The sequence below is a fragment of the Streptomyces sp. MMG1533 genome, assembly GCF_001279775.1.
GTDB lineage: Bacteria > Actinomycetota > Actinomycetes > Streptomycetales > Streptomycetaceae > Streptomyces.
Genome location: NZ_LGDG01000256.1, coordinates 1 through 56,078, shown reverse-complemented (window position 1 = coordinate 56,078; position 56,078 = coordinate 1). Strand labels below are relative to the sequence as shown.

Here is a 56,078-nt window from a genome sequence, read left to right as displayed (position 1 = left end):
TTCTTCGTCCGACAGCGTCAACTCGGCCTTCGGCCGCCCCGTCCGTGCCATGGAGCAAGCCTACACATCTGAATGGAATTCTTGACTCAGAAGACTAGGAGTACGGCGATGAGTCACCCCCTGTTCGACATCAGCGGCCGGACCGCCCTGGTCACCGGCTCCAGCCGGGGCATCGGACTCGCGCTGGCCCGCGGGCTCGCGGAGGCGGGCTGCCGGGTCGTCCTCAACGGGCGCGACGGCGACCGGCTCACCAAGGCCGCCGCGGAGCTGCCCGGTGACGTCCACACGGCCGTGTTCGACGTGACCGACGGCGCCTCGGTGGCGGGCGGCATAGCGGATGTCGAACAGCGGGTGGGCCCGCTCGACATCCTCGTCAACAACGCGGGCATGCAACTGCGCGCCCCGCTTCTGGAGTTCACCGACTCGGACTGGCACCGGATCCTGGACACCAACCTGACCAGCGCGTTCCTGGTCGGCAGGGAAGCGGCCCGCCGGATGACGGAACGCGGCCATGGCAAGATCATCAACATCTGCTCGCTGCAGAGCGAGGTGGTCCGGCCCGGCATCGCGCCCTACGCGGCCACCAAGGGCGCGCTGAAGATGCTCACCAAGGGCATGTGCGCGGACTGGGGGCCGTACGGCGTGCAGGTGAACGGCCTGGGCCCCGGCTACATCGAGACGGAACTGACCAGGCCTCTCGTCGAGGACGAGGAGTTCAGCGCGTGGGTGCGGCGGCGCACCCCGGCCGGGCGCTGGGGCCGTACGGAGGACCTGGTCGGCGCGGTGCTGTTCCTCGCCTCGCCCGCCGCGGACTTCGTCGGCGGGCAGGTGCTGTACGTCGACGGCGGCATGACGAGCGTGCTGTGACCCTCGGGGAGGCTGTGATGCTGGGTTGTGTGATCCACGCTCAGGGGGACCTGCGGGTCGACGAGCTGAAGGCGCCCGCGCCCGGTCCGGGGCAGGCGCTGGTCGCCGTCCGCTATGGCGGGGTCTGCGGTTCCGACCTCCACTACTGGCGGCACGGCGGGGTCGGTGACTTCCGGCTGCGGGAGCCGATGCTGCTGGGCCACGAGGTGGTCGGGACGGTCGTGGCGTACGGCGACGGCACGTCAGGTCCCGTTGCGGGTACGGCCGTTGCCGTGCACCCGGCCAGTCCCTGCGGGGTGTGCCCGGAGTGTGCCGACGGACGGCGGAACGTCTGCCGGGACACCCGCTACCTCGGCAGCGCGGCGCGCTTCCCGCACGTCCAGGGCGGTTTCGCGGCCCAAGTGGTCGTCCCCGTCGAGCAGTTGAGGCCGCTTCCGGCCGGGCTGGGCCTGCGCCGCGCGGCGCTCGCCGAGCCGCTGTCGGTGGCGCTGCACGCGGTACGGCGGGCCGGGGACGTGCGCGACCGGCACGTTCTGGTCACGGGCGCGGGGCCCATCGGGTGCCTCGTGGTGGCGGCGGCGAAGGCGGCCGGCGCCGCGCACGTGACGGCGACGGACCTGCTTCCGGCGGCGCTGCGGTACGCCCGGGCGGCGGGCGCCGACACCGTCGTCCGGGCCGACGCTCCGTCCGATCCCGGCTGGCCGTCGGAGGTCGACGTCGCCGTGGAGGCCTCCGGGGCGGCCGCCGGGCTGAACGCGTGTCTGGGGCGCGTGCGGCGCGGCGGGGTCGTCGTCCAGCTCGGGATGCTGCCGCCGGGGCCGAGTCCGTTCGCGGGGAACCTGGTGGTGAGCCGGGAGATCGAGCTGCGGGGCGCGTTCCGCTTCGACGGCGAGTTCGACGAGGCGCTGGAACTGCTTGCCGCCGAGCCCGCGTTCGACGCCCTGGTCAGCTCGGTGGTGCCGGTGACGGAGGCGGAGACGGCGTTCGTACTGGCTGCGGACCGGGGCCGGTCGTGCAAGGTACTGCTGGACTTCGGCGGCGCCTGAGGACGCCCCCACGAGGCCGCCCCACGAGGCCGCCCCGCGAGGACGTCGGCCGGGAACCGCAGCCCAAGGCGTCGGCTGACGGTGCCTGCTTTCGGTCGGCGTCCAGTACTCCGGCAGCCGTTCGTGTCCTGAGTTGCCGGAGAACTAGGGCCGCCACAGCGGATGTTCGCGTTCCGCCCACTCCCGGCTCACCGAGCCGGTGCGCAGGCCGCGCCGGGCCTCCGGGTCGCCGAGGGCCATGCCGATGTGGCCCGCCAGGACGATGCCGATCGTCAGCGCCAGCCAGTCGTGGACGAAGGTCGCGCTGGTGCGCCACATCAGCGGGGTGAGGTGGGTGAACCACATGATCAGGCCCGTGCCGAGCATCACCAGCGTCGCGCCGGCGATCCAGGCGGCGTAGACCTTCTGCCCGGCGTTGAACTTGCCGGCCGGGCGGGAGGCGGGCCGCCGGTCGCGGTGCAGGGCGGCGCGCAGCCAGCGGCGGTCGTGCGGGCCGAAGCGGTTGAGGAAGCCGAGGTCGGCGCGGAACGCGCGGGAGGCGAGGCCCGCCAGGACCGGCACGGGCAGGGCGAGGCCGGCCCACTCGTGGACGCGGACGACCAGCTCGCGGCGCCCTACGAGTTCGGCGAGCTGGGGCACGTACAGGCAGGCCGCCGTGACCACGCAGACGCCCATCAGGGCGGCCGTCGTGCGGTGCACCCACCGTTCGGCCCGGCTGAAGCGCCGGACCCGCGTGGGCACCGGGGTGTCAGCTCGTAGGGTCATCGTCCCGCCCGTTCGAACGGCCCACCCAGGCGTCGACGTCGTAGCCCCGGTTCTCCCAGTAGCCCGGCCGCACGTCCTCGGTGACGGTGATGCCGGAGAGCCACTTGGCCGACTTGTAGAAGTACATGGGTGCCACGTAGAGACGGACCGGGCCGCCGTGGGAGTGGCCGAGGTCCTTGTCCTGCATGCGCAGGGCGACCAGGACGTCCGCGCGGCGGGCCTGGTCGAGGGTGAGGCTCTCGGTGTAGGTGCCGTCGAAGCAGCTGAAGCGCACCGCCCCGGCCGAGGGGCGCACTCCCGCGGCGTCCAGGAGCCGGGACAGGCGTACCCCCTCGAAGGGGGTGTCGGGGACCCGCCAGCCGGTGACGCACTGGACGTCCTTGACCATGCGGGTCTGCGGCAGCGCGCGCAGGTCGGCCAGGGTGTAGGTGTTCGGGCGGTCGACCAGGCCGTCGACGGTGAGGCGGTAGTTCTCGGCGTTCTTGCGGGGCACCGAGGAGGCGACCGAGTAGTAGCGGAAGCCGCCGCCGTTCGGGAGCAGGCCCGTCAGACCGGTGGGGTCCTTGTCGGCGGCGCTCCCGAGGAACGCCTCCAGGCCGCGTTGCAGCGTGGGCGCGGCGAAGACGCCGAGCGCGCCCAGACCGAGGGTGCCGAGGACGACGCGGCGGCCGACCGGGGTGCCCCGTGCCTCGGGCTGGTCCGTGCCCGATTCCTCGGGCTGTTCGGAGTTCACGGGTTCATTCGAACACCCGCGACCCGGGGGCGGCCAGGGTTCGCGGGTGCTCGTCAGGGTTCCGTAATGACTTCTTACGTGGATCCCGGGGGGTGAGGACGGTGGTTACGACGTCTTCTCGGCCGCTTTCTCCAGCTGGAAGGCCTCGTTGCCGAGCCCGATACGGGCGTGCGCCTCGGGTGCCCGGGAACGCAGGACCAGGCCCTGGGCCAGGCCGATCACCAGGGCGAGGCCGATGATGCCGGGCAGGGCCCAGCTCAGGGCGGAACCGGGGCCGGCGCCGACCAGGACGTCGAAGTCCTTCACGGTGTAGCCGGCGATCACCAACAGGGCGATGCCCGCGAGGACGGAGGTGACCAGGCGCCAGGCCTGGGCCGCCGCGGCACCGCGACGGGTGAAGAAGACGACGACCGAGAGGGAGGCCGCCGCCATCAGCACGATCACGCCGAGCGCGCCGATGTTGCCGCACCAGGTGAACAGGCGCAGGACGGGTGCGGTGGGGTCGCCGGCCGGCTTGCCGTCGGCGAGCGCGAAGGCTGCCACGACCAGCACGGACACGGCCGTCTGGAGCAGGGAGCCGGTGCCGGGGGCGCCGCTCGTGCCGGTGGTCCGGCCGAAGGCTGCGGGGAGCAGGCCCTCGCGGCCCATGGCGAAGGCGTACCGGGCGACGACGTTGTGGAAGCTGAGCAGGGCCGCGAACATGCCGGTCACGAAGAGGAAGTGCAGGACGTCGGTGAAGGTGCCGCCGAGCCGGGACTCGGTGAGGGAGAAGAGCAGTCCGGCGCTCTGCTGCCGTGCCTCGCCGACGATCGCCGAGGGACCGGCGGCGACGGTGTACGCCCAGGAACTGATGGCGAAGAAGACGGCGACGAAGCCGACCGCGAGGAACATCACGCGCGGGACGAGGACGTGCGGCCGGCTCGTCTCCTCGGCGTACACCGGGGCCTGCTCGAAGCCGGTGAAGGCGGCGATGCAGAAACACAGCGCGGTGCCGAGGCCGGCGCCGGTGAGCGTGTCCGGGTTGAAGGCGTGCAGCGAAAGGCCCTGGGGGCCGGGGTCCGCGACGGCCGCGATGTCGAAGACGACGACCAGGGCCACCTCGACGACCAGCAGAACACCGAGCACGCGCGCGTTGACGTCGATCTTCAGCCGGCCCAGCACACCGACGGCCAGGACGGCCGCCAGCGCCGGTATCCACCAGGCGACCTCCAGGTCGGCGTAGGTGGCGAACAGGCCTGAGACCTCGAAGCCGAAGATGCCGTAGATGCCGACCTGGAGCGCGCTGTAGGCGACGAGGGCGACCAGGGCGGCGCTCGCGCCGGCGGTGCCGCCGAGGCCGCGGGAGATGTACGCGTAGAAGGCGCCCGCGTTGTGGACGTGGCGGCTCATCTCCGCGTATCCGATGCCGAAGAGGACGAGGACGACGCCGAGGACCACGAAGAGGAGTGGTTGCCCGACGATGCCCATCACCGCGAATGTGGTGGGCATGACACCCGCGACGACCATGAGGGGGGCGGTCGCGGCGAGGACGGAGAGCAGCAGGCCGCCGGTGCCGAGGCGGTCGGAGCGCAGGGCGCGCTCCTGCCCCTTGAACGTACTGATGCCGGCCGGGGTGGTTCTGCTGGTGCTCGAACTGTCCGTTGTCACGGGGAGACCGTCCTTTTCCGGGAAATGGGGCGTTACGCAGTGCCGAGCGCGCCGGCGCGGGCGGCACGGAAGGCGGGGTAGGGGTCGCGGTCCGGGTACGACCACGGTGCCGGGGTCGCGTGTTCGCCGATGCGGTGGAAGAGGGCGGCGGCCTCGGCGCCCCGCCCCTCGCAGACCTTGGCGTGGGCGAGGAAGTTGAGATCGACCAGCCGGCGGGGGTGGCCCTCGTGCTCCCACTCCAGCCACCAGTCGAAGGCGGCCTTCATCACCTGCCGGGCCCGGCGGCCGGTCCAGTGCCCGGAGGCGGCCGGGTCGGGGGGCTCCTGCCCGGCGGCGGCCAGCACGCGGTAGCGCTCGGCGTGCGCGACGACCGGGAGGATCGCGAGCGGGGAGTCCGCGGGGGCCTGCTCGGCGGCCCAGTGGGCGAAGTCGTACACCGCGTGCAGGGGGTCGGGACCCCCCTCGGAGCGGCTCTCGGCGAGGTGGGCGACCATCAGGTGGTGGGCGTGGTGGTGATCGGCGTACCGCGCCCGGACCTCGCCGAAGAGCCCCACGACCTCCTCGCCTGCGCCGAGGTCCCGCTCCAGCATGAGCAGGCCCAGCCAGGGGGTGGGGTCGGCGGGCACGAGAGCGGTGGCGGCCCGGCAGGCCTCCCGGGCCGTGGCCCGTTTCTCCTTGCCCCGCAGGGCCCGCCGGACCTGGGCCAGGGCGAGCAGGACGGCCGCGTCGGCGGAGTCGGGCTCGGCGAGCAGCCAGTCACCGGCCCACGCGGCGCTGTAGGGCTCCAGGGCGAGAACCGTCACCCGGTGCCCCCGCCGGTCCCAGTCGTCCCCCGTCCGCGCGAGCAACGCACGGGCGGCCTGCCACCTCCCCTGCGCCAACGCGGCCCGCGCGGAGACGAGTTCGGCGTCGTCAAGGGCGCTGTCGAGGGCCTGAGCGGCGGCGCGCTTACGACTGCGCCCGAGGGGTGGCGGGGGTGGGGACACCGCGGGGACTTCCTCACGCGACGCGGCTCGTCGTCGGTATGCGGCCGACGTGGCGGCCGGCCTTCTGGTCTGGATGTTTCGGCTTGCCATGAACTGATCACTCACAGCCAATCCCCAGCCAATGCTTTCCGTCAAGGGGCGGACAGGTGTTACACGCGTCAACTTCCGTGACCTAAAAGGGACTTGTGAGGCGGGTGGGACAGGCCGAGCACGGATCGCCGATTCTGTCTGTGGCCCACGCCATGGCGCCGACCCACCACTGCCCCGCAGGATGGTGGGACGGTCACGCACCCGGCCCCGGCCGGCCGGGGCGGCGGGACCGAGTCAGCCGCCCGGTTCTCGGGTACTCGCCCGGGCACAAAAAGGCCCTGGAACGCTACAGTCGGCGCCTACGCACCCCCGTGGCCCCGTCGGATGATCGAGGTACGCAGCGTGTCGGTTCTGGTTCTTGTTCTCGCCGTGAGCGCAGCCTGTTGTCTGGGCTTCGGCTTCGTGCTCCAGCAGAACGCCGCCCGCCAGGCCCCGCTGAGCGACTTCCTCTCGCCCCGTCTGCTGCTCGACCTGATGAAGGTGCCGCGCTGGCTCGGCGGCATCGCGCTGATGGTGGCCGGCATGGCCCTCGGCGCGATCGCGCTGGGCCAGGGCGAGATCTCCCTGGTGGAGCCCCTCCTCGCGACCAATCTGCTCTTCGCCCTCGCCCTGTCCCGCAGGCAGAGCAAGCAGCCCCTGGGCCGCCAGGGCTGGGCGGGCCTCGCGCTGCTCGCGGGCGGGGTGACCACGTTCATCGTGGCGGGCGAGCCGCGCGGCGGCACCGCGGTCACCGACCCCGTGCGCCACTGGCTGATCATCGGCGCGATGATCGGCCTCGCCCTGCTGCTCACGACCTACGCCAAGCGTTCCCGGCTGAGCTCCGGCCCGGTGCTGCTCGCACTGGCCGCCGGTCTGCTGTACGGCGTCCAGGACGCACTCACCCGGGTCAGCGGCCAGCGCTTCTCCGAGGGCGGCCTCGTGGAGCTGCTGACCGGCTGGCAGCCGTACGCCGTGCTGGCACTCGGCGTCACCGGCCTCATCCTGGTGCAGAGTGCGTTCGAGACCGCCCCCCTGCGGATGTCGCTGCCCGCCCTGACCGCGGCCCAGCCGCTGGCCGGGATCATCTGCGGCGTCGGCTTCCTCGGCGACCGGCTGCGCACCGACACGGGCGCCCTGGCCTGGGAGGCGGCGGGCCTCGCGGCGATCGTCGCGGGCATCGTGCTCCTCGGTATGCACCCGGCGATGCCGTGCACGCAGACCGAGCGGGCACGGAACCTCCAGCCGAACTGACGCCCGGGTCTGCCCGAGTCCGCCCGGGTCTCCTTCGCCCCCTGCTTGGATGGGGCCATGAGCGCTGCTGACGAGATCCTCGACATCGTCGACGAGAACGACAAGGTCATCGGACAGTCCCCGCGCGGCGAGACCTACGCCAAGGGACTGCGCCACCGTTGCGTCTTCATCCAGGCCCGGGACGCCGAGGGCCGGATCTTCGTACACCGCCGCACGCCGACCAAGCTGGTCTTCCCCTCCCTGTACGACATGTTCGTCGGCGGAGTCGTTGGCGCGGGCGAGTCCTACGACGACGCGGCCCTGCGCGAGGCCGAGGAGGAACTGGGCGTGAGCGGACTCCCGCGACCCGGGTACCTCTTCAAGTTCCTCTACGACGACGGCGCCGGGCAGACCTGGTGGTCCTCGGTGTACGAGGTCCGCTGCGACCTTCCGGTCAGCCCGCAGGTCGAGGAGGTGGCCTGGCACGACTTCCTGCCGGAGGACGAGGTGCAGCGCCGGCTGACGGAGTGGGAGTGGGTGCCGGACGGGGTGGACGCGTACGAGCGGCTGCGGGCTCACCGGTCGAGGGGCTGAGCCGGTGCGCCGGCCTCATCCACTGAGCAGAGCCTGGCGGACCGGGCCGGACGTATGGGTGGCGCCGCTCAGCGGGCTGCTGCCCGGAGCGGCCCAGTAAGGGCTCTCCCAGAAGGGGTGGTCGAGGAACAGCCCGGCCGCCTCGGGGGCGGCCTCTTCCGTCATGCCCACGGCGACGAGCGCGGCGGCGATCCGCTCCACCCCCTCCTGCACCGGTGTGTCCGCGTCGCCGAACGCCGGGAGCAGCAGGAGCAGCCGCAGGTCGGGGTCGCGTACGCCCTCGGCGTCCGCCGGGGCCGAGTCCGCTACGGCGACCAGATCCGGCCAGGACAGCCCCGGGCCGGTGAAGTGCCCCTCGATGGACGCCAGGCAGGTCTCCCGGGCCCGGTCGGGGTGGGTGAGCAGGTAGTCCGTGCCCGCGTCGTCGGGGAAGTTCCGGTGCACGATCCACAGCAGATGCCCGCCGGGCAGCGGTATGCGGTACGCCGGCCAGACCTCCGTCGCGTCGTACAACGCATCGCCCGCCGCGTCGACGTCCGCCAGGTCGGCGCCGAACGCCTCGGGCTCGCTCGCGAAGACGTCCCAGGTGGGGCCGTGGTAGGCAGGCCAGAACCCGGGCAGGTCCAGCAGGTGCTCGGCGGTCGCGATGCCGTACCCGGGCTCCGCGTACCGGGCCAGTGACGTGGGAACTTCCATGCCCCCGAACGGTAGCGGGCAGCACTGACAACGCCCTGCGGCGGTGCCCCCGGTAGGGTCCTGTGCGTGATCGGTTTCGCACGCAACGTCCGGCTGTGGTTCGCCCCCGGGGAGATCCGGCAGGAGGGCGTCACCCCCGACTACCGCTTCTCGCTGGCGAACGAGCGCACCTTCCTGGCCTGGCTGCGCACCGCGCTCGCGCTGATCGGCGGCGGCTTCGCCGTGGACCAGTTCCTGCCGGACCTGCGCTGGGGCTGGCGGGTCGGACTCGCGCTCGCGCTGCTCGCGGCGGGCGTGCTGTGCTCGCTGCGGGCGGTCAACCACTGGCTGCGCTGCGAACGGGCCATGCGCCGGGGCGAGGACCTGCCGGTGTCCCGGTTCCCGGCGCTGCTGAGCCTCGCGGTCACGGTCGTGGCCGTCGCGATGGTCGTCGTGGTGCTCGTCGGGTGGGAGGGATGAGCGGGACGGCCGCCCAGGACGCCTCGGACCGGGACCCCGGGCTGCAGCCCGAGCGGACCCGGCTCGCCTGGCGGCGTACGACCCTGTCCAGCACCGCCGCCGCCATCCTCGCCATGAAGGCCACGCTGCACGGTGGGGTCTCGGCGTCCGGGATCGTCGTCTGCGCCCTGTGCTGCGTCCTCTGGCTGGCCTTCCTGCTGGTCGCCCACCGCCGCATCCGCGCCCTGGCCGAAACGAGCATGCCGGCGGCGCTGGCCCCCCGGCACGCGACGGCGGGGGCGCTGCTCACGGTGGCGCTCGCGGTGTGCGCGGCGGCGCTGGTCTTCTAGGGCGCCTGTGGGGCCTGTCCGGCTCCACGGCCTCCACGGGCCCGCCCCTCAGGGCCACCCGGACGCCACGCAGGCCCGAATAGTCGGATACGCGGCGTTCGCGTGGCAGCCTGTCCGACGTCATCACCCGCACCCTCGAAGGTGAGCACCATGACCACCCTCCACCAGGAGCACGCCTCCCACACGCACACCCACGGCCCGGACTGCGGCCACGCCGAGGTGCCGCACGGCGACCACGTCGACTACGCACACGACGGGCACATGCACCGCGAGCACGGCGGCCACTGGGACGAGTGCGAACCCGCCGCCCATGTCTCGCACGAGGGCCACGACCACCGGCACGGCCAGGACTGCGGGCACGAGAGCGTCCTGCACGGCGACCACGTGGACTATCTCCACGACGGCCACCGGCACGCCCGGCACGACGGCCACTGGGACGACCACTGAGCCACCGCCACCGGGACGACCGCTGAGCCACCACTGACTCCGCCGGCCTCGGCGCCGGACGCCCGGTCTGACCGGAAAGAGCCCGCCGACAGCTCCCCGCCACCCCCGGCGGGGAGCTGTCGGCCTATCGTGGCTCCGATCACGTTCGACCCCCGCTCTGGACGACATACCGACCGGTCGGCATCATTGGTCTGGTTCCGTTCACGCACCCGTGGACCCCGTTTCGCGCACTCGTAGGGAGCAATGATGAGCCCCGACCATCCGCCCGGACTCGATCTCGACCGGCTGCGCGGCCTGCTCGACCATGAGCGGCCCGGCCTGGTGCACGGCCCCCTGACCGGCCGGCTGATCGAGGGCGGACGGTCGAACCTCACCTACGCGGTCTCCGACGGCACCTCGAAGTGGGTCGTACGGCGGCCCCCGCTCGGCCATGTCCTGGCCACCGCGCACGACATGAAGCGCGAGCACAAGGTGATCAGCGCGCTGCACCCGACGGACGTGCCGGTGCCGCGTCCGGTGCTGCTGTGCGAGGACGAGGAGGTGTGCGGGGCGCCCTTCTACGTCATGGAGTTCGTGGACGGCACGCCGTACCGCACGGCCGACCAGCTCGCCCCGCTCGGCCCGGAGCGCACCCGGGGCGCGGTCCTGGCCCTGGTGGACACGCTCGTGGAACTGCACGCGGTGGACCCGGACGCGGTGGGGCTCGCGGACTTCGGCCGCCCGGAGGGCTTCCTGGACCGGCAGCTGCGGCGCTGGGGCAAGCAGCTGGACGCCTCCCGCAACCGCGAGCTGGCCGGCATCGACGAGCTGCACGCGGCCCTCGGCCGGCAGCTGCCGCACTCCCCCGCCCCGGCCGTCGTGCACGGCGACTACCGGCTCGACAACGTCCTGATCGGCGACGACGACAAGATCAAGGCGATCCTCGACTGGGAGATGTCGACGCTCGGCGACCCGCTCACCGACCTGGGCCTGCTGGTGATGTACAGCATGCCGCTCGGCATGCCCGACTCCCCCGTGTCCACGACCGCCGAGGCCGCCGGGCACCCCACTCCCGCCGAGCTGATCGAGCGGTACGCGGCGCGTTCGGGACGCGATGTCTCCGCGGTCTCCTGGTACACGGCGTTCGCGTGGTTCAAGCTCGCCGTGATCCTGGAGGGCATCCACTACCGCTACACCCTGGGCCAGACGGTCGGCCGCGGCTTCGACCGCATCGGCGACCTGGTCCCGGTCTTCATCGGGCACGGCCTGACCACTCTTCAGGAAGGCTGACAGAACATGGACTTCGCGTTCGACGCACGTACCGAGGAGCTGCGCGCCAAGCTGCTCGCCTTCATGGACGAGTACGTCTACCCGGCCGAGGCGGTCGCGGAGGAGCAGCGCGCCCTGCTCGCCTCGCCGTGGGACACCCCGGCCGTGGTGGAGGAGCTGAAGGCCGAGGCGCGCAGGCAGGGCCTGTGGAACCTCTTCCTTCCGGACACCGAGTACGGCGCCGGTCTCACCAACCTCCAGTACGCCCCGCTCGCCGAGATCACCGGCCGCTCCCCGCAGCTGGCGCCCACCGCGCTGAACTGCGCGGCGCCCGACACCGGGAACATGGAGGTGCTGACGCAGTTCGGGGACGAGCAGCAGAAGAAGCAGTGGCTGGAGCCGCTGCTCGCCGGTGACATCCGCTCGGCGTTCGCGATGACCGAGCCGGAGGTGGCCTCCTCGGACGCCACGAACATCACCACGCACATCGAGCGGGCCTCCGACGGCACGGACGAGTACGTCATCACGGGCCGCAAGTGGTACATCTCCGGGGCCATGAACCCGGACTGCAAGATCTTCATCGTGATGGGCAAGACGGACCCGGACGGCGAGGACATCCGCCGCCAGCAGTCCATGGTCCTCGTCCCCCGCGACACCCCGGGTGTCACGGTCAGGCGCGCCATGCAGGTGTTCGGCTACGAGGACCACTCCCACGGCGGCCACGCCGAGGTGATCTTCGACCACGCGCGCGTGCCGGTGTCCAACCTGATCGGCGAGGAGGGCGGCGGCTTCGCCATCGCCCAGGCCCGGCTCGGTCCCGGCCGGATCCACCACTGCATGCGGCTGATCGGCATGGCCGAGCGCGCGATCGAGCTGATGTGCCGGCGGGCGGTGTCCCGTACGGCCTTCGGCAAGGCGCTGGGCCGGCAGGGCGTCGTCCACAACTGGATCGCCGACGCGCGCGTCACCGTCGAGCAGTTGCGGCTGCTGGTGCTGAAGACGGCCTGGCTCATGGACACGGTCGGCAACCGGGGCGCCCACGCGGAGATCCAGGCCATCAAGATCGCCACGCCCCGCGCGGTCGTCGACATCATCGACCGGGCCATCCAGTTGCACGGCGCGGGCGGCGTCAGCCAGGACTTCCCCCTCGCCGAGCTCTACGCCGGCGCCCGGACCCTGATGATCGCCGACGGGCCGGACGAGGTGCACCAGCGGTCGCTGGCGCGCCGGGAGCTGAAGAAGTACCTGTAGCGACGCGGGGGCCGGTGGAGGCGATCGTGCCTCCACCGGCCCCGCTCCGCGAGGTGATGCTCGGTTGCCGGTGACCGTCAGGGGCCGGCCCCGTCGGCACGCCGGCCCGAGGCCTCCCCTGTCGCGGCCCGGCCGCCGACCTGGCCCGGCCGTCCGCAGGGGCCGGCGGCCTCGAAAGTACGGGCGCTCACCCCTGCGGCCCGGGGCTACGGACTACGGACCCGGGCTACTGGCTCCTGGCTACTGGCTACGGCCGCAGCGCCCGCAGCAGCAGGTCCGCGAGATGGTCGGCGACCTCCTGGGGACTCATCGGGCCGTCGGGGCGGTACCAGGTGGACAGGTGATGGACCGAGCCGAAGTGGTAGTCCACGACCAGGTCGGCCGGAGTCGCCTTCGAGAACACTCCCGCGTCCTGGCCCTCCTCGACGAGTGCGCGGAAGCGTTCGTGGTAGCGCCGGCGCTCGGCGCGCACCTGCTTGTTCTTCTCGGGGCTGAGGTGGTGCATCGAGCGGAAGAAGATCATCGCGTCGTCGAGGTTCTCGATCGTCGTGACGACGACGTCTGCCGCCGCGCCCCTGAGGCGCTTCTCGATCGGCTCGTCGGCGTTCGCGAATGCGTCGAGTCTCTCCTGCTGGACGCGCAGCACGCGCGCGTACACCTCGTGCAGAAGGTCGTCCTTGGAGCCGAAGTAGTGGTACAGCGCCCCCTTGGTGACGCCGGCCGCCTCGACGATCTCCTGCACCGAGGTGCGGTCGTAGCCCTGCTCCGCGAAGAGCCGGGTGGCGGCAGCGAGGAGCCGCTGCGGCACGGGGGGCCCGTCACCGTCCGTCGTCCTGGGCACTGCCGCCACCTGCCTTTCCGAGCTGCTGTTTTCTAGCCGTGCGTTCGGGAACGCAGTTCCCGACGGAGGATCTTCCCACTCGCCGTCTTCGGCAAGTCGGGCAGGATCTCCACCTGCCGCGGGTATTTGTAGGCGGCCAGTCTCTCCTTGCAGTACGCGGCGAGTGCATCCGGGTCCGTGTCGGCGCCCGGACGGAGGCTGATGTACGCCTTGACGGTCTCCCCGCGGTACCCGTCGGGCACCCCCACGACGGCCGCCTCGCGCACCGCCGGGTGGGTGTAGAGCACGTCCTCGACCTCGCGCGGCCACACCTTGAAGCCGGACGCGTTGATCATGTCCTTCTTGCGGTCGACGACGTACAGCCAGCCCTGCGGGTCCATGAAGCCGATGTCCCCGGTGCGCAGCTCGCCGTCCGGGAAGGTCTCGGCGGTGGCGTCGGGGCGCCGCCAGTAGCCGGGGACGACCTGCGGCCCGCGTACGAGGATCTCGCCCTGCTCCCCGAAGGGGACCTCGGCGCCCTGGTCGTCGACGATCCGGACGACCGTGTCGGGGCCGGGCGCGCCCACGGCCAGCGTCCCGGAGACCGGGTCGACGGGCGCCTCCAGGTCCGGCGGTACGGAGGCGCAGGGCGCGGTGCACTCGGTGAGCCCGTAGCCGTTGCGGATGTACGGCCCGAAGCCGGCGCGGAACTTCTCCACCAGGGCGGGCGGCAGGGGGGCGCCGCCCGAGGAGATGTTCACGAAGGACGAGAAGTGGTCCGGGGTGACGTCGGGGTGGGCGGCCAGCGCCATGAAGGCGGTCGAGGGGCCGACGGTGTAGTGCGGCCGGTGCTCGGCGAAGGCGTCCAGTACGGCTCCGGCCTCGAAGCGGTACGCCAGGACGAGGGTGCCCGCGCTGTTCAGACACGCGCCCAACTGGCAGACCATGCCGGTGATGTGGAACAGCGGCGCCATCGCGAAGTAGACGGGCGCCTCGGGCAGGCCCAGGCCGGTCCGCTGCCGCTCGGCGTTGTACATGATGTTGCCGTGCGTGTTGGTGGCGCCCTTGGGGGTGCCGCTGGTGCCCGAGGTGTAGCTGATCAGGGCGATGTCGGCGGGGTGCGGGTCGCGGTCCTCGGGCGCCTTGTGACCCGCGCGGGCGACCGCCGTCAGGTCGTCGGCGTCCGCGGCCTGCGGGAGCCGCTCGAAGGTCAGCACGCGGGCGTCCCCGCGGGTCTGGAAGTCCAGCTCGCAGCCGGTGAGCACGATCCGCACGGTCGAGTCGGCCGCCGTGTCGCGCAGATACGACTCCCAGGCCCGGTCCGAACACACCAGCGCGGCGACCTCGCCGTCCCGCAGGACGTGCCCGACCTCCCCCGACTTGTACATGGGGTTGACGGGCACGACGGTCGCGCCCGCCTTCCACGCGCCGAGCAGGGCGAGCACGAAGTGCGGGGAGTTCTGCAGCAGGACCGCCACCCGGTCGCCGCGCTCCAGACCGCGGGCGGCGAGGTGACCGGCGACGGAGTCGCTCAGCTCGTCGACCTCGCGGTAGGTCAGGCACCCGTCGAAGTAGGCGAGGAAGGTGCCGTCCGGGGTCTCGCCGGCCGCCCGGCGCAGGGCGTGGACGAGGGAGTCGGCGGGGTCCATCGGCGCGCGCTGGGCGTCGTTGAGCAGGCCGAGCCAGGGCTTGGCCGCGTAACGGGAGTCGGTCACCGGGCCGCCTCCCACTTCCGCTGGAGGTGGTTCATGTTCGTCAGCCAGCGGTCGGGCTCGGCGGCCCTCGCCTGGTAGTAGCCGGCGACCTCGGGGTGCGGAAGGATCAGGAAGCGGTCCTCCGCGATGCCCTTGAACAGGGCGTCCGCCACCTCCGCAGGGGCGATCGCGGTCGGCTGCAGCACCAGGTCGCCCGCACTGCCGGTGGCCGCCAGCATGTCGGTGCGCACGCCCTGGGGGCAGATCGCGTGGACCTTCAGACCGCGGTGCCGGTACGTCAGCGACAGCCACTCGGCGAAGGCGTAGGCGCCGTGCTTGGTGACGCTGTAGGGCGCGGCGCCGATCATGGTGAGCAGTCCGGCGGCCGAGACGGTGGAGACGAAACGGCCGCTGCCGCGCTCCAGCCAGCCCGGGAGCAGCTCGTGGGCCGCGCGGACGTGGGCCATGACGTTCACGTCCCAGGACAGCTCCCAGGGCCGCTCGTCGAACGCCTCGCCGGTGGCCCCGCCCTCGAAGGCGACGCCCGCGTTGGCGCAGTAGACGTCGACCGTGCCGCCGAGCGCCTCCCGGGCCTCGGTGACGATCGCGGAGGCGTCACCCGGGACGGCGATGCCGCCGATCTCCTCGGCGACGGCCTTCGCCCGGTCGGCGTCCAGGTCGTTGACGACGACCCGGGCCCCCTCGGCGGCGAAGCGGCGGGCCAGCGCGGCTCCGATGCCGCCCCCCGCTCCGGTGACGACCACTCCCGCATCCTGCACGGCTTCCACCATCGTCTCCTTCGACGCGACACGAATCGGCTCTGCCCCCGCAGCCGCCAGACTAACCGGTCGGTATGTAACCGTGGAAGGGGTGTCGGACTCCGGCCCCGTCCGGTTCGTTCCGTACGGCCCGGGTGCGCGCTAGCGTGCGTGGCCATGACACCCGCCGATCACGGAGGTCACCGCATGAAGCTGTCCAGACGAGGCCTGCTGTATGCCACCACCGCGGCCGTGACGGCGGGCTCCGCACCGCCCGCGGCGGCCGGAACGGGCGGGCGCCGGCTGCGGACCGGTTTCGAGCGGCTGGCCGCCGACGGCTACGCACAGCTCGACGGGCAGCGGGTCGGAGTCGTCACCAACCCCACCGGCGTCACCAGGGACGTACGCCACATCGTGGACGTCATGCACGCCGACGACCGTGTGGACCTCATCGCCGTCTTCGGCCCCGAGCACGGCTTCCGCGGCACCGCACAGGCGGGCGGCTCCGAGGGGCGCTACGACGACCCGGCGACCGGCCTGCCCGTCTACGACACGTACCTGAAGAGCGGCCGGGCGCTCGCCGACATCTTCACCGCGTCCGGCGTCGACACCGTCGTCTTCGACATCCAGGACGTGGGGGCGCGCTTCTACACGTACATCTGGACGCTGTACGACTGCATGGAGGCCGCGCAGCTCGCGGGCAGGCGGTTCGTGGTCCTGGACCGGCCCAACCCCGTGACCGGACGGGCGGCGCTGGGGCCGGTCCTGCACAAGGAGTTCGCGACCTTCGTCGGGCGGCAGCCGATCTCGCAGGCGCACGGGATGACGGTCGTGGAGCTGGCGCGGCTGTTCAACGGGGAGTTCCTCACCACGCCGGTGGAGCTGGACGACGTACCGATGAGCGGATGGAAGCGGTCCGAGTGGTACGACGACTCGGGGCTGCCCTGGGTGCCGCCGAGCCCGAACATGCCGACGCCCGAGACCGCCCTGGTGTACTCGGGGACGTGTCTCTTCGAGGGGACGAACCTGTCGGAGGGACGCGGGACGACCCGCCCCTTCGAACTGCTCGGCGCCGAGGGCGTCGACGGGCGGTGGGCCGCGGCGGCGAACGGACTCGGGCTGCCCGGCGTGCACTTCAGGGAGGCGTACTTCGCGCCCACCTTCTCCAAGTTCCAGGGGAAGACGATCGGGGGCGTGCAGCTCCATGTGCACGACCGGGACGCCTACGACCCCGTGCGCACCGGGATCGCTCTTCTGGTGACCGCCAGGAAGGTGTGGGGCGGCTTCGCCTGGCGCTCGGACAACTGGATCGACAAGCTCACGGGCTCCACGCTGGTGCGCACGATGATGGACGCGGGGGCGGGTGCCGACGAGGTGGTGGCGGGCTGGGAGGACGAGCTGGCGGCGTTCCGGAGGGTGCGGCGGGAGTACCTCGTCCACCGGTGAGCCGATGAATCACCCGGATGAGTCATGACGTATGGCCAACTCCGGCCGGTAGCAGGACGATGCGCGCACATCGCACCGCTTCGGGGGACGAGGGGGCCTGTCATGGCAGAGCCGGCAATGAGCGTGAGTCCGTACTGGGAGCTCACCTTCGACGCCGACGGGGACACGGACGGCGGGAGGCGGGACCGGCTGTTCGCCGGGGTCGCGGAACACGACGTGCGCGACCTCGTGGTCTTCGCGCACGGCTGGAACAGCGACCGTTCGGGGGCGACCCGGCTCTACAGCCGCTTCTTCGCGCCGATCCCGGCGCTCGCCCCGACGGCCAGGCTCGGGTACGTCGGTGTCGTGTGGCCCTCCATGCGGTTCTCGGACGAGCCCATCCCGGACTTCCCGCGGGCCGTGGCCGCCGAGATGCCCCCACGTCCGTTGCTCGACAAGGACACCCGGCACGCACTGCTGGAGACCTTCCCCGGACGGGCGACCGTGATCGACCAGATCGCGCGGATGCTGGACCAGCAGCCCCGCGAGGAGAGCGAACTGGAGGAGTTCGGACGGCTGGTGCGGCTGCTGGTGGAGGTGGTGCCGCCGGGGCCGCAGGTGCTGTTCGCGGCGGACACCCTGGCGGAGGGAGTGCCGCAGAGCGAGCCCGTGATGTTCTCGGGGTCCACGGCGGAGATCTGCGAGGAGTTCGCCCGGGCGCTGGCGGATCTCGAATCCCCGGCGGGGACGGCCCGGTTCTCGCTGCCCAATCCGTGGGACGGAGCGCACGAGTTGCTGCGCCAGGCGACCTACTACGCCATGAAGCGGCGTGCGGGGACCGTCGGCGAGCGCGGACTCGGGCGGGTGGTCGGGCAGTTGGCCGCGAAGGCGCCGAGGGTGCGGGTGCACCTCGTGGGGCACAGCTTCGGTGCACGGCTGGTGTCGTTCGCGCTGCGCGGGCTGCCGGAGGGCGTGCGCAGCGTGAAGTCGGTGACGCTGCTCCAAGGTGCCTTCTCCCACTACGCGTTCGCGGCACGTCTGCCGCACGACCCGCGCGCGGGAGGCGTGCTGCAGGGGCAGCACCTGCGCATCGACGGCCCTCTGGTGTGCTGCCATTCCCGGCACGACTCGGCCCTCGGGTCCGTCTACCCCCTGGCCTCGCGGATGGCGGGCGATGCGCGGGGCGCCGCCGCCGAGCCGGCCGTCGCCCATGTCCTCGGTGCCAAGTGGGGGGCGATGGGGTACGGCGGGGTGCAGGCGGTGCCGGGCACGCAGGCGTTCAAGCTCGCCGCCGCGTTGCAGGCGCAGCTGCCAGCCTCGGGGTGCGTGAACATCGATGCGGCCGAGGTGGTCAGGCGCGGCAAGGCGCCGTCCGGCGCGCACAGTGACATCGTGCACCGGGAGCTGGCGCAGCTGGTGGTGGCGGCGGGCCGCATCCGCTGACCCGCCGCCGGACGGGCCCTACCGGTGTGACGTGAACTCCACGACCTGCTGGAACGTCGGCCGGTTCTGCCAGCTGATGTTGCCGTGCTTGATGCCGCCCAGCGTGCGCTGGACGATCGAGTCGGCACACCACTGGTCGCCCGCCGAGCACAGGTCGTCACCCGGGTAGACCTGGGCCGCGGTCTTGCCGGCCGCCTCCTTCAGCGTGCTGATGAGGACGTCCCGGCAGGCGGTGAGGCTGCCGCCGCCGCAGTACTTCTGCGCGAGCGGCCCCTGGACCGACTCGCCCAGCACGGCCCGGATGTCCTTGTCGACATAGCTCCACCAGCCGTACTGGAAGGAGCTTCCCGCGTGCGCGCCGGTCGGGCCGTGGGCGGCCGACGGGGTCTCGTCGACGGGCAGGTTGGCGGTGAAGGCGGTGTACAGGTCGCTGCCGAGGCCCGGTTCGAACTCTGCCTTCACCAGCAGCGGCCACCACGCGTCCAGGATGCGGATCGCGTCGGCGTTGGCATACGCCTTCGAACCGGCCGACGTCTCCGTGCGCTTGGTGCCCGCCGTCACCCATGCCTGGAGCTTGCTCACCGCCGCCGCGGCCGTCGCGTCGGTCACCGTCGAGCTGTTGACCACCTTCAGCAGGTCAGGCAGCACGTCCTCCGCCCGGAGGTCGGCCAGCCCGGCGTCGGCCATCGCCTTCACCAGCGAGGCCCGGGTGACCCCGCCCGAGGCGACCAGCTTCTTCACCCGGTCGTCGAGGAGGTTGCCGCGGTGCACCGAGCCGTCACCCCAGGAGGCGGTCGTGTAGTCCTTGGCCTGCTTGTTGTTCCAGGAGATGTAGTAGTCCTGGTCGATCGAGTTGGGGTGGGCCGAGGCCGGCGTGTACTGCGCCGTGTTCGTCGTCGGGTCCCAGTTCCGCCACTCGTACGCCGACCGCGCCCACACCGGGAACTCGGCGTCGACACCGGTCGCGCGCACCGGGTTGTCGCCGCTGTTGTAGTACGCGGTGTGCTCGGAGTCGGCGTAGAACCAGTTGAAGGTGTAGTTGATGTGCTGCACCGCGCTCTGGAAGGTCTGCGGGCTGTTGACGTGGTCCGGGTCGTTCAGCATCTGGAAGCCGATGATCGAGTCGGCCTCGTGCATGAAGGACGAGCGCAGGGTGGTGTAGGCGACCTTCTTGCCGCCGACGGTCGCGCGGTATTCGACCGGGCCGTACTCGGTGCGCCAGACGCGCATGGTGTACGAGCCGGCCGCGGTGCCGTCGGCCGTGGTCGGCGTCCAGGCGTTCTTCTGCTCGATCTTCTCCATCGCGGTGCAGGTGCCGCGGTAGAGGTAGTGGTAGTCGTCCTGGCACAGCTCGACGGCGTAGGAGTCGATGATGTCCTGGCCGGAGGTGGTGGCGCTCCACGCGTAGTCCTGGCCGCGGCCGAGCTCGACGTACATGCTCAGGCCCGCGAAGGAGGCGCCGCGGGCGCTGAGGCCGGGGCCCTGGATCTCCTGGAGCATGAGCAGCTGCGGTGCGAAGTAGCCGGTCTGCGGGCCGAACACGGCGATCGGGTTGCCGCTCGCGGTGTGCTCGCCGCTCACCACCAGGGCGTTGGACATGCCCCGCTTCGCCGAGCTCACGGCCGTCTTGGCCGCCGTCGTGGACGCTGTGCCGGCGCTCGACGTGGCCGCACTGCCCGTACGGTCGTAGACGAGCTGTTCCTCGGCCACCGAACCGGCGTCGGGCAGGGCCTCGCCCTGCGGGTCGGCGGGCGCGGACGCGTAGGGGAAGCTGCCGTCGTGGACGGTGAGGACCGCCTCGGGGTCGTTGCGCTCGCGGAAGGACTCCCAGACCTTGGTGCCCTCGGTCACCCCGTACTTCTGCTGCGCGGCCATTAGTGACAGCGCGTTGTTGACCTCGCCGCCGCCTCCCGAGCCGAAGAGCGCGCCGATGACGGAGGCCAGCGCGACCAGGTCGGTGGGCTTGAAGTGGTCGATCGTGCCGGCGTTGGTGACGGAGTCCTTGTGGCCGGTCAGGACGTACTCGCCGGGGAAGGAGCGGCCGCTGTCGGAGGCGTCGATGTAGGCGTTGATGCCGGCGACGTAGGCGTTGACGTCGGCGAGGGCCTGCTGGCCGCGGGTTCCGTTGGTGGCGACCGCGTTGTCGATCTGGGCCTGGAGATCGGCCTCGGTGTACGGGGCGTTGCGCCAGAACTCCTGCTCCAGGCCCTGGTTGGACGGGTCACCGCCCGCGAAGGAGGTGAGCTGTCCGCGTCCGACGTGACGGAAGACGTCCATGAGCCACAGCCGATCCTCAGCCGCGGCATAGCCCGCTCCGAACTCCGTGCCGTATCTGGTGGTACCGGTGATGTGCGGTACGCCCGTCTTCTTGTCACGGACGATCGTCACGTCGCTGCGACCGGCGGGCTTGACCGTGGAGGCGACTTGATCGGCAGGGACCCCGAAAGACGCGTCGTTGAAGAAGTTGTTGATCGTGGCGTTGGTGAGCGAGGTGTGGCCCTTCGCCAGGTCGGCGTACGGGCCGAGCTGGTCCTCGGCGTGGGCGGGCTGGGTGCCGAAGGCCTGGTTGAGCAGGATCTGCGCGAGGGTGGCGTTGCCGTTCTGGCCGGGCGGCAGGATGTCCGAACACCGGCCCCCGCAGTAGTCGTTCGCCGCCGCGGCCTCGACGGCCGCCGTCTCCGCCGCGGCCGCCTGGGAGAGCGGGGACAAAAGACCGGCGATCAGGACGCATACCGATGCGGTCTTCAGGAACCCGGGGAATCTGCCGGGAGTTCTCAGTCTGTCGAGTGCGGTGCGTGAGGTGCGCCGTGGCATGGCAGCTCCTACCGACGGGGGTGGGCCGGACGTTACCGCCGGTATCCCCGGGATTGAAGATGAACATGCGTCACTTTTCAGAGTCGGTGGCATCGGTTATGGAGGTCATCGGAAATCGGATGGAGCCGAATCGCTTGTCGATACGTCTATTCGGCGACGTCCTTACGACGACGCCGAAGTGACCGAAGTACAGGTGCAGGTGTGACGGAGGTGCAGGGCGATGGCCGGTTTCCGGAGTCTGGCGAGACAGGTGCGCGATCCGCGATGCGATCTGGCGCTCCGGCGTTATTCGCTGCGCAAGTGCCTTGAGCGATTCGCTCCTTACGGGCACAGGGCGACCTGGGACCATTTGTGCTCCCGGGCCGGGTTCGGTCCCGAGGACCGGTCCCCCGACCCAGCGCGGCTCGTGGCCGCACTGGAGGAGTTGGAAGAGGCGCGTTCGGTCTGGCTGGCCTACGAGGTCGGATTCGCCGAGCGACGCAAGAAGGAGAAGCACGACGGGCTGCGCAGGCCCGGCACCGTGGACGACTGGCACCGCCTGACCTGGGGCGGCTTCGGAGTCGCCTGGTGCGACGACCCACGGGTCCACCCGCACGAGCCGCTGGCGGAGGTGCTGCGCCGGCTGATCTCCGCGCTGGAGCGGGAGCCGGGCGCCGAGTGCCCGGTGTGCGGCGGGGAGCGCCTCGTCTGGAAGTACGAACTGGACCACGAACCTTCGACTGGTCCTGTCTGCACGGACTGCGGAATCCTCGTACCGCGTCCCGTGCTCACACCCGAGGCCCTGGCGGACGCCAGGCGCGGACGGTTGCTCGTGTCGGCCTGACCGAACTGACCGAACTGACCGAAGCGAACCCAGGAACCGTGCGTGCGGGGGTGCGCCGGGGATGCCGCACCCCCTGTTTGTCCACATGAGGCCTCTTGTCCACAGGCGGTGCCCGATCCCGGGCCGTTGTCGGTCCTGGCTGTCACCATCGAGACATGGTGCAGGTATGTCTCAACGGACCCCGAGGGGCCGCCGACGGTGCGATGGTGCCGCTCACGCCGCAGGCGTTGGCCGACTCCGCGGCCGAGGCCGTCGCGGCCGGGGCCACGGACGTCCATGTCCATCCCAAGACGCCTTGCGGGCAGGACAGTCTGTCGCCGCGCGTTCTCGCTGCGACACTCGAGGCGATACGTGCGCGCGTGCCGGTGCCGGTCGGTGTGACCACGGGCGCCTGGGCAGAACCTGATCCGGCGGCCCGCCTGGAGCGCATCCGCGGCTGGACCGTGCTGCCCGACCACGCCTCGGTCAACTGGCACGAGCCGGGCGCCGAGGAAGTGGCCGCCGCGCTGATCGACCGCGGGGTGGGCGTCGAGGCCGGTGTCTGGTCGGGCACGGACGCGGCGGCGAGGTTCGCCGTCTCACCGCTCGGTCCGAAGGTCCTGCGGGTGCTCGCGGAGGTGACGGACCCGGCATCCGGCACGGCCGAGGACACCGCCCGTGCACTCCTGGCCGACCTGGGTTCCGCACACGGCCGCCCGGTGCTGCTGCACGGCGAGGACGGCGGCGCGTGGCCGGTGCTGCGGCTCGCGGGGCGGCTGGGGCTGGCGACCCGCATGGGCCTGGAGGACACACTGGTCCTGCCGGACGGGCAACGGGCCTTGTCCAACGCCCGGTTGGTGGCGGAGGCGCTGCTTCAGTACGGGTGCGACCAGCGCTCCCCGTAGGGCAGGGCGAGGAGGCTCGCGAGCGCGTCGCGACTGAGTGCCGGGCGTCGTCGTCGACCGAAGATCGCGACCCTAGCAGGCGATAATCCGCTCGCTCCAACGCTTTCGCGTCCGGACATTGGGAGGCGATGAGACACCCCTGAAGAACCCGAGGAGTCCCGATGTCGACGCTCCGCGTCACCGCCGAGGTGCTGACCGTCCACGAACATCCCAACGCCGACGCGCTCGAACTGGCGCAGGTGGGGCTGTATCGGGCCGTCGTCGCCAAGGGCGCCTACCGCACGGGCGAAGCCGCCGTGTACATCCCCGAACAGTCCGTGCTCCCGGCCGGGCTGATCGAGGAGTTGGGGCTGACCGGGCGTCTGTCGGGCGGCAACTTCGACCGGGTCAAGGCGGTGCGGCTGCGCGGTGAGCTGTCGCAGGGGATCGTGTGCCGGCCGGCGGAGCTGGCGGACGTCGACCTGGTGCGGGCGGCGGCGGAGGGGACCGACTTCTCGGAGCGGCTCGGGATCACCAAGTGGGTGCCGCCGGTGCCGACGGCGATGGACGGGGACGTCGAGTCCGCGCCCGACCTGCTGCCCTGGGTCGACATCGAGAACATCCAGCGCTACCCGGACATCTTCACACCCGGCGAGCCGGTGGTGCTGACCGAGAAGCTGCACGGTTCGGCCTGTCTGCTGACGTATGTCGCCGACGAGGAGCGGGTGTTCGTCGCCTCCAAGGGTTTCGGTGCCAAGTCGCTGGCGCTGAAGGAGGATGCGCGGAACCTGTACTGGCGGGCGGTGCGGGGGCACGGCGTCGCCGAGGTGGCGGCGCGGGTCGCCGGGCGGCTGGGGGCCCGACGGGTCGGCGTGTTCGGCGAGGTGTACGGAGCGGGGGTGCAGGACCTGACCTACGGCGCGGACGGGCGGCGGGACACGTTGGGGTATGCGGCGTTCGACGTGTCCGTGGAGGTCGGCGGGGTGGTGCGGTGGCTGGACGCGCGGGAGGTCGTCGAACTGCTCGGTGGAGAGCTGCCGTTGGTGCCGCGGGTGTGTGAAGGCCCGTATGACATCGCCCGGGTGCTGGAGGCTGCCGACGGGCGGGAGACCGTGTCCGGGCGGGGGTTGCATCTGCGGGAAGGCGTGGTGATACGGCCGGCTGTGGAGCGGTACAGCCCGGTGACCGGGGGGCGGGCTGTGGCGAAGGCGGTGAGTCCGGCGTATCTGACACGCAAGGGCGGCACCGAGTTCGAGTGAACCCTGGCTCGTCCGGGCCCCGTGCCGGTGCGGGCGGGCTGTGCGTTCGCTCGCCCGCGTCGGCGGGGTGCCGCCGCGCCCACCGTGCCGCCCCTGCGGCACGACCGCCCGCGGCTGCGGCAGCACATGCGGGACGGCAGCCACGGTGCCACGGGCAGGTCCGCGGCGACGGCGGCGTGGGCGGAACCAGCGACGGCGGCTTGGGCGGACCCGCGGCTACGCCGGGCGGTCCTTCCGCTGCTCCACCAACAGCCGCGACCCCGTCAGCCGTTCACCGAACACGTCGTCCGGGTTGGACAGGACACACGTGTCCAGGGACAGGCAGCCGCAGCCGATGCAGTCGGTGAGGTGGTCGCGGAGGCGGTTGAGTTGTTTGATGCGTTCGTCGAGCTCGGAGCGCCAGGCCTCGGAAAGACGGGCCCAGTCCTCGTGGGTGGGGGTGCGTTCCTCGGGGAGCTCGGCGAGGGCCTCGCGGATCGTCGCGAGCGGGATGCCGACGCGTTGGGCGGCCCGGACGAAGGCGACCCGGCGCAGGGCGTCACGGGTGTAGCGGCGTTGGTTGCCCGTGGTGCGGCGACTACTGATCAGGCCCTTGGACTCGTAGAAGTGCAGTGCGGAGACGGCGGCGCCGCTGCGGGCGGCGAGCTGGCCGACCGTGAGCTCATGGATCTTCTCGGGAATCTGGGGCACCCCTCGAAGCCTACCCACCCCCTCGTCACCCCCGTCCGTTGACATGAGGTGCCCGGCCGACCATGCTAAGCAGTCGCTTAGACTTACTCAGTGGGCAGACTTCGTAACGCGGGAGGCCGGGACATGGCAGAGCCGAGGATCTTCACGTCCGTCGACGACCTGAAGGCGGCGGTGGGCGAGCAGCTGGGGTACACCGACTGGCTTGAGGTCGACCAGAAGCGGGTCGACCTGTTCGCGGAGGCGACCGGCGACCACCAGTGGATCCACGTGGATCCGGAGAAGGCGGCCGCGGGCCCGTTCGGCACGACCATCGCGCACGGCTATCTCACCCTGTCGTTGCTGCCCCTCTTCGGACCGCAGCTGATCAAGGTCGAGGGCGTGAAGATGGGCGTCAACTACGGGTCGAACAAGGTCCGTTTCCCCGCTCCGGTCCCGGTCGGCTCCCGGCTTCGCGCGACCGCCACGATCACCGGCGTCGACGACGTCCCGGGCGGCGTCCAGGTGAGTGTCGCCTTCACCGTGGAGCGCGAGGGTGGCGACAAGCCGGTGTGCGTGGCGGAGTCCGTCTCGCGGTACTACGTCTAGGACCCGTCCCCCACGGCGCCGGACGGCCGGGGCCCGCGACGGCCAGGACCCGCGACCGGCTCCCGGGACGGCTACTTCGCCCCCACCATCCGCAGCACGAGGTCGGCGTAGAGCTCGCCGACCTCGTCGGGCGTCCGGGGGCCGTCGACGTTGAACCAGCGGGCCACGTCGATGCACAGGGACAGCACCGCGAGCGTGGTCCCCTGCACGTCCAGGACGTCGAACTCGCCCGTCGCCACACCGTCCTCGATGATCCCGCGCACCTCGGCGTCGACCTGGCGGCGCAGGGCGAGGATCTCGGCGCGGGCGTCCGGGCCGAGGGAGTCGAGTTCGTACTGCACGACCCGCGCGGTGGTACGACCGCCCGCATGCCAGCGGACGAAGGAGCTGACGGCGTCGGCGAGCCGCTCGGTCGCGCCGCCCTCTCCCCCGGCCGCCACGCGCAGGATCTCCACGGCCTTCTCGTGGCCGATCCTGCTGATGCGGTGGAGCAGCTCTTCCTTGGTCTTGTAGTGGATGTAGAGCGCGGCCGGGCTCATGCCGGCGCGGCCCGCGATGTCACGGGTCGTCGTGGCGTGGTAGCCGCGTTCGGCGAAGGCCTCCACCGCGGCGACGAGCAGCCGCCGGGCCGCGTCGGGCGTGACCTCGCCCCACCCCGACGTCTCGCCGCCGGCCGTCTCCTCCGCCGTACTCATCACTGACCCCTCTCCACTGGCGCGACTCACACCATACCGCCGAAGGTGAGCGGGCGCTTAGCGTGGCCGCTCAGAGCTTCTCGAAGGGGTCGTGGTCGGCGAGCAGCTTCTCCAGGCGGGCCTGGTCGACCCGGCTGACGATCTGGCCGGCCTCCTGGCGGTCGCGGATCACCTTCGACAGGGTGAAGGCGGAGGTCACCAGGTACAGGACGGCGATCGCGAGGAAGCCGCGCACCCAGGCGTCGCCCTGGAGGTTGTAGATGCCGACGGCCGTGGCCGCCATGGCGAGCGCGAAGGAGGCGACGGCCTGCCCGTAGAAGGCGGCCGTGTTCTGCTGCTTGACCGGTGTCTCACTCATGAGGACAAGGATCGGCGGACGTGACCCGTCCCACATCCGCTGAAGTACTCAGAAGGTACTCAGAACGCCGAAACCCCGGTCAGCGCCCGCCCGATGACCAGCTTCTGGATCTGACTGGTGCCCTCGTAGAGGGTCATCACCCGGGCGTCCCGCAGCAGCTTGCCCGCTGGGTACTCGTCGATGTAACCGTAGCCGCCGAAGACCTGGAGGGCGTTGTTCGCGGCGCGGACGGCGGCCTCGGAGGCGAAGAGCTTGGCCTTGGAGGACTCGGTGGCGAAGGGCAGGCCCCGGTCGATCAGGTCGGCCACCCGCCAGGTCAGCAGGCGGGCCGCGTCCACGTCGACGGCGATGTCGCTGATCAGTTCCTGGACGAGCTGGTGGTGGGCGATGGTCTTCCCGAACTGCTCGCGCTCACCCGCGTACCGGACGGCCGCGTCCAGCGCGGCCTGGGCGATGCCGACGCAGCCCGCCGCCACCGACATCCGGCCCTTGGCCAGGGCCGACATGGCGACCGAGAAACCCTTGCCCTCCTCCCCCAGCATCGCGGAGGCGGGGACGCGCACATCCTCCAGGACCAGCTCCGCGGTCGCCTGGCCGCGCAGGCCCAGCTTGCCGTGGATGGTGCGGCGGGTGAGGCCGGCGATGTCGGTCGGGACGAGGAAGGCGGAGACGCCCTGGTGGCCGGGGGCGTCCGTGGAGCGGGCGAACAGCAGCACGACGTCGGCCCAAGTGCCGTTGGTGATGAACATCTTGGTGCCGTTGATGACGAACTCGTCGCCGTCGCGCACCGCGCGCGTGGTGAGGTGGCCTGCGTCGGAACCGGTGCCCGGCTCGGTGAGGCCGAAGCAGCCGACGTACGCGCCGGAGGTGAGGCCCGGCAGCCACTGACGCTTCTGCTCCTCGCTCCCCCGGGCGGCGATGGTCTTGGCGACCAGCCCGAGCGAGACGGAGACGATCCCGCGCACGGACGAGTCGCCGCGGCCGAGCTCCTCCGTGACCAGGCAGTACGCGAGGTGGTCGCCTCCCGAGCCGCCGTACTCCTCGTCGACGGTCAGGCCCAGGAAGCCGACCTCGCCGAGCTTCTTGACGATCGACCTGTCGACCTCCTCGGCGCGGTCCCAGGCGATGACGTGGGGGGCGATCTCGCGGTCCACGAAGTCGCGGGCCAGCTGTCGTACCGCGGTCTGCTCCTCGCTGAGCTCAAGGTTCATGGCGCGCCACCCCAGGTTGAAAGCCGCACATTTAAATTAGCACTGCTAGTTTCTGTCTGCAGCCCTACTATGTGCGCCATGGCCCGACCGCGCAAGCCCCTGCTCAGCACCGACCGGATCGTCGAGACCGCTCGGGTGCTCGTGGACGCGGAGGGCCTGGCGGCCGTCTCCACGCGTCGGCTCGCCGCCGAGCTGGGGGTCAGCGGACCCTCGCTCTACAACCACTTCCGCACCAAGGACGAGATCCTGGAGGCGGTCGCCGACTCGGTGAGCGCGCAGGTCGACCTGTCGATGTTCGAGGACGGGCGGGACTGGCGGACCGCACTGCACGACTGGGCGGTCTCCTACCGGGCGGCCCTGCGCGACCACCCCAACATCGTTCCGGTGCTGGCCCGCGGCCCCGGCCGCCGGCCGGCCGGACTCCGCCTCGCGGACGCCGTCTACGGCGGGATGGTCGAGGCGGGCTGGCCGGCGGCGCAGGCCACCTCCATCGGCGCACTGATGCGGTACTTCGTCATGGGCTCCGCGCTCGGCTCCTTCGCCGGGGGCTTCGTGGACGACGCGAGCGCGTACGACCCCGCCGACTACCCGCACCTCGGGCAGGCGCATCTCCTCGCCGAGCAGCAGGAGAAGATCGACGAGCGGGCCTTCGAAACGGGGCTGACCGCGCTGCTGGACGGCCTGGTGCAGCAGTACGAACAGGTCGAGCGGACGCCGTAGGACAGTTCGGTGGGCGCCGAACCGTCCGTGTCCCATGCTGGGACGCATGACCTCGAAGGATCCACGGGCATCCCCGCTGGCCCGTCTCGCCGGTCTTGTCGCCGACGAGACCCGGGCCGCCTGTCTGCTCGCGCTGCTCGACGGGCGGGCATGGACCGCCGGTGAGCTGGCGCGGCACGCGGGTGTCGCCGCGTCGACCCTGAGCGAACACCTGGACAAACTCGTGGCGGGCGGGCTGCTCGCCGAGGAACGTCAGGGCCGGCACCGGTACGTGCGGCTGGCCGACGCGCGGGTCGCCCAACTGGTGGAGGACCTCGCCGCGCAGGTGGCGCCGGGCGGTGCTGCCGTACGGCCGCGGAACCTGCGCGAGTCCAACGCCGGGTCGGCCATGGCCCGCGGCCGCACCTGCTACGACCACCTCGCCGGGCGGCTCGGCATCGTGGTGACCGACGCACTGACCTCGCGTGAACTGCTGCGTCAGGACACCGGGTTCGCGCTCACGGACGCGGGGATCGGCTGGTTCGAGGCCACCGGCATCCGCCTCGACCGCACGAGCCGCCGCCCACTCGCCCGTGCCTGCCTCGACTGGACCGAACGGCGCCCCCACCTCGCGGGCGTCGCGGGCGCGGCCCTGTGCCGCCACGCCCTGGACGCGGGCTGGTGCGTGCGCATCGGCTCCGAGCGGGCGGTGAAGGTGACGGCGACGGGTGAGCGGGCGCTGTCGGAACTGCTGGGGATCGAGGCGGGGGCGCTGCACTGAGCCCGGCCGACATCCGCGCGCGCCCGGGCCGCCGCCACGGCCGGCGTCACGTCCGAAATCCGCAAGACTCCTGACCCCCTCCCCTCCTAACCTCTGGAGCATGATGACCCCCTCCCCGTCCCGCCCGGTCCGTCGCGCAGAGCTGCTCGCCGCCGGCGCTGCCACGGTCACCGTCGTGCTGTGGGCCTCCGCCTTCGTGTCGATCCGCAGTGCGGGGGAGGCCTACTCGCCGGGCGCGTTGGCGCTCGGGCGGTTGCTGGCCGGGGCGCTGACGCTGGGGGTGATCTGTCTCGTACGGCGGGAGGGGTTGCCGCCGCGGTCGGCGTGGCGGGGGATCGCGATATCCGGGGTGTTGTGGTTCGGCTTCTACATGGTGGCCCTGAACTGGGGCGAACAACAGGTGGACGCCGGCACGGCGGCCCTGGTCGTGAACATCGGGCCGATCCTCGTCGCCCTGCTCGCCTCGCGACTGCTCGGGGACGTCATGCCGCCGCGGCTGCTCGCGGGGATGGCGGTGTCGTTCGCGGGTGCGGTGGCGGTCGGGCTGTCGATGTCCGGCGAGGGCGGTTCCTCGGTGCTCGGCGTGGTGCTGTGTCTGCTCGCCGCGGTCGGCTACGCGGCCGGCGTGGTCGCGCAGAAGCCCGCCCTGGGCGCGGCGAGCCCCTTGCAGGTGACGACGTTCGGGTGTCTGGCCGGGGCCGTGGTCTGTCTGCCGTTCGCCGGACAGCTGGTGTCGGACGCGGCCGACGCGCCGGTCTCCGCGACCCTCAACATGGTCTACCTGGGCGTGTTCCCGACCGCGCTGGCCTTCACCACGTGGGCGTACGCCCTGTCCCGTACGACCGCCAGCCGCATGGGCGCGACCACGTACGCCGTGCCCGCGCTGGTCGTCCTGATGTCGTGGCTGGCGCTCGCAGAGGTGCCGGGGCTGCTCACGCTGGCCGGTGGTGCGCTGTGTCTGGCGGGCGTGGCGGTGTCCCGCTCGCGCCCGCCGAAGGCCGCGGCTCCGGGAGCCGTTCCGGAGCCGCGGCCCGAGAAGGCGTCCGGGCCGTCAGCGTGAACGTGCCCGGTCCGCGAGGACCTTGATGGAGATCAGGGCGATCACCGCGAGCCCGATGATGTAGCCGGACACCGCCATCGAGGTGCCCGTGGCCTCCAGGAGCAGCACCATCAGGAAGGGCGCGAGCCCGCCGCCGAACACCGCCGCGATCTGGTAGCCGAGGGAGGCGCCGGTGTAGCGCATCTCGGGGGTGAACAGCTCGGCGAACAGGGCGGCCTGGGGGCCGTACATGATGCTGAGGAAGCAGCTGGCGACGAAGGTGGAGACCGCGAGCCACAGCAGCGAACCGGTGTCGATCAGCAGGAACATCGGTACGGCCCACAGCGCGATGCCGACCGCGCCGAACGCATAGATCCGGATGCGGCCGAGCCGGTCGGAGAGCGCGGCGGAGGCGGGGATCAGCACGAGCTGGGTGAGGCTGACGCAGAGCGAGACGGTGAGCACCGCGCTGCGCTTCATGTCGAGTTCGCGGGTCGTGTAGTCGAGCACGCCGGTGATGAGGATGTAGAAGGTCGCGGTGTTCACGGCGAAGGAGCCGCCGGCCAGGAGCACCGTGCCGAGGTGGCCGCGCATGATCGTGCGCAGCGGGGAGCTCTGCTCGGACTTCTCCTTCTCCGTCAACGCCTTCTCGGCCTCCCGGAATTCGGGGGTCTCCTCGACCTTGGTGTGGATGTACCAGGCGAGGACGAGCACGAACAGGCCGATGAGGAACGGGACGCGCCAGCCCCACGCGGCGAACTCGCCGTCCGTGGTGAACGCGCCGGCCAGCAGGAAGACCGAGTTGGCCGTCACCACGCCGATGGGGACGCCGAGTTGGACGACGCTGCCGTAGACACCGCGCTTGCCCTCGGGGGCGTACTCGGTGGCCAGCAGCATGGCGCCGCCCCACTGCGCGCCGACGGCGACGCCCTGGACGACGCGGAGGGCGACCAGCAGGATCGGGGCGGCGACGCCGATGGTGTCGTACGTCGGGAGCAGGCCGATGCCGGTGGTGGCCAGGCCCATGAGCGTGAGGGCGAGGACCAGCATCGGCTTGCGGCCGCGCTTGTCGCCGAGATGGCCGGCGACGATGCCGCCGAGCGGGCGGGCGAGGAAGCCGACGGCGAAGGTGGCGAAGGCGGCGAGGACACCGGCGGTGGAGCTGCCCGCCGGGAAGTACAGGTCTCCGAGGACGAGGGCGGCGGCTATGCCGAAGACGAAGTAGTCGTACCACTCGACGGCGGAGGCGAGCGCCGCCGCGGTGGCCACGCGACGACGGTCGGCCTTGGGGAGGGCCGTGGTGGGGACGGTGTGAGCGGGTGGTGCTGTGTCCATGCGTGCACACTCCGGTGGGTGCGGTGGGGACGATCCCCGGAACATACTGACCGGACGGTATGGGGTCAACGGTCGTGCAGGAAGGTTGCCCGGAGCACCCGAAGGGCTCCGGGCGCCGCACAGGGCTCAGAACACGACCAGTGCCCTGCCGCCCTTGCCCGCCAGCATGTTCTCGAACGCCGCCGGAATGCCCTCCAGGCCGATCCGTTCGGTCACCAGCGCCCCCAGGTCCAGGCGACCCGCCCGGACGTGTTCGGCGAGGACCGGAAGGTCCCGTGCGGGGTCGGAGTTGCCGTAGACGCAGCCCGCCAGGGTCCGGCCCCAGTGGAAGATCTCCAGGGCGTTGAAGGTGACCTGCTGGTCCTTGCCGCCGATGCCGACGACCGTCGTACGGCCGCCGCGGCGGGTGGAGTCCCAGGCCGCGCGGATCGTGGCCGCGCGGCCCACGCATTCGACGGCCACGTCGACGCCCTGCTTGTCGGTGAGGGCCCGGATCTCGCGGGCGGTGGTCTCGGAGGCGACGACGTAGTCGGTGGCTCCCGCACCCCTCGCCAGCTCCTCCTTCGCCGGGGAGACATCGACCGCGACGATCCTGGACGCGCCCGCGATCCGGGCCGCCTGGAGGGCGGCGAGGCCCACTCCCCCGACGCCGTACACCGCGACCGTCTCGCCCGGGCGGACCTGCGCCGAGTGGTGGACGGCACCGTAGCCGGTGAGGACCGCGCAGCCGAGGAGGGCCGCGTCGGTGAGCGGGATGCCGTCGGGCAGCGGGAGCACGCAGCCCGCCGGCACCACCGTCTCCTCGGCGAACGCGGCGACGTTCAGGCCGGGGTGGAGGTCGGTGCCGTCGGACGTACGACGCGCGTACACGTCGGCGGCCCCGTTGAGGGCGTTGGCGCACAGCCAGACCTCGCCGAGCGAGCAGGCGTGGCAACTGCCGCAGGACGGCGCCCAGTTGAGGACCACGTCGGCACCGGGCCGGATGCCCGCGACCCCTTCGCCGACGGCGACGACCGTGCCGGCGCCCTCATGGCCCAGGACGGCGGGGACGGGCACGCGCATGGTGCCGTCGGACAGGGACAGGTCGGAGTGGCAGACCCCGGCGGCGGCGAGCCGGACGCGGACCTGGCCGGGGCCGGGGCCGGGGAGGTCGATCTCGGCGATCTCCAGAGGAGCGCCGACGGCGGGAAGTACGGCGGCACGAACCACGTGAACGCTCCTCAGAACTGAAGGGACTTGGTCTGGAGGTACTCGGCGAGACCGTGCGTGCCGAGTTCGCGGCCGACGCCCGACTGCTTGTAACCGCCGAAGGGGGCAAGGGGGTTGAAGCGCCCGCCGTTGATGTCGACCTGCCCGGTCTCCAGGCGGCGCGCGAAGGCCACCGCCTCCGTCTCGTCGCCGGCCCAGACGGCGCCCGCGAGGCCGTAGACCGTGCCGTTGGCGATGCGCAGGGCGTCCTCCTCGTCCTCGTAGCGGAGGATCGACAGGACCGGGCCGAAGATCTCCTCCTGGGCGACGGTCATGTCGGGGGTGACGTCGGCGAAGACCGTGGGACTGACGAAGTAGCCCTGCTCGCGCGAGGATTCGGGACCGCCGGCGACCAGGCGGGCACCCTCGGCCACGCCCTTGTCGATATAGCTCCGGACCCGTTCTTGCTGTTTGGCGTTCACGACCGGGCCGATGCGGTCGCCGTACTTCGCGGCGGCCGTGGCAGCCAGTTCGACGGCCTCGTCGTACTGCTCCCGATGCACCAGCATCCGCGTCCAGGCGCTGCACGTCTGACCGGAGTTGGACATGACGTTGGCCACGCCGACGTTGACCGCCTTGGCCAGGTCCGCGCTCGGCAGGATGACGTTGGCGGACTTGCCGCCCAGTTCCAGGGCGACCTTCTTCACGGCGGCTCCGGCCGTCGCGCCGATCCGCCTGCCCACGGCCGTCGAACCGGTGAAGGAGACCAGGTCGACGTCCGGATGCTCGGCGAGGGCCTGCCCGGCGACCGGGCCGAGGCCGGTGACCAGGTTGAAGACGCCCGCCGGGACGCCGGCCTCGTGGACCGCCTCGGCGAAGAGCTGGGCGACCAGCGGGGTGTCCTCGGCGGGCTTCAGGACCACCGTGCAGCCCGCCGCCAGCGCCGGGGCGACCTTGGCGACGATCTGGTGCAGGGGGTAGTTCCAGGGCGTGATCGCGCCGACGACGCCGATGGGCTCGTGGAAGACGGTCGAGTTGCCGACCTTCTCCTCGAAGGCGTACGTCGCCGTCAGCTCGGCGTAGGAGCCGGCGACGGCGATCGGCACGGCCGCGTGCACGGCCTGTGAGAACTTCAGGGGCGAGCCGAGCTCCGCGGTGACCGTCTCGGCGATCTCGTCCTTGCGGGCCGCGAGGACGTCCCGCAGGGCGGCCAGGCGCGCGGCCCGCTCGGCGGGAGCGGTGGCGGCCCAGCCCGGAAGGGCGGCACGGGCGGCCCGCACGGCGGCGTCGACGTCCTCGACGGTACCTGCCGGGACCCTGCCGACGACCTGCTCGTCGGCCGGGTTCACGACCTCGATCACGTCCGGGCCGGTGGCGGGGCGCCACTCGCCGTCGATGTACATGCCGTCGTGTGCCTTCATCGTGCGTCCTCCCGGGCGGGGCTGCGTCGTCCGCCCCATAAACTAGCGGCGTTAGTTTTTGGGCGCCAGACGTCTCCTGGGATCAGCCTGACGCCCCGAGGGATCAGAAGTCGACCCGCACCTTGCCGTCCGCCCTCGCCACGGCCTCCTGCCCGAAGGCCTTCTCGTACGCCCGGCGGATCTCCTCGATCTTCCGGCCGTTCGCCGCCGCCCGCTCCACCGGATACAGCAGGATCAGCTCGTACGACCGCTCCCTCTCGATCGCGCCGCCCACATCCCGCCATTGCCCGCGCCCGCTCTGCACGGTGAGCCCCTCGGGAAAGTCCGGCGTGACCTCCCGGTCGACGAAACGCATGAACTGCCCGTCGGTCACGGCCGGTCCGCCACCGGGGCGCACGGTACCGAAGAAGAGCTGGGTCTCGACGTACGGCTTTCCGCGCGGCGGCGCCGTTCCGGCGCCGTCGCCCAGGCCGGCGTACGCAGTCGGCGCGGCGACGGCGAGCAGGACGGCGGCAGCGGTGAGGGTTGCCCGGGTTCGGGTGAAGTGCACGTTCATGTGCCCATACGTAACGGGCGTCACGCCTCCAGGTCGGGCAGCCGCGCCGGAGCCGGGCAGATGCGTTCCCCGTACTGGTCGAAGACGAACAGGTGGGCGATGTCGACGAGCAGGGGGACGTGCATGCCGCGGCGGAGGTCGATGTCGGGGGTGGTGCGGACGACGAGGTCGCCGGGGAGGCGGCCGTCGGCCGGAGCGGGTTCGGGAGCGGCGTCCGCCGGGTCGTCCAGGACGACCACCGGGCCGGCGCGCAGGGCGCCCGCCCGCTCCCGGAAGCGCTCCAGGACGGTGCCCTCGCGGCGGCGGCGCCTGGACGCCGAGGCGGCGGGCCGCGGGGCCTCCAGGTCCGGTACGACGGCGGGTTGGGAGCCGGTGTCGAAGTGGACGAGGACCTCGTGGCCCTGGAACTCCACGTGCTCCACCAGCCCGCTGATCGCCACCTCGCCGGGGCGGGCGTCGGCCGGCTTGGCGATGCGGACGGCCTCCGAGCGCAGGCCGACGATGACCTCGCGGCCCTGCTGGACGCGGAGCAGCTGGTGGTCCAGGCAGAGGGGTTCGGGCAGCCGCAGGTACTGCTTGCCGAGGCTGATGGTCATCGCGCCGTCCAGCGGGGCGCGGACCAGGCCGCGCAGGAGGTTGATGCGCGGGGTGCCGATGAAGGCGGCGACGAAGATGTTGCGCGGCAGGGCGTACACCGAGCGCGGGGTGTCCAGTTGCTGGAGCACGCCGCCGCGCAGCACGGCCACCCGGTCGCCGAGTGACATGGCCTCGGCCTGGTCGTGGGTGACGTACACCGTGGTGACGCCCAGCTGTCTGGTGAGAGCCGCTATCTCGGCGCGCAGGTGGTTGCGGAGCTTGGCGTCCAGGTTGGACAGCGGTTCGTCCATCAGGAAGGCGGAGGGGTGGCGGGCGATTGCCCGGCCCATGGCGACGCGCTGGCGTTCGCCGCCGGAGAGCTGGCCCGGCAGGCGGTCGAGGAGATCCTCGATGCCGAGCATGCGGGCGGTGGCGTCCACGCGCGGGCCCGGGTCCTCGCCCGGCGCCTCGATGCGCAGCGGGAAGCCGATGTTGCCGCGGCTCGTCATGTTCGGGTAAAGGGCGAAGTTCTGGAACACCATCGCCATGTGCCGCTCGGCGGGCAGCAGGTCGTTGGCGTACTCGCCGTCGAGCAGCAGCTGCCCCTCGGTGATCTCCTCCAGGCCGGCGATCATCCTGAGCACGGTGGACTTGCCGCAGCCGGAGGGTCCGAGCAGCACGAGGAACTCGCCGGGCGCGATGTCCAGCGACAACCGGTCCACCACGCGGACGCCTCGCGTGTAGGTCTTGCTCACGTCATGCAGGGAGATGGCGCGTGTCATGGCAGTGCCCCCGGGGGCTCACTTGGGCGATGGTGCTCCGCGGTCGAATGTCCCGTGCGGGTCGTACGGGCCTGTGAGTCACGGAAGTTAACGGACGGTGCCGGGCCGGGGGAAGAGACAGGGCCGGATCGGGCACCCCGGTCCAGTCGGTGAGAAAGCGGACGGCCGGCTTCAGCGAGCGCGGGCGGCCCTTCCGGGTTTCGCGGATCCCGGTGAGGCGGGCGAAGACGACAACGTTGCCCGAGTAGCCGGGCGGGCGGTCGTCGGTCTCTTTCACATACCCGCCGGGGGGTGCGGGGGCAGCGCCCTACGGACCGTCAGACATCCCTCTTCCGGCCCGGTGCGATCCCTGCCCGGCGGGGGCAGGCAGTCGGCTCCTGCCCCTCGGCCGGCTTCGCCGGCGAACGCAGCGCGACCCCCGAGGACAGCAGCAGCAGCCCGCCGAGCATCACGAACGGCGCCGCCACCCCCGCGACCCCCGCGATCAGGCCCGCCGCGGCGGGCGCGGCGACCTGGCCGAGCCGGTTGCCGGTCAGGCGCAGGGCGAGGGCCGTGGAGCGGGCGCCGTCGGGGGCGGCCTGGACGACCGTCGTCATGGACAGCGGCTGGCCCACGCCGAGGCAGAAGCCGAGGGCCCCGAGCATCAGGGCCAGCGCCCACACCGGTACCGGCAGCGCGATGCCGGCGCACAGCACGGCCGCCAGCAGACAGGTGACGGTGAGCAGGAGGGCCCGGCCCAACAGCCGCAGCAGCGGCGTCAGCACCAGGCGGCAGGCGATCGTGGCCGCGGCCCGCAGGCTGAGCAGGAGGCCGATCACGGAGGGGGCGATGCCCCGGTGTTCGCCGACCACCGGGAGGTAGGCGGTGAGGATGTCGGTCGCGGAGAGCACGGAGAGGCTGATGAAGATGCCCGCGGGTACGCCCCGGGCGCGCAGGATGCGCTGCACGGGGACGCGGTCACCTTGCCCCGCACGGGACCTGACCGTCGTACGGTCCTCGATGCGCCACAGCGAAGTGAACGCGACCGCGGCCCCCGCACCCGCGACGACCAGGGCGAGCGCGCTGGTACCCGCCATGTCCCGGCCGCCGATCAGGGCGCCCGCCGCGATCGGGCCGACCAGCTGGCCGAGCGAGGCACCGATGGTGAAGTGGCCGAAGTTGCGGTCCTGTTCGTGCGGGGCGGACTGGCGGGCCACCAGCGACTGGGCGCCGATCACGAAGCAGAGGTGGCCGAGGCCCATCACGCCGCTCCAGATGGCCATCGCCCAAAGGGAGTCGGCGACACCGCTCAGCGCACAGCCGCCGGATATCAGGACCACGCCGACGGGCAGCAGGGGCGCGCAGCGGCCGTGGTCGGTGCGGCGCCCCAGCGGGACGGCGGCGAACAGGGGGAGCAGGGCGTACACACCCGCGATCACGCCGATCGCCCGCTCGTCCGCGCCCAGCGCGAGGGCCCGGTAGGACACGGCGGGCCGGGCCATCGACACCGCCCCCTGCGCGAAGCTGAAGGCGATGACGAGGCGGAGCAGCCAGCCGCGGTTCCCACCGGGCCTCACGGTCGTTTCCTCCACGGAGAGTCGGTCGAGGGGTGCGTCAGATGATCCCGAAGAGGATTCCTGCCCCGAGGATGATCAGACATGTGAGGGCCGCCCACTTGACCACGAACCTGGTGTGGTCGCCGAACTCGACCTTGGCCATGCCGACCAGGACGTAGACGGCCGGGACGAGCGGGCTCGACATGTGCAGCGGCTGGCCGACGAGCGAGGCGCGCGCCATCTCCAGCGGGGTGACACCGTGCGCCGCGCCGGCCTCGGCGAGGACCGGGAGGACGCCGAAGTAGAAGCCGTCGTTGGACATGAAGTAGGTGAGCGGGAGGCTCAGGACGCCGGTGACGAGGGCCATGTGCGGGCCCATGCCCGCGGGGATGACGTCGACCATCCACCTGGCCATGTGGTCGACCATGCCGGTGCCCTGGAGGACGCCGGTGAAGACGGCGGCGGCGAAGACCATGCCGGAGACGTTGAGGACATTGTCCGCGTGGGCGGCGAGGCGGGCCTTCTGGTCGGGGATGTGCGGGAAGTTCACGGTCAGCACGAGCGCGGCGCCGATCAGGAACAGCACCGGGATCGGCAGCCACTCCATGATCATGGCGGTGAGCAGGGTGAGCGTGAGCAGCGCGTTGAACCAGTAGAGCTTGGGGCGCAGGGTGGCCCGGTTCGGGTCGAGGACCTGGAAGCCGTCGTTCTCCTCGTCGTCCGCCGCGTCCGCGTCGGTGCCGGAGCCGGCGCCGCCGGTGGGGGCGGGGGTCTTGGCGTCGCCGGAGCCGCCGGCGCCCACGAGGACCGTCTCGCTCTCCTTGTCCTCGGCCTTCTCCTCCACCAGCACGTCGCCCAGCGTCAGCACGCCCAGCCGCCTGCGCTCGCGCACACCGAGGACGTACGAGAGGACGAAGACGCCGAGCAGGCCGACCAGCAGGGCCGGGATCATCGGGACGAAGATGTCGCTGGCGTCCACCTTGAGGGCGGTGGCGGCGCGGGCGGTCGGGCCGCCCCACGGCAGGGTGTTCATCACGCCGTTGGCCATGGCGGCGACACCGGTCATCACGACCAGGCTCATCTTCAGGCGCTTGTACAGCGGGTACATCGCCGAGACCGTGATCATGAAGGTGGTCGAGCCGTCGCCGTCGAGCGAGACGATCGCGGCGAGTACCGCGGTGCCCACGACGATCCGCATCGGGTCGGCCTTGCAGAACTTCAGGATCCCGCGAACGATCGGGTCGAAGAGGCCGACGTCGATCATCACACCGAAGTAGACGATCGCGAACATGAGCATCGCCGCGGTGGGGGCGAGGCTGGTGACGCCGTCGATGACGTAGTCACCGAGCTTGGCGCCCTTTCCCACGAACACGCAGAACAGTGCGGGGATCAGTACTAGCGCCGCGATCGGCGACATCTTCTTCAGCATGATCAGGACCAGGAAGGTCGCGATCATGGCGAAGCCGAGGATGGTCAACATGAGTGGATACCTAACGTTCGCCCTTGAACTCCCACCAGGGCCGGCGGTGCGACGACGTTAGGACTCGTCAAGCGGCGTTAACAAGACGTTGACGTGCGAGCAATAAGCGCAAAACTCCTGGTCACAGCTTTGCTCAGGTCAGAGCGGGGAACTTTTCGGTCACGACGGCGACTTCGACGGGCACTCCGTTGAGGACGGCGTTGCCCGAGAGGGGGTCGAGCAGGCTGCCGTCGAGGATCTGGTTGACGTTGACTCCGGGGTCGGCGGAGGCGTGGTTCAGCCGGGTGCCGGGACGGTCGTGACCCCAGCCGTGCGGCAGGCTCACCACACCCCGGCGCACGCCGTCGGTGACCTCGGCGGGGGCGGTCACCTCTCCCCCGGCGCCCTTGACGCGCACGGGCGCCCCGTCGCGCACCCCCAGCCGTTCGGCGTCCTCGGGGTGGATGTGCAGGGTGCAGCGGTTGGTGCCGCCGGTGAGAGCGGGGACGTTGTGCATCCAGCTGTTGTTGGAACGCAGGTGGCGCCGGCCGACCAGGACGAGCCCGGCGGGGCGCTCGCCCAGTGCCTGCCGGAGGCGGGGCAGGTCGCCGGCGATCGGCTGCGGCAACAGCTCGACCTTGCCGCTGCGGGTCTTCAACGGCTGCGGCAGGCGGGGCCGGAGCGGGCCGAGATCCATGCCGTGCGGGTGGGCCAGCAGCTTCTCCAGGCTCAGCCCGTCCGGTCGCACGCCGAAGCCGTCGCCGTACGGACCCAGGCGCAGCATCAGGTCGAGCCGCCGCTCGGGACCGCTCTCGCCGGTGAGCTGTGCGGCGAGCTCGCGCGGGTCCCGGCCGTGGACCGGGGAGTGCGGCTCCTTGACCGCCTTGCCGAGGGTCTGGTCGATCACCATCGCGTCGACGGCGGCCGGGTCGGCGCCGTGCATGCCGGTCGCGGCCAGGATCAGCCGGGCCAGGATCTCGGTCTCGGCCATCCTGCCGGGCTCCAGGGGCACCGCGGGACGGCTGTAGCGGACCTGGTTGCGGACGGCGAGGGTGTTGAAGGCGAAGTCGTGGTGCGGGCTCTGGGAGGGCGGGGGCGGCGGCAGCACGACGTGTGCGTGGCGCGAGGTCTCGTTCAGGTACGGGTCGACACTGACCATGAAGTCGAGAGAGCCCAGGGCCTTGTCGAGCCGGTCCCCGTCGGGGGCGGACAGCACCGGGTTGGCGGCGACCGCGACGAGCGCCCGGATCGGCTCGCCCTCCTCGGTGGCCGTGTCGATCTCCTCGGCGAGCGCGGAGAGCGGCAGCTCCCCCTTCGCCTCCGGGTGCCCGCTCACCCGGGAGCGCCAGCGCCCGAGCCCGAAGCCGTGACCGGGCCCGGCCGGGCGGGGCGTCTTGTCGGTGGCCGCCTGCGGGAAGAGGGCGCCACCGGGGCGGTCGAGGTTGCCGGTGAGGATGTTGAGCACGTCGACGAGCCAGCTGGCCAGGGTGCCGTGCGGAACCGTGCAGCTGCCGATGCGGCCGTATACGGCGGCGGTGGGGGCGGCGGCGAGTTCGCGGGCCAGGGTGCGGATCGTGACGGCGTCCACGTCGCAGGCGTCGGCCACGGCCTCGGGAGTGAAGTCCTCTACGGATGCGGCGAGTTCGTCGAGCCCTTGCACGTGGGGGGCCAGGTCACCGAGGTCCACGAGGCCTTCCTCGAAGAGAACGTGCGCCATCGCCGCGAGCAGCAGGGCGTCGGTGCCGGGCCGGATCGCGAGGTGCCGGTCGGCGAGCTTGGCGGTGCGGGTGCGGCGGGGGTCGACGACGGTGAGCGTGCCGCCGCGGGCCTTGAGCGCCTTGAGCTTGCCGGGGAAGTCGGGTGCGGTGCACAGACTCCCGTTGGACTCCAGGGGGTTGGCGCCGAGCAGCAGCAGGTGGTCGGTGTGGTCGAGGTCCGGTACGGGGATCGCGTTGGCGTCGCCGTACAGCAGCCCGCTGGAGACGTGCTTGGGCATCTGGTCGACGGTGGACGCGGTGAAGATGCTGCGGGTGCCGAGCCCCGCGAGAAGCACCGGCGGATACAGCGCACCGGCCATGGTGTGCACGTTGGGGTTGCCGAGGACGACGCCGACGGAGTTCGCGCCGTACCGCTCGACGACGCTCCGGATCCCGGCGGCGACCGCGTCGAACGCCTCCTCCCAGGTGGCCTCGCGCAATGCGCCGTCCTTGCGCACAAGGGGCGTGCGCAGCCGGTCGGGATCCCCGTCGACGGCTCCGAAGGAGGCCCCCTTGGGACAGATGAACCCGCGACTGAACACGTCGTCACGGTCACCACGGGCGCCGGTCACCCGGGTCCCCTCGATGGTCAGGGTCAGGCCGCAGGTGGCCTCACAGAGGGGGCAGATACGCAGGGCGGTGCGGGACACGGGTCCTCCCTGAGGACGGCGACGACGGTGACGCACGGGCTCGCGCCGAGCATACCGGGCGGTATGTCATGTGGGGAGGGGGTGCCGGGAACGAGACCTGGCGGCAGCAGCCGCGGGCGGGGAGCCGGGGCGTCAGTCCAGCACTCGCGCCAAGTACGCCCGCAGCAGTTCCCGAGTCTCCCCGATGATCTTCTCGTCGCCCTCCGGAGACACCCGGAAGGCCAGGTGGACGAGGGTGTCGGCGGCTTCCACGGCGACGAGGAAGGTGCGGCGCAGGGCCTCGTCCGGAGTGCGGTCCAGGTAGCCGGAGAGGAGGTCGGTGAGGCGGTCTGCGACGCGGTGGTTGGGTTCGGCGTGGCCGGAGCCGACCGGGATCTGGTTGCCGAAATCGACGAGGGAGAAGCCTGGGGCGGTGCGCTTCATGGCGAGGTACTCGTCGAGTACGGCGTCCATGGCCGCCCGCCAGCCGCCCTCGCCGGTCCCCTGGAGGCGCTCGGTGACACGCTCGGTGTAGCGCTCGAGGTTGCGCTGGGCGAGGGCGTCGGCCATCGCGCGCTTGTTGCCGAAGAAGCGGTAGACCGAGCCGATGGGGACGCCGGCACGCAGGGCGACGGCCCGGGTGCTCAGGGCGTCGTAGCCGACCTCGTCGAGGAGGTCGGCGCAGGCGTCGAGGATCCTCGTCAGCCGTTCGGCACTGCGCCGCTGCACGGGCGCTCGGCGGAGCGATGTCGCTTGGGGCACGGACTTCATGATGCCTTTCCGCCGCGGTCCGGGGAACCTCGACCCTCAGTACGGAGCCCGGGGCCCGGTGCGCTCAGCGCGTCGTTCGTGGTCCCGGCGCGTTCCGGCCCCGAGAGCGCCGAGGGCGCCGACGACCCGGAGGGACCCGAGGATCCCGACGCCGTGATGTCCGCCGTGCTCTCGACCGGCTCGCCGTCGACGGCCCACACCGTGCCGTCGTCGGCGTACAGGCGGGCGGTGACGTGGTGGGTGCCGTGCGGGACGTAGCGGGCGGAGAGGCGGTACTCGGGGGTGCGCAGCCGGGCGACGAGGTGACCGTCCACGAAGAGGCGGACGATCCCGCGGCCGGCCACCGCCTCCTTGGCACCGGCGGGCGAGAAGCGGAAGTCCTGGAGGGCCAGCCGGACGCGCCAGCTGTCGTCGGTGTCGGGCTGCACCTCGATGCCGACGTCGGGTGCCTCCTTGTCGTCGACCTCCCTGTAGTGCCGCCCTTCGCCGTCCGTGTCGTTGAGGACCTCGCCCACCGGTGAGGGTGCGTCGCCGCCGTTCTTCTGCTCGTCCGCACCGCCGGTGCCACAGCCGGCGGATCCGGTCAGCAGCAGGACACAGACCGCGAGCGCAGCAAGAAGTGCCCGCGTCCACGCCATGCCGGGGAGCGTAGAACACCGGTACGACACCTCGTATCCCCCTGGAGTCTGGTTCCGGGCGGCTCCTCTCGTCCTCCGAGAGGAGGCCCGCAGGACGAGAGGGGGCACCGGGAGGTCGCCGCGGCCCTCTTGCGCCCGGGAAAACGCAATCCTACGGTGATACATAGGAATCAGACCGCAAGGGAGCGATCATGAGCGATGGGGGTACCTCCCGCGCGAGCGGGTTCGAGCGTGGGGGAGCGCGGAAGACCGCCGAGGGACTCACCTACCTCTCCGGTTTCGGCAACGAGCACAGCTCGGAGGCCGTCCCGGGCGCACTGCCCGAAGGCCGCAACTCACCCCAGCGCGCCCCCCTCGGGCTCTACGCGGAGCAGCTCAGCGGTTCGGCCTTCACCGAGCCCCGGGCGCACAACCGCCGCTCGTGGCTGTACCGCATCCGCCCGTCGGCAGCGCACCCGGCGTTCACCCACACGCACAACGGCTGGATCCGCACGGCTCCCTTCACGGAGTCCGTGCCGGACCCGAACCGGCTGCGCTGGGACCCCCTGCCCGACCCCACGGAGGGCACCGACTTCCTCGCCGGCCTGTGGACCCTCGGCGGCAACGGCGACGCCACCCAGCGCACCGGCATGGCCGTGCACCTCTACCACGCCGACTCCTCGATGGACCGTGTCTTCAGCGACGCGGACGGCGAGCTGCTGATCGTGCCGGAGCGCGGCGCGCTGCTGCTGCGCACGGAGTTCGGGCTGCTGCATGTGGAGCCGGGACATGTGGCGCTGATTCCCCGTGGGGTGCGCTTCCGTGTCGAGCTGCTGGACGCCGAGCCCGGTGGCGCGCGGCGCGCGACGGCCCGCGGCTATGTGTGCGAGAACTACGGCGCCCCCTTCCACCTCCCCGACCTCGGGCCCATCGGCGCCAACGGCCTCGCCAACCCCCGGGACTTCCGGGCGCCGGTCGCCGCGTACGAGGACGTCGAGGGCCCGGTGGAGGTGGTGAACAAGTTCTGCGGCAACCTCTGGACGGCCACGTACGACCACTCGCCCCTCGATGTCGTCGCCTGGCACGGCAACCATGTGCCGTACGTCTATGACCTGCACCGTTTCAATGTGCTCGGGAGCATCTCGTACGACCATCCCGACCCGTCGATCTTCACGGTGCTGACGTCACCGTCGGACACTCCCGGCCTGGCCGGCGTCGACTTCGTCGTGTTCGCACCGCGCTGGCTGGTGGGCGAGAACACCTTCCGGCCGCCGTACTTCCACCGGAACGTGATGAGCGAGTACATGGGGCTCATCGAGGGCGCCTACGACGCGAAGACCTCCGGCCCGGGGGGCTTCGTGGCCGGCGGCGGCTCGCTGCACAACATGATGTCGGCGCACGGGCCGGACCGGGACACGTTCGACCGGGCGAGCGCCGCGGAGCTGAGGCCGCAGAAGGTCGACGACGGGCTGGCGTTCATGTTCGAGACCCGCTGGCCGGTGACCCTGACCCCGCACGCGGCCCGGGCGGAGCATCTCCAGCAGGGCTACGACGACGTGTGGCAGGGCCTGGAGCGGCATTTCCGCCCCTTGCACTGAAGATTCCCTACCGGTACGGATGGCCCCGTGACCTCCTTCGCCCCGGACTCGATCGTCCTGAACCGCAAACTGCCGCTCTGGTACCAGGTGTCGCAGTCGCTGCGCGCCTCGATACTGGGCCGCTCGCTGCAGGACCCGCTGCGGCTGCCCACCGAGGAGCAGTTGGCGGGGCACTACGGGGTGAGCGTGCTGACCATGCGGCAGGCGCTGAAGGAGCTGGAGGACGAGGGCCTGATCACGCGCCACCGCAGGCGCGGCACGTTCATCGAGCCGGACGCCCGCAGGGGCGCCCCCGTGCGGCTGCTCGGCTCGGTCGACGCGATCGTGGCCCAGCAGTCCGGCATGGCGACCCGGTTGCTCGACCACGGCAAGGCGCCCGTGCCGGCCGAACTCGCCGAGTACTTCCCGGACCTCACCGAGGTGGCGACGTACCACCGCCTGCGCGGCGACGAGAAGACCGGCGAACCGACCAATCACGCCCGCAACTACGTCCGTCCCGAACTCGCCGCGCGCATCGACCCGGACGACCTGGTCCGCTGGCCGATGACCAAGGTGCTCCGGGACCTCGTCAAGGCGGACATCAGCCGCATCACGGACACCGTGGAGGCCCGCCTCGCGGACCCGGAGACGGCACGTCTGCTCCAAGTCCCGCTGCTCAGCCCGATCCTGCACTACACGGGCGTCACCTACGACACGGACGGGCAGGTGCTGGACGCGGCGGTCATCCACTACCGGGGCGACCGCTTCTCCTTCACGGTGACGCTGGACGCCACCTGAGCCGGCCGTCCGTGACAGGTCGTACGATGCCCAGCGTGACGCACGACGACGCTCCGCCGCTGGCGGACCTCATGCCGTGGTCCGTCGCACCGCCGCGGCTCGGCCGAGGGTGGCCGACGGGCCCGGACCCGGCATCCCTCAGAGCCCGCTGGGACGCCCTGATGAAGGCCGAGGGCCCGGACCGCGAGGCCCTGTTCCAGCCGACCCGCTCGCGCACCCTGCGCTCGGCGGTCGGCCGGCTGCCGGGCCATTCCGCCGGCACGCAGAAGCTGGTCCGCGCCTCGGGCCGCTGCCCGGAGCCCGTACGGGTGCTGCACGCGCCCTTCGACGAACAGTGGCTGATCCCCGACCACCGTCTGATCGACGCGGCCCGGCCCGAGCTGTGGCGGGTGGCGGACGAGCACCAGATCTTCGTCACGGAGACGCCCGACACCCCCGGCCCCCTCCTCCTCGCGACCTCGCTGCTCCCGCTCCTCCGCCCCGGCCGCATCCGCCCCCTCTACCGCCGACCCGGCGGCGCGGAACCCAACCTGGCACCGGGCCTGCTGGACCACCTGGCCAGCCGCCTCGGCCTCTCCCCCACCCCGGCGGACCTCCTGGCCTGGACCGTGACGGCGGTACGCCCCGGCCTCACCGTCCCCCTCACCGCCGACCCCGAACTCTGGGCACGCGGCGTCGAACTCGGGCACCGCGTCCTGTGGTTGTTGCGCCGCCACGGCGACCGCCCGAAGCTGCCGGGCGGCCGCCGCCCGTACGTCCGCGCACCCCTGCCCACCCGTCCCCTGACCCTGCACTACGACCGCGACGAGGAGGCCCTCCTCCTCGACGAGGGCCGCATCTCCCCGGTGCCGCCACAGTCCTGGGACTTCGAGGTGGGCGGAACACGCGTACTGGAGCAGTGGTTCACGGCCCGCACCGCCGACCCCGAGCCGGGCACGCTGGAGGCGATCCGTCCGACGACGTGGCCACAGGCGTGGACGTCGGAGCTGCTGGAGCTGATCACGGTGCTGGCGCTGCTGGCGGAACTGATGCCCCGGCAGGAGGAGTTGACGGTGACGGCACCGATCACCGCACAGGAGCTGCGCACGGCGGGCGTGCTGCCGGTGCCGGAGGCGGCACGCAGGCCGGCGTCCGTCTTCGACCACCACGAGGAGGGCCCGGAAGGCCAGTTCGCGCTGATCTAGCCTCCGGCCTCTAGTCCCTGGGCTCGAAGGCGTCCATGACCCGCTGCAGCGCCCGGTCGAACACCGCCTCCAGGTCGATCGGCCCCGCGTCCTCCATGAAGGCCGCCGCCAGCCGCGGATAGGCGCCGGTGGCCACCTGGCTGCCGAGGTAGGCGATCCGGACCGCGTTCTCCTCCTCCTCGGACCAGGGCATGGAGCGGGTCCGCTCGGCGGTGGTGAGTTCGTTCGCGGTGTACGTCGTCACGACGCCGTTGAGCAACGCGACGAGCTCCATCTTCGCGCTGTACGGGAGCTCGAGCGGTTCGAGGCAGGCCAGGCAGTGCTCCAGATAGCGCAGGGTGTTGGGGCTGAAGCCGTAGACCCCGGCCATCAGACGCGGCACCCATGTGTGGCGGTGCATGATCGCGCGGGTCTCATGGGCGTTGCGGAGCATGTCGGCGCGCCAGTCGCCCGAGGGCTCGCGGATGTCGTGCTCGGCGCCCACGGCATCGAGCATCAGCTCGTACAGGTCCTCCTTGCGCGGTACGTAGTTGTACAGCGACATCGTTCCGCAGCCCACTTCGGCCGCGACGTGCCGCATGGAGACGGCGTCCAGCCCCCGCGCGTCCGCGATCCGCACGGCCGCCGCCGCGACGTCCGCGCGCGTGAACGCCGGCTTCGGCCCACGGCCCGTCCGTTCCGGACGGGCCCAGATCACTTCGGGTACGGCCGCTCGGCCCGCCATCGATCATCACCTCGACCACCATCCTAGTTACGTACAGCGTACGTAGTGCGCTATGGTCGGGACATGACTTCTACGTACGCTGTACTTAGTGAAGGCCTGGAGAAGCGGTTCGGTGACGTCCACGCCCTGCGCGGCCTGGATCTCGCGGTGGCGACCGGCACGGTCTGCGGAATCCTCGGCCCGAACGGGGCGGGCAAGACGACGGCCGTACGACTGCTCACGACCCTGCTGCGACCGGACGCGGGCTCCGCGCGGATCGCCGGGCACGACCTCGTCCGGGAAGCGGCCGCCGTACGGCGCAGGATCGGCGTCACCGGGCAGTACGCGTCGGTCGACGGGGACCTGACCGGGCGCGAGAACCTGCGCCTGTTCGCCCGGCTCCACCGGGTGCGGGGGCCTGCCGAGCGGGCCGGCGAGCTCCTGGACCGCTTCGGGCTGGCCGAGGCCGCCGACCGGCCCGCGTCCACCTACTCGGGCGGGATGCGCCGCCGGCTGGACCTGGCGGCGAGCCTGATCCGCCGCCCCGAGGTGCTGTTCCTCGACGAGCCGACCACCGGTCTCGACCCGGCCAGCCGGAACCTGATCTGGGACGCCGTGCGCGACCTCACCGCGGACGGCACGACCGTGCTGCTGACCACGCAGTACCTGGAGGAGGCCGACCAACTCGCCCACGACATCGCCCTGGTGGACCGGGGGCAGGTCACGCACACGGGCTCGCCGGCCCAGCTCAAGTCGCTCATCGGGACACACGTCGAGGTCGTCGTCGCGGACCCGGACGTGCTGGCGAATGCGGCGGCCGTACTGGATCAACTCACCGGTGCGCAGCCTTCGTTCGACCACGAGCGGAACTCGGTCGGCGCGGTCAGCCGGGACTCGACGCTCACGCTTCCCCGCCTGGTGCGCGAACTGGACGCGGCAGGCGTGCCGTTGCTGGACGCGAGTCTGCGTCCCCCGACCCTCGACGACGTGTTCCTCCGGCTCACCGACGACCTCAAGGAGCGTGTGGCATGACCACCCTGGCGTACGACGGGACCGCGATGCTCGGCCGTCAGCTGCGGCGGATACGGAACAACCCGGGGTTTCTGATCCTGAGCCAGACCATGCCGATCAGCATGCTGCTGTTCTTCGGCTACGTCTTCGGCAGCGCGCTGGCGATGCCGGGCGAGGAGTACCGCGCGTTCCTGGTGCCGGGCCTGCTGGTGGCGACCGCCGCGAACGGGATCATGACCGGGATGTTCCAGGCGGCCCAGGACACCCACCGGGGCGTGATGGACCGCTTCCGCACGCTGCCGATGAGCCGGGCGGCCGTGCCGCTGGGGCAGGCGGTCGCGGACCTGGTCGTCACGGCGGCCGGGACGGTGCCGGTGTTGCTGGTGGGGCTCGCGGTGGGCTGGCGGATCGAGCGGAGCGCCCTGGAGGCGGTGGGCGCCTTCGGCCTGTTGCTGCTGTTCCGGTTCGCGACGACCTGGATCGGGATCTTCCTCGGCCTGCTCACCCGCAACGAGGAGGCGGCGGGCCAGCTCGGCGGCGCGACCTTCCTGCTGCCGCTGCTGTCCAACGCGTACATCCCGGCCGACGGGCTGCCGGGCTGGCTCAGGACGGTCGCCGAGTGGAACCCGATCAGCGCGGTGACGACGGCCCTGCGGGACCTCTTCGGCAACGCCCCCGTACCGGAGGGGGCGGCCTGGCCGGTGGCGCATCCCATGGCCGGGTCGCTGGCCTGGTGCGCGGTCCTGCTCGCGGTGTTCGTGCCGCTCGCCGTGCGGCGGTACGCGCACGGCGAGCGCTGAACCCCGGGCCCTGTCGTCACGTTCCCGCCGTCCGCCCCAAGGGCGGGCGGCGGCGTTGCCGGGTCAGCAGGTGTGCAAGACGGAGATGTTGCGCGGGGCCGACGGGAGGTGAGAGTGCAGGAGACGTACCCGCGCTCGGCGGACACACCTGGCGCCACTGCATGCCGTGGGGATGACGGACGACGGGATCGCAGCACTGCGCCGGACAGGTGTGGCCGCCTGAGCGCGGGTCAGGAACTCTGAACGCGCAGGCTCAGCGCCCGCCGAACAGCGAACGACGCAGTCGGCGCAGCGGCGCGAAGAGCGAGACCCGGCTCACTCGCGCACCCCTGGGGCTGCGCTCGTGCGCGGTGTCACGCGCGGTCAGCTCACGCATCAGCGAGGTCGCCTCGACCGTCTCCCGCTGCGGGACGGCAGGTCCACCCAGCACCGAGAGATGGCGGTCGAGGCGCGAACTGGTCGCGCTGCTCCCGCAGGTGATCGCAGGGACACGTGCCCTGCTGCGCACTGTTATCTGTTCCATGTCACTCCCCACCCGTACGAGTCCACCCGGCCCGGGCAGGGTAACCCTATCGCCCCCTTGGGGCACTCGTGTATCGCGGTCACAGGATTCACCTTCCCCGTAAGCAGGTTGACGACCCCTCCTTGATCACTCTCCGAATCCAACTGATTTCAGGGCGAGTTGGACAACCGGCTGGGTAGTGGGCTGCGGCGAGCCCCCATCAGGCTCGACAGTCACAGCGAGTGATGTGGCGGAGGTGTCGAGACCGGACGCGACCAAGGGCGTGTCGGCGTCGAAGAGCCCGAGGGAGCGCGGTTGCGCGTCGGGGCGCATGAGCCACAGTTGGCGCACGCGGTCGCTCGGCAGGTCGTCGTATCCGCTCAGGGTGACGACCGCGCTCCCCTCCGATGCGGAAGCGATCACTCCGATACTGCGGCCCTCGGTGTCCCGGCCCGTCGTCGCCCGCGCATCGGGAGCCGCGAGAACGTGGGCGATCTCACGCGCCTGGGCCCGCTCGGCGTTCAGTTGGTCCTCCGTCTGCCCCGCCTGGACGGCGAACAGGGACGCCACCACGAGGGCCGCCGCGGCGGTGGCCGTGGCGAAGGGCACGAACAGGGGGGTCCGCCGCCGCTCACGGGCGCGCGGCGGCGGCTGCACACCCCACACGTGCGGCGGAAGCTGGGGCGTACGCGCGCGTGCCGGTTCCTGCCGGGCCGCCTCCTGGGGAGTCGCACGCACGGCGGCCAGGACCCGTTCGCGCATCGCGGCCGGCGGCGGGGCGGCCTCCGACCAGGCGAGCCGGACGGCGTCCTCGGCCAGGGCGCGTACCTCGGCGGCGCAGCTGTCGCACTTCTTCAGGTGCTTCTCGAAGCGGCGGCGCTCGTCGGGTTCCAGGGCGTCCAGGGCGTAGGGCGCGGCCAGGGAGTGGAGGTCCTCCCGCCGGAAAAGACTCATGCCACACCTCCCAGGCAGTCGCGCATGCGGGTCAGCCCGTCACGCATCCGCGTCTTCACCGTACCGAGCGGCAACGAGAGCCGCTCGGCCACTTCACGGTAGGTGTACCCCTCGTAATAGGCGAGTGTCACCGACTGGCGTTGCAGAGCCGTGAGGCGGTCCAGACAGCGGCGCACCCACTCGCGTTCGAGGCCGGCCTCCACCTCCTCGGTGACCTGGTCGAAGGCGGGGTGGTGGGACCGCCGGGCCTCGCGCTGCTCCCGTTCACCGGCCGCGCGGGCGCTGCGCACCCGGTCGACGGCCCGGCGGTGGGCGAGGGTGAGGATCCAGGACAGCGCGCTGCCCCGCCCCGGGTCGAACCGCCCCGCGGACCGCCAGAGTTCGAGCAACACTTCCTGCGACACCTCCTCCGACTGCGCCGGATCCCGTACGACCCGTCTGACGAGCCCGAACACGGGCCCGGACACCAGTGCGTACAGCTCCTCGAACGCCCTCTGGTCGCCGCCCGCCACGAGCATCAGAAGCTCGTCCGCCTCCACCCCGGCCCCCCTTCTCTGCATGCCGCACCCGGCCCGCCCCGTCCCACGAGGTATTCGCAACGAACACACCTCCGGATGGGTTTACGGATCAACGGGCCGAAAACGCGGGTCCAGCAGGCAGAAAAAGACTTTTCAGATTCGACCAATCCGGCCCGGCCCCCGCTCCGAATCCCCCGGCGTCAGGCAAGTTGGACTGAGGACGGACGGCATGACACCTATCTCCAGGAGCGGTGCGGGACGCAAGCACCTCGCGACCCTCGTATGTGGTGCGTTGGCCGCCGGGGGGCTCGCAGCCGCCGGCGTGACCGCGCTGGAACCGGGGGCGGCCTCCGCCTCCAGTCACCGGGAGGCCCCGCTGATCTCCGGGCAGCCCCAGTACGACAACACGGACGTGTACGCGTTCGTCAGCCCGGACAAGCCGGACACGACGACGATCGTGGCGAACTGGATCCCCTTCGAGGAGCCGGCCGGCGGTCCGAACTTCTTCCCGTTCGCCGAGGACGCGCAGTACGACCTCCACATCGACAACAACGGTGACGCGCAGGGCGAGCTGCTGTACCGCTTCACCTTCAAGACGCACGTCAAGAACAAGAAGACGTTCCTGTACAACACCGGGCCGGTCGAGAGCCTGGACGACCCGGACCTCAACATCACACAGACGTACGACATCGAGCTGATAAAGCTGAAGCACCAGAAGCTGGTGTCGAAGACGAAGGTCGCCGACGACGTGCCGGTGGCGCCGTCGAACGTCGGCAAGGCGTCCATGCCGGACTACGCCAAGCTGCGCGACCAGGCGGTGCACGAGCTGCCCGGCGGCTCGACGACGTTCGCCGGCCAGGCCGACGACCCGTTCTTCCTGGACCTGCGCGTCTTCGACCTGCTGTACGGCGGGAACCTCACCGAGGTCGGCAACGACACGCTCAAGGGCTACAACGTCAACTCCATCGCCCTCCAGGTCCCGACCCACATGATCACCGAGTCGGCGGAGCAGCCGATCGTCGGCATCTGGTCGACGACCCAGCGCAAGAACGCGCAGGGCTACTACTCCCAGGTCTCGCGGCTCGGCAACCCGCTGGTCAACGAGGTCGTCAACCCCATCAAGGACAAGGACAAGTTCAACGCGTCCGCGCCCTGGGACGACGCCCAGTTCCTCAAGAACGTGACCAACCCCGAGCTGCCGAAGCTCATCGAGGCGATCTACAAGATCGACGCGCCCGACGAGCCGCGCAACGATCTCGTCGACGTCTTCCTGAAGGGCGTGAAGGGCCTCAACCAGCCGCCGCACGTGCGCGCGGCGGAGGAACTGCGCCTGAACACCTCGATCGAGCCGGTGGACGACCCCAAGCGCCTCGGTGTCCTCGACGGCGACAATGCCGGCTTCCCGAACGGACGCCGCCTCACCGACGACGTGATCGACGCCTCGCTCCAGGTCGTCGAGGGTGAACTGCTCGGCGCCAAGAACGACTTGGGCGACGCCGTCGACAAGAACGACAAGGACTTCGAGAAGGCCTTCCCGTACGTCGCTCTCCCGACCGAGGGATCCCGCGGCCCGCTCGCCAAGGGCACGACCGACGGCAACGACGTCCGCAGCCAGATCGGCGACGCGCTTCAGCCGGCCGGTGCGGACGGCAGCGACGACACCACCCTGATCGCCGCCTCCGCGGGCGCCGGCGCGGCCGGAATCCTCCTCATCGGCACGGCCCTCATGTGGTGGCGCCGAATGAGGGGACGGGCGTACTAGTCCGTACTCCCCACCAACTGGCGCGGCCCGCACGTACCCATCCCCCACGGCGCGGGCCGCGCCGCAGCTTCCCTGCACGGCAAGCAGACCTAGGAGAGGGCATGGCCCGGCGTACGAACAACGGCGCACCGGAGAGCGAACAGGGCCCCAGGCCGACGCCCCCGGAGCGTGAGCGCGGTGCGGGTACGGCCGCGGGGCCGGGACGCGAGGACCGCCCAGGTGCGACGGTCATGCCGGAACCCGGGGGCAGCGCGGGCAGCACAGGCAGCGCGGGCAGCGCGGGCAGCACCACAGGGCCGGGACGCGAGGACCGTGCGGGTACGGCCGCTGTGCCAGGTCCCGTGGGCAGCGCGAGTACGGCCGCCGTGCCGGGCGCGGGCGCCGGTGCCGGCCCGGATACCGAGGTTGCGCCGGCAGCCCCCGATCCGGAGCCTGTCGCGCCGGGGGCAACCCGGCCGGAGGCCGAGGACACGGCTGAGGCAACCCGGCCGGAGGCCGAGGGCACAGCGGCGGCAACCCGGCCGGGAGCCGGTGCCGACGCGAAAGCGGCCCGGTCGGAGACCATAACCGGGCCGGAGACGGAAGCCGCGCCGGTGAACGCCTCAGCTGGGCCGGAGACCCCCGTGTCGAAGGCCGAGTCTCCGCCCGGAGCGGACACCGTCCCGGACGCCCGAGCCGCGTCGGCGGCACCCGCGCCGGAAGGCGACGCGGATCCGGACGTCGCGGGAGCGGGCGCGGAGCCCCTGGGCGGGGTTGGCCCCGCCGGGGAATCCGAAAGCGCCTCCGCCGACCGGCGGGTCGCCGCCGTGCGGCGGGCCGGGGAGGCCGGCCGGCGTTGGCGGGCCGCTCAACTCGCCGGTTGTGCGGCCCTGTTGGCCATCGCCTTCACCGCCGGTTCCATCGCGGTCGGGGCCGTGCGGGACGGGGGTGACGCGGTGCGCGTGTCCGCACCCGCCGCCGTGTCGCCGGAGTTGCTGACCGGTGGTGACCTCGACGCGAGTATCACCGCGCTGCAAGATCATCTGCGGTCCCAGCCGAAGGACTTCGGCAGCTGGGCCACCCTCGGCCTCGCGTACGTCGAGCAGGCCCGGACCAAGGGCGACCCGTCCCGCTATCCGCAGGCCGAGCGGGCTCTGAAGCGCTCCCTCGCCCTGGATCCCGACAACGTCCAGGCACTCGCCGGCCGCGCCGCCCTCGCCGCGGCGCGGCACGACTTCGAGGACGCGCTCACATACGCCGACCGGGCACTGGAGCAGAACCCGTACAGCGAGCGCGCCCTGTCCTCCCGTGTCGACGCACTCGTCGAACTCGGCCGCTACGAAGACGCCTTGAAGGCCGCCGACCTCGCGGACGAACGCCGACCGGGCATTCCCGTCTTCACGCGGTACGCGTACGTGCACGAGCTGCGCGGCGACGTGAGCACCGCGCGGCGGGTGCTGGAGCAGGCACTCGCCTCCGCCACCACCCCGGGGGACGTGGCGTACGTGGCCACCGCGCTCGGCCAACTCGCTTGGAACCAGGGCGAGTACGCGACGGCCCTGGACCACTACGCCCGCGCCCTGGCCGCCGACGACAGCTACCTGCCCGCACTGGAGGGCCGCGCCCGCACCCAGGCCGCGAACGGCGACCGTGCCGCCGCGATCAAGGGCATGGAGGCCGTCGTCGCGCGCTACCCGCTGCCCGGCCCGCTCGTCGAACTCGGCGAGCTGTACGAGGCCCGGGGCGCCGAGGGCGACCGGGCGAAGGCCGGCGACCAGTACGCCCTCGTCGACGCCTGGACGGCGCTCGCCCGCGCGGGCGGCGTCAACGCCGACCTCGACACCGCGCTCGCCGCCGCCGACCACGGCGACAAGGCCGAGGCCCTGCGCGCGGCCCGCGCCGAATGGGCCCGCCGCCACACCGTGCACACCGCGGACGCCCTCGCGTGGGCCCTCCACGTCAACGGCCAGGACGAGGAGGCCCTGCCGTACGCCCGCCGCGCCACGGCCACCGGCTACCGCAACGCCGCCTTCCTCTACCACCGGGGCGTCATCGAGCACGCCACGGGCAACGAGAAGGAGGCCCGCACCCACCTGAAGGCGGCCCTGGACCTCAACCCCGGCTTCTCGCCACTGGGAGCCCGCGAGGCCCGCAAGACGCTGGAGGCGGCCAAGTGAAGCTTCAGCCCCGTCGCGTCCTCGTCTCCGCCGCGGCCGTCCTGACGGCCGCCTGCGCGCTCGTACTCGTCCCCTCGGGTGCCGCCGGCGCCCACCCGCTCGGAAACTTCACCGTCAACCACTACGACGGCCTCGTCACCGCCCCCGGCGAACTGCGCGTCGACCACGTCGAGGACCTCGCCGAGATTCCGGCGACGCAGGCCGGCCCGGACATCGAGAAACTGGGCATGACCGAGTGGGCCCGGCAGCGGTGCGCCCAGGCCGCCGACGACAGCAGGGTCACCGTCGACGGCCGCACGGTCGCCCTCACCGCGCAGACCAGCCGCGCGCGCGTACGGCCCGGCCAGGCAGGCCTCGACACCCTCCGCGTGGAGTGCCGCCTCACTGCGCCGCTCCCGGAGGACGACACGGTCACCCTCGGCTTCCGCAGCGCGGCCACGGACTCCGGCCCGGGCTGGCGGGAGATCACCGCGCGCGGCGACCGGTCGACGCTCACGGAGTCGGACGTACCGACGAAGTCGCTGTCCCGCGAACTGACCGAGTACCCCGAGGAGTTGCTCTCCTCCCCCGCCGACACCACGACCGCCGCGCTGCGCGTTCGGCCCGGCGGCCCGGCCCTCGCCGAGGAACAGACGGACGCCCCCGCCGCCTCCGTACTGCCACGCGGCGCCGACCGCTGGACCCGGGCCCTGGACTCCCTGGTGGCCCGCCACGACCTCACCGTCGGTTTCGCCGCGCTCGCCCTTCTCATCGCCGTCGCCCTCGGCGCGATGCACGCCCTCGCACCGGGCCACGGCAAGACCCTGATGGCCGCGGTGGCCGCGGCGCGGGGAGGCCGGGCGCGTATGAAGGACGTCCTGCCCCTCGCCGCCTCGGTGACGGTCACCCACACCCTCGGCGTGGTCGCCCTCGGCCTCCTGGTCACGGCGGGCTCGGCGGCGGCACCCTCGGTGATCGCCTGGCTGGGCATCGCGAGCGGCGTCCTGGTGACGGTGGCCGGCTCGACCCTCGTACGACGGGCCTGGCGAAACCGGCGGCAGGCACACGCACACGACCACCCGCACGGCAACGATCACGACCACGACCACGACCATCCGCACAGCCACGGACACCCGCACCCGCGCCCCCACCCCCACCCCCACGACAACGAGCCCGCCCACGAG

General features: G+C 71.9%; 53 protein-coding genes. 26 read left to right on the top strand and 27 right to left on the bottom strand.

Going from position 1 to position 56,078, the window contains the following annotated elements; genetic code table 11:
• Positions 1–108 precede the first annotated feature (108 nt).
• A complete protein-coding gene (locus ADK57_RS37570) occupies positions 109–867 on the top strand; it encodes a glucose 1-dehydrogenase (protein WP_053754166.1) in 759 nt (252 codons plus the stop codon).
• Between the two features lie 17 nt (positions 868–884).
• Entirely contained in the window at positions 885–1,913 is a 1,029-nt protein-coding gene (locus ADK57_RS37565; RefSeq protein ID WP_107091744.1) for an L-idonate 5-dehydrogenase, read from the top strand.
• Positions 1,914–2,057: 144 nt separating this feature from the next.
• Here ADK57_RS37565 and ADK57_RS37560 read toward each other — a convergent pair whose 3' ends face one another.
• The 4 genes from ADK57_RS37560 to ADK57_RS37545 all read right to left on the bottom strand — a co-directional run bounded on the left by ADK57_RS37560 (position 2,058) and on the right by ADK57_RS37545 (position 6,044).
• Positions 2,058–2,678, bottom strand: a complete 621-nt coding sequence (locus ADK57_RS37560; RefSeq protein ID WP_078973555.1) for a cytochrome b/b6 domain-containing protein — start codon at positions 2,676–2,678, stop codon at positions 2,058–2,060.
• A complete protein-coding gene (locus tag ADK57_RS37555; RefSeq protein WP_053754164.1) occupies positions 2,662–3,411 on the bottom strand; it encodes a molybdopterin-dependent oxidoreductase in 750 nt (249 codons plus the stop codon). The genes ADK57_RS37560 and ADK57_RS37555 overlap by 17 nt, the downstream gene beginning before the upstream one ends.
• Positions 3,412–3,516: 105 nt before the next feature.
• Entirely contained in the window at positions 3,517–5,058 is a 1,542-nt protein-coding gene (locus ADK57_RS37550) for an APC family permease (protein ID WP_053754163.1), read from the bottom strand.
• Between the two features lie 32 nt (positions 5,059–5,090).
• Positions 5,091–6,044, bottom strand: a complete 954-nt coding sequence (locus tag ADK57_RS37545; protein ID WP_053754162.1) for a hypothetical protein — start codon at positions 6,042–6,044, stop codon at positions 5,091–5,093.
• A gap of 432 nt (positions 6,045–6,476) precedes the next feature.
• Here ADK57_RS37545 and ADK57_RS37540 point away from each other — a divergent pair, with 432 nt between their 5' ends.
• Both ADK57_RS37540 and ADK57_RS37535 read left to right on the top strand, forming a co-directional pair.
• Positions 6,477–7,364 (top strand): DMT family transporter, encoded by an 888-nt coding sequence (locus ADK57_RS37540; protein WP_053754171.1) that lies wholly within the window; start codon positions 6,477–6,479, stop codon positions 7,362–7,364.
• 57 nt (positions 7,365–7,421) lie between these two features.
• Positions 7,422–7,937: an NUDIX hydrolase gene (locus tag ADK57_RS37535; RefSeq protein ID WP_053754161.1), complete on the top strand. Its 516-nt coding sequence runs from the start codon at positions 7,422–7,424 to the stop codon at positions 7,935–7,937.
• A gap of 15 nt (positions 7,938–7,952) precedes the next feature.
• Here the strand turns inward: ADK57_RS37535 and ADK57_RS37530 are convergent, their stop codons facing one another.
• Positions 7,953–8,633 carry a hypothetical protein gene (locus ADK57_RS37530; protein WP_053754160.1) on the bottom strand — a complete coding sequence of 227 codons (681 nt, stop codon included), beginning with the start codon at positions 8,631–8,633 and terminating at the stop codon, positions 7,953–7,955.
• 66 nt (positions 8,634–8,699) lie between these two features.
• On the opposite strand from ADK57_RS37530, the gene ADK57_RS37525 reads away from it, so the two are divergent.
• From ADK57_RS37525 to ADK57_RS37505, 5 genes are all read left to right on the top strand, one after another.
• A complete protein-coding gene (locus ADK57_RS37525) occupies positions 8,700–9,092 on the top strand; it encodes a YidH family protein (RefSeq protein ID WP_053754159.1) in 393 nt (130 codons plus the stop codon).
• A complete protein-coding gene (locus tag ADK57_RS37520) occupies positions 9,089–9,421 on the top strand; it encodes a DUF202 domain-containing protein (RefSeq protein WP_053754158.1) in 333 nt (110 codons plus the stop codon). Before ADK57_RS37525 ends, ADK57_RS37520 begins: the two co-directional genes overlap by 4 nt.
• 150 nt (positions 9,422–9,571) lie before the next feature.
• On the top strand, positions 9,572–9,868 hold the full coding sequence (locus ADK57_RS37515; RefSeq protein ID WP_053754157.1) for a hypothetical protein: 297 nt from the start codon (positions 9,572–9,574) through the stop codon (positions 9,866–9,868).
• Between the two features lie 246 nt (positions 9,869–10,114).
• Positions 10,115–11,137, top strand: a complete 1,023-nt coding sequence (locus tag ADK57_RS37510) for a phosphotransferase family protein (RefSeq protein WP_053754156.1) — start codon at positions 10,115–10,117, stop codon at positions 11,135–11,137.
• A 6-nt stretch (positions 11,138–11,143) separates the two neighbouring features.
• Positions 11,144–12,367: an acyl-CoA dehydrogenase family protein gene (locus tag ADK57_RS37505; RefSeq protein ID WP_053754155.1), complete on the top strand. Its 1,224-nt coding sequence runs from the start codon at positions 11,144–11,146 to the stop codon at positions 12,365–12,367.
• 247 nt (positions 12,368–12,614) lie between these two features.
• Here the strand turns inward: ADK57_RS37505 and ADK57_RS37500 are convergent, their stop codons facing one another.
• From ADK57_RS37500 to ADK57_RS37490, 3 genes are read right to left on the bottom strand one after another with little or no spacing between them, the layout of a single operon-like run.
• The gene (locus ADK57_RS37500; protein ID WP_053754154.1) at positions 12,615–13,208 is read right to left on the bottom strand and encodes a TetR/AcrR family transcriptional regulator; all 594 of its coding nucleotides are present in this window, start codon (positions 13,206–13,208) and stop codon (positions 12,615–12,617) included.
• A gap of 32 nt (positions 13,209–13,240) precedes the next feature.
• Positions 13,241–14,902, bottom strand: coding sequence for a class I adenylate-forming enzyme family protein (locus ADK57_RS37495; RefSeq protein WP_053754170.1), 1,662 nt, complete (start codon positions 14,900–14,902; stop codon positions 13,241–13,243).
• Entirely contained in the window at positions 14,899–15,672 is a 774-nt protein-coding gene (locus ADK57_RS37490) for an SDR family oxidoreductase (RefSeq protein ID WP_078973554.1), read from the bottom strand. Before ADK57_RS37490 ends, ADK57_RS37495 begins: the two co-directional genes overlap by 4 nt.
• Positions 15,673–15,846: 174 nt before the next feature.
• Between ADK57_RS37490 and ADK57_RS37485 the strand changes: the two genes are divergently transcribed.
• Positions 15,847–17,085, top strand: a complete 1,239-nt coding sequence (locus ADK57_RS37485; RefSeq protein ID WP_053754153.1) for an exo-beta-N-acetylmuramidase NamZ domain-containing protein — start codon at positions 15,847–15,849, stop codon at positions 17,083–17,085.
• 102 nt (positions 17,086–17,187) lie between these two features.
• Positions 17,188–18,507 (top strand): hypothetical protein, encoded by a 1,320-nt coding sequence (locus ADK57_RS37480; protein WP_053754152.1) that lies wholly within the window; start codon positions 17,188–17,190, stop codon positions 18,505–18,507.
• An 18-nt stretch (positions 18,508–18,525) separates the two neighbouring features.
• Here the strand turns inward: ADK57_RS37480 and ADK57_RS37475 are convergent, their stop codons facing one another.
• Complete coding sequence (locus ADK57_RS37475) at positions 18,526–21,321, bottom strand: penicillin acylase family protein (protein ID WP_078973553.1); 2,796 nt, start codon at positions 21,319–21,321, stop codon at positions 18,526–18,528.
• 220 nt (positions 21,322–21,541) lie between these two features.
• On the opposite strand from ADK57_RS37475, the gene ADK57_RS37470 reads away from it, so the two are divergent.
• The 3 genes from ADK57_RS37470 (at position 21,542) to ADK57_RS37460 (ending at position 24,266) form a co-directional block, all read left to right on the top strand.
• Complete coding sequence (locus ADK57_RS37470; protein WP_053754150.1) at positions 21,542–22,144, top strand: hypothetical protein; 603 nt, start codon at positions 21,542–21,544, stop codon at positions 22,142–22,144.
• A gap of 155 nt (positions 22,145–22,299) precedes the next feature.
• A complete protein-coding gene (locus ADK57_RS37465) occupies positions 22,300–23,028 on the top strand; it encodes a 3-keto-5-aminohexanoate cleavage protein (protein WP_053754149.1) in 729 nt (242 codons plus the stop codon).
• Between the two features lie 161 nt (positions 23,029–23,189).
• Positions 23,190–24,266: an RNA ligase (ATP) gene (locus tag ADK57_RS37460; RefSeq protein ID WP_053754148.1), complete on the top strand. Its 1,077-nt coding sequence runs from the start codon at positions 23,190–23,192 to the stop codon at positions 24,264–24,266.
• Between the two features lie 216 nt (positions 24,267–24,482).
• On the opposite strand, the gene soxR is transcribed toward ADK57_RS37460, so the two are convergent.
• On the bottom strand, positions 24,483–24,956 hold the full coding sequence (gene soxR, locus ADK57_RS37455; protein WP_053754147.1) for a redox-sensitive transcriptional activator SoxR: 474 nt from the start codon (positions 24,954–24,956) through the stop codon (positions 24,483–24,485).
• A 123-nt stretch (positions 24,957–25,079) separates the two neighbouring features.
• On the opposite strand from soxR, the gene ADK57_RS37450 reads away from it, so the two are divergent.
• Entirely contained in the window at positions 25,080–25,541 is a 462-nt protein-coding gene (locus ADK57_RS37450) for a MaoC family dehydratase (RefSeq protein WP_053754146.1), read from the top strand.
• Positions 25,542–25,612: 71 nt separating this feature from the next.
• On the opposite strand, the gene ADK57_RS37445 is transcribed toward ADK57_RS37450, so the two are convergent.
• The 3 genes from ADK57_RS37445 to ADK57_RS37435 form a co-directional block, all read right to left on the bottom strand.
• Complete coding sequence (locus ADK57_RS37445) at positions 25,613–26,236, bottom strand: TetR/AcrR family transcriptional regulator (protein WP_053754145.1); 624 nt, start codon at positions 26,234–26,236, stop codon at positions 25,613–25,615.
• Between the two features lie 70 nt (positions 26,237–26,306).
• On the bottom strand, positions 26,307–26,594 hold the full coding sequence (locus ADK57_RS37440; RefSeq protein ID WP_053754144.1) for a YiaA/YiaB family inner membrane protein: 288 nt from the start codon (positions 26,592–26,594) through the stop codon (positions 26,307–26,309).
• A 59-nt stretch (positions 26,595–26,653) separates the two neighbouring features.
• Positions 26,654–27,805, bottom strand: coding sequence for an acyl-CoA dehydrogenase family protein (locus ADK57_RS37435; RefSeq protein ID WP_053754143.1), 1,152 nt, complete (start codon positions 27,803–27,805; stop codon positions 26,654–26,656).
• Positions 27,806–27,883: 78 nt separating this feature from the next.
• On the opposite strand from ADK57_RS37435, the gene ADK57_RS37430 reads away from it, so the two are divergent.
• From ADK57_RS37430 to ADK57_RS37420, 3 genes are all read left to right on the top strand, one after another.
• The gene (locus ADK57_RS37430) at positions 27,884–28,525 is read left to right on the top strand and encodes a TetR/AcrR family transcriptional regulator (RefSeq protein WP_053754142.1); all 642 of its coding nucleotides are present in this window, start codon (positions 27,884–27,886) and stop codon (positions 28,523–28,525) included.
• A gap of 46 nt (positions 28,526–28,571) precedes the next feature.
• Positions 28,572–29,285, top strand: a complete 714-nt coding sequence (locus ADK57_RS37425; RefSeq protein WP_053754168.1) for an ArsR/SmtB family transcription factor — start codon at positions 28,572–28,574, stop codon at positions 29,283–29,285.
• A 100-nt stretch (positions 29,286–29,385) separates the two neighbouring features.
• On the top strand, positions 29,386–30,345 hold the full coding sequence (locus ADK57_RS37420; RefSeq protein ID WP_053754141.1) for a DMT family transporter: 960 nt from the start codon (positions 29,386–29,388) through the stop codon (positions 30,343–30,345).
• On the opposite strand, the gene ADK57_RS37415 is transcribed toward ADK57_RS37420, so the two are convergent.
• The 10 genes from ADK57_RS37415 to ADK57_RS37370 all read right to left on the bottom strand — a co-directional run bounded on the left by ADK57_RS37415 (position 30,337) and on the right by ADK57_RS37370 (position 42,971).
• Complete coding sequence (locus tag ADK57_RS37415; RefSeq protein ID WP_053754140.1) at positions 30,337–31,659, bottom strand: MFS transporter; 1,323 nt, start codon at positions 31,657–31,659, stop codon at positions 30,337–30,339. The genes ADK57_RS37420 and ADK57_RS37415 overlap by 9 nt on opposite strands.
• Positions 31,660–31,785: 126 nt before the next feature.
• A complete protein-coding gene (locus ADK57_RS37410; protein ID WP_053754139.1) occupies positions 31,786–32,868 on the bottom strand; it encodes a Zn-dependent alcohol dehydrogenase in 1,083 nt (360 codons plus the stop codon).
• 11 nt (positions 32,869–32,879) lie between these two features.
• A complete protein-coding gene (locus ADK57_RS37405; RefSeq protein ID WP_053754138.1) occupies positions 32,880–34,268 on the bottom strand; it encodes an aldehyde dehydrogenase family protein in 1,389 nt (462 codons plus the stop codon).
• A gap of 103 nt (positions 34,269–34,371) precedes the next feature.
• On the bottom strand, positions 34,372–34,824 hold the full coding sequence (locus tag ADK57_RS37400; RefSeq protein ID WP_053754137.1) for a DUF3574 domain-containing protein: 453 nt from the start codon (positions 34,822–34,824) through the stop codon (positions 34,372–34,374).
• Between the two features lie 20 nt (positions 34,825–34,844).
• Positions 34,845–36,182, bottom strand: coding sequence for an ABC transporter ATP-binding protein (locus tag ADK57_RS37395; RefSeq protein ID WP_053754136.1), 1,338 nt, complete (start codon positions 36,180–36,182; stop codon positions 34,845–34,847).
• Between the two features lie 317 nt (positions 36,183–36,499).
• A complete protein-coding gene (locus tag ADK57_RS37390) occupies positions 36,500–37,738 on the bottom strand; it encodes an MFS transporter (protein WP_053754135.1) in 1,239 nt (412 codons plus the stop codon).
• Positions 37,739–37,775: 37 nt separating this feature from the next.
• Entirely contained in the window at positions 37,776–39,197 is a 1,422-nt protein-coding gene (locus ADK57_RS37385; RefSeq protein ID WP_053754134.1) for a CitMHS family transporter, read from the bottom strand.
• A gap of 133 nt (positions 39,198–39,330) precedes the next feature.
• A complete protein-coding gene (locus ADK57_RS37380) occupies positions 39,331–41,583 on the bottom strand; it encodes a molybdopterin oxidoreductase family protein (protein ID WP_053754133.1) in 2,253 nt (750 codons plus the stop codon).
• A gap of 132 nt (positions 41,584–41,715) precedes the next feature.
• Positions 41,716–42,333, bottom strand: a complete 618-nt coding sequence (locus ADK57_RS37375; RefSeq protein ID WP_053754132.1) for a TetR/AcrR family transcriptional regulator — start codon at positions 42,331–42,333, stop codon at positions 41,716–41,718.
• A complete protein-coding gene (locus tag ADK57_RS37370; RefSeq protein WP_053754131.1) occupies positions 42,330–42,971 on the bottom strand; it encodes a hypothetical protein in 642 nt (213 codons plus the stop codon). Before ADK57_RS37370 ends, ADK57_RS37375 begins: the two co-directional genes overlap by 4 nt.
• Before the next feature lie 191 nt (positions 42,972–43,162).
• Between ADK57_RS37370 and hmgA the strand changes: the two genes are divergently transcribed.
• Genes hmgA through ADK57_RS37355 form a run of 3 tightly spaced genes read left to right on the top strand, consistent with a single transcriptional unit; the run spans position 43,163 to position 46,509 of the window.
• A complete protein-coding gene (gene hmgA / locus ADK57_RS37365; protein WP_053754130.1) occupies positions 43,163–44,548 on the top strand; it encodes a homogentisate 1,2-dioxygenase in 1,386 nt (461 codons plus the stop codon).
• Between the two features lie 27 nt (positions 44,549–44,575).
• Positions 44,576–45,325: a GntR family transcriptional regulator gene (locus tag ADK57_RS37360; RefSeq protein ID WP_053754129.1), complete on the top strand. Its 750-nt coding sequence runs from the start codon at positions 44,576–44,578 to the stop codon at positions 45,323–45,325.
• Between the two features lie 26 nt (positions 45,326–45,351).
• A complete protein-coding gene (locus ADK57_RS37355) occupies positions 45,352–46,509 on the top strand; it encodes a type ISP restriction/modification enzyme (protein WP_053754128.1) in 1,158 nt (385 codons plus the stop codon).
• A gap of 10 nt (positions 46,510–46,519) precedes the next feature.
• On the opposite strand, the gene ADK57_RS37350 is transcribed toward ADK57_RS37355, so the two are convergent.
• Positions 46,520–47,233, bottom strand: a complete 714-nt coding sequence (locus ADK57_RS37350; RefSeq protein WP_053754127.1) for a TetR/AcrR family transcriptional regulator C-terminal domain-containing protein — start codon at positions 47,231–47,233, stop codon at positions 46,520–46,522.
• Positions 47,234–47,296: 63 nt separating this feature from the next.
• Between ADK57_RS37350 and ADK57_RS37345 the strand changes: the two genes are divergently transcribed.
• Together ADK57_RS37345 and ADK57_RS37340 are read left to right on the top strand one after the other, a co-directional pair.
• On the top strand, positions 47,297–48,244 hold the full coding sequence (locus ADK57_RS37345; RefSeq protein ID WP_053754126.1) for an ATP-binding cassette domain-containing protein: 948 nt from the start codon (positions 47,297–47,299) through the stop codon (positions 48,242–48,244).
• Positions 48,241–49,023, top strand: a complete 783-nt coding sequence (locus tag ADK57_RS37340) for an ABC transporter permease (protein ID WP_053754125.1) — start codon at positions 48,241–48,243, stop codon at positions 49,021–49,023. Before ADK57_RS37345 ends, ADK57_RS37340 begins: the two co-directional genes overlap by 4 nt.
• A gap of 253 nt (positions 49,024–49,276) precedes the next feature.
• Here the strand turns inward: ADK57_RS37340 and ADK57_RS37335 are convergent, their stop codons facing one another.
• From ADK57_RS37335 to ADK57_RS37325, 3 genes are all read right to left on the bottom strand, one after another.
• Positions 49,277–49,546, bottom strand: coding sequence for a hypothetical protein (locus ADK57_RS37335; protein ID WP_053754124.1), 270 nt, complete (start codon positions 49,544–49,546; stop codon positions 49,277–49,279).
• A 126-nt stretch (positions 49,547–49,672) separates the two neighbouring features.
• The gene (locus ADK57_RS37330) at positions 49,673–50,479 is read right to left on the bottom strand and encodes an anti-sigma factor (protein WP_053754123.1); all 807 of its coding nucleotides are present in this window, start codon (positions 50,477–50,479) and stop codon (positions 49,673–49,675) included.
• Positions 50,476–51,018, bottom strand: a complete 543-nt coding sequence (locus ADK57_RS37325; protein WP_053754122.1) for a sigma-70 family RNA polymerase sigma factor — start codon at positions 51,016–51,018, stop codon at positions 50,476–50,478. The genes ADK57_RS37330 and ADK57_RS37325 overlap by 4 nt, the downstream gene beginning before the upstream one ends.
• A gap of 208 nt (positions 51,019–51,226) precedes the next feature.
• Here ADK57_RS37325 and ADK57_RS37320 point away from each other — a divergent pair, with 208 nt between their 5' ends.
• The 3 genes from ADK57_RS37320 to ADK57_RS37310 form a co-directional block, all read left to right on the top strand.
• On the top strand, positions 51,227–52,759 hold the full coding sequence (locus ADK57_RS37320; RefSeq protein ID WP_053754121.1) for a DUF4331 domain-containing protein: 1,533 nt from the start codon (positions 51,227–51,229) through the stop codon (positions 52,757–52,759).
• 101 nt (positions 52,760–52,860) lie between these two features.
• Positions 52,861–54,915, top strand: a complete 2,055-nt coding sequence (locus ADK57_RS37315) for a tetratricopeptide repeat protein (protein WP_234390530.1) — start codon at positions 52,861–52,863, stop codon at positions 54,913–54,915.
• On the top strand, positions 54,912–56,078 hold a 1,167-nt coding region (locus ADK57_RS37310), incomplete at its 3' end, for a nickel transporter (protein ID WP_053754120.1). The genes ADK57_RS37315 and ADK57_RS37310, both read left to right, overlap by 4 nt.

Bases quoted from the DNA above. Each gene is read 5' to 3' on its own strand.
- ADK57_RS37570 (WP_053754166.1), top strand. From the start codon at position 109: ATGAGTCACCCCCTGTTCGACATCAGCGGCCGGACCGCCCTGGTCACC.
- ADK57_RS37565 (WP_107091744.1), top strand. From the start codon at position 885: ATGCTGGGTTGTGTGATCCACGCTCAGGGGGACCTGCGGGTCGACGAG.
- ADK57_RS37560 (WP_078973555.1), bottom strand. From the start codon at position 2,678: ATGACCCTACGAGCTGACACCCCGGTGCCCACGCGGGTCCGGCGCTTC.
- ADK57_RS37535 (WP_053754161.1), top strand. From the start codon at position 7,422: ATGAGCGCTGCTGACGAGATCCTCGACATCGTCGACGAGAACGACAAG.
- ADK57_RS37530 (WP_053754160.1), bottom strand. From the start codon at position 8,633: ATGGAAGTTCCCACGTCACTGGCCCGGTACGCGGAGCCCGGGTACGGC.
- ADK57_RS37520 (WP_053754158.1), top strand. From the start codon at position 9,089: ATGAGCGGGACGGCCGCCCAGGACGCCTCGGACCGGGACCCCGGGCTG.
- ADK57_RS37515 (WP_053754157.1), top strand. From the start codon at position 9,572: ATGACCACCCTCCACCAGGAGCACGCCTCCCACACGCACACCCACGGC.
- ADK57_RS37510 (WP_053754156.1), top strand. From the start codon at position 10,115: ATGAGCCCCGACCATCCGCCCGGACTCGATCTCGACCGGCTGCGCGGC.
- ADK57_RS37505 (WP_053754155.1), top strand. From the start codon at position 11,144: ATGGACTTCGCGTTCGACGCACGTACCGAGGAGCTGCGCGCCAAGCTG.
- ADK57_RS37490 (WP_078973554.1), bottom strand. From the start codon at position 15,672: ATGGTGGAAGCCGTGCAGGATGCGGGAGTGGTCGTCACCGGAGCGGGG.
- ADK57_RS37485 (WP_053754153.1), top strand. From the start codon at position 15,847: ATGAAGCTGTCCAGACGAGGCCTGCTGTATGCCACCACCGCGGCCGTG.
- ADK57_RS37480 (WP_053754152.1), top strand. From the start codon at position 17,188: ATGGCAGAGCCGGCAATGAGCGTGAGTCCGTACTGGGAGCTCACCTTC.
- ADK57_RS37475 (WP_078973553.1), bottom strand. From the start codon at position 21,321: ATGCCACGGCGCACCTCACGCACCGCACTCGACAGACTGAGAACTCCC.
- ADK57_RS37470 (WP_053754150.1), top strand. From the start codon at position 21,542: ATGGCCGGTTTCCGGAGTCTGGCGAGACAGGTGCGCGATCCGCGATGC.
- ADK57_RS37465 (WP_053754149.1), top strand. From the start codon at position 22,300: ATGGTGCAGGTATGTCTCAACGGACCCCGAGGGGCCGCCGACGGTGCG.
- ADK57_RS37460 (WP_053754148.1), top strand. From the start codon at position 23,190: ATGTCGACGCTCCGCGTCACCGCCGAGGTGCTGACCGTCCACGAACAT.
- ADK57_RS37450 (WP_053754146.1), top strand. From the start codon at position 25,080: ATGGCAGAGCCGAGGATCTTCACGTCCGTCGACGACCTGAAGGCGGCG.
- ADK57_RS37445 (WP_053754145.1), bottom strand. From the start codon at position 26,236: ATGAGTACGGCGGAGGAGACGGCCGGCGGCGAGACGTCGGGGTGGGGC.
- ADK57_RS37440 (WP_053754144.1), bottom strand. From the start codon at position 26,594: ATGAGTGAGACACCGGTCAAGCAGCAGAACACGGCCGCCTTCTACGGG.
- ADK57_RS37435 (WP_053754143.1), bottom strand. From the start codon at position 27,805: ATGAACCTTGAGCTCAGCGAGGAGCAGACCGCGGTACGACAGCTGGCC.
- ADK57_RS37430 (WP_053754142.1), top strand. From the start codon at position 27,884: ATGGCCCGACCGCGCAAGCCCCTGCTCAGCACCGACCGGATCGTCGAG.
- ADK57_RS37425 (WP_053754168.1), top strand. From the start codon at position 28,572: ATGACCTCGAAGGATCCACGGGCATCCCCGCTGGCCCGTCTCGCCGGT.
- ADK57_RS37420 (WP_053754141.1), top strand. From the start codon at position 29,386: ATGATGACCCCCTCCCCGTCCCGCCCGGTCCGTCGCGCAGAGCTGCTC.
- ADK57_RS37415 (WP_053754140.1), bottom strand. From the start codon at position 31,659: ATGGACACAGCACCACCCGCTCACACCGTCCCCACCACGGCCCTCCCC.
- ADK57_RS37405 (WP_053754138.1), bottom strand. From the start codon at position 34,268: ATGAAGGCACACGACGGCATGTACATCGACGGCGAGTGGCGCCCCGCC.
- ADK57_RS37400 (WP_053754137.1), bottom strand. From the start codon at position 34,824: ATGAACGTGCACTTCACCCGAACCCGGGCAACCCTCACCGCTGCCGCC.
- ADK57_RS37395 (WP_053754136.1), bottom strand. From the start codon at position 36,182: ATGACACGCGCCATCTCCCTGCATGACGTGAGCAAGACCTACACGCGA.
- ADK57_RS37385 (WP_053754134.1), bottom strand. From the start codon at position 39,197: ATGTTGACCATCCTCGGCTTCGCCATGATCGCGACCTTCCTGGTCCTG.
- ADK57_RS37375 (WP_053754132.1), bottom strand. From the start codon at position 42,333: ATGAAGTCCGTGCCCCAAGCGACATCGCTCCGCCGAGCGCCCGTGCAG.
- ADK57_RS37370 (WP_053754131.1), bottom strand. From the start codon at position 42,971: ATGGCGTGGACGCGGGCACTTCTTGCTGCGCTCGCGGTCTGTGTCCTG.
- hmgA (WP_053754130.1), top strand. From the start codon at position 43,163: ATGAGCGATGGGGGTACCTCCCGCGCGAGCGGGTTCGAGCGTGGGGGA.
- ADK57_RS37355 (WP_053754128.1), top strand. From the start codon at position 45,352: ATGCCCAGCGTGACGCACGACGACGCTCCGCCGCTGGCGGACCTCATG.
- ADK57_RS37350 (WP_053754127.1), bottom strand. From the start codon at position 47,233: ATGGCGGGCCGAGCGGCCGTACCCGAAGTGATCTGGGCCCGTCCGGAA.
- ADK57_RS37345 (WP_053754126.1), top strand. From the start codon at position 47,297: ATGACTTCTACGTACGCTGTACTTAGTGAAGGCCTGGAGAAGCGGTTC.
- ADK57_RS37340 (WP_053754125.1), top strand. From the start codon at position 48,241: ATGACCACCCTGGCGTACGACGGGACCGCGATGCTCGGCCGTCAGCTG.
- ADK57_RS37335 (WP_053754124.1), bottom strand. From the start codon at position 49,546: ATGGAACAGATAACAGTGCGCAGCAGGGCACGTGTCCCTGCGATCACC.
- ADK57_RS37330 (WP_053754123.1), bottom strand. From the start codon at position 50,479: ATGAGTCTTTTCCGGCGGGAGGACCTCCACTCCCTGGCCGCGCCCTAC.
- ADK57_RS37320 (WP_053754121.1), top strand. From the start codon at position 51,227: ATGACACCTATCTCCAGGAGCGGTGCGGGACGCAAGCACCTCGCGACC.
- ADK57_RS37315 (WP_234390530.1), top strand. From the start codon at position 52,861: ATGGCCCGGCGTACGAACAACGGCGCACCGGAGAGCGAACAGGGCCCC.